Origin of the sequence: uncultured Ruminococcus sp. (assembly GCA_902785355.1) — a bacterium.
Classification (GTDB): domain Bacteria; phylum Bacillota; class Clostridia; order Oscillospirales; family Acutalibacteraceae; genus Ruminococcoides.
Genome location: CACZYF010000017.1, coordinates 1 through 57,671 on the forward strand (window position 1 = coordinate 1; position 57,671 = coordinate 57,671).

General features: G+C 51.2%; 46 protein-coding genes, 1 pseudogene and 2 riboswitches (1 of these 49 running past the window's edge). Of the genes and pseudogenes, 44 read left to right on the forward strand and 3 right to left on the reverse strand.

The features are described 5' to 3' along the window. Window positions 1-166: 166 nt before the first annotated feature. Window positions 167-418: a helix-turn-helix transcriptional regulator gene (locus R2I50_RS05495; protein ID WP_316608156.1), complete on the reverse strand. Its 252-nt coding sequence runs from the start codon at window positions 416-418 to the stop codon at window positions 167-169. A 194-nt stretch (window positions 419-612) separates the two neighbouring features. Continuing rightward, complete coding sequence (locus R2I50_RS05500) at window positions 613-1,023, reverse strand: hypothetical protein (RefSeq protein WP_316608157.1); 411 nt, start codon at window positions 1,021-1,023, stop codon at window positions 613-615. 337 nt (window positions 1,024-1,360) lie between these two features. Between R2I50_RS05500 and R2I50_RS05505 the strand changes: the two genes are divergently transcribed. The 15 genes and pseudogenes from R2I50_RS05505 to R2I50_RS05575 all read left to right on the forward strand — a co-directional run bounded on the left by R2I50_RS05505 (window position 1,361) and on the right by R2I50_RS05575 (window position 24,806). Next, window positions 1,361-2,416 (forward strand): toll/interleukin-1 receptor domain-containing protein, encoded by a 1,056-nt coding sequence (locus tag R2I50_RS05505; protein WP_316608158.1) that lies wholly within the window; start codon window positions 1,361-1,363, stop codon window positions 2,414-2,416. Between the two features lie 51 nt (window positions 2,417-2,467). Next, window positions 2,468-2,579 (forward strand): annotated as a pseudogene (locus R2I50_RS05510) (8-oxo-dGTP diphosphatase MutT); the annotation flags it as partial. Further along, window positions 2,577-2,969 carry a (deoxy)nucleoside triphosphate pyrophosphohydrolase gene (locus R2I50_RS05515; RefSeq protein WP_399552839.1) on the forward strand — a complete coding sequence of 131 codons (393 nt, stop codon included), beginning with the start codon at window positions 2,577-2,579 and terminating at the stop codon, window positions 2,967-2,969. The pseudogene R2I50_RS05510 and the gene R2I50_RS05515, both read left to right, overlap by 3 nt. 20 nt (window positions 2,970-2,989) lie before the next feature. Continuing rightward, entirely contained in the window at window positions 2,990-3,526 is a 537-nt protein-coding gene (locus R2I50_RS05520; RefSeq protein WP_316608160.1) for a 3'-5' exonuclease, read from the forward strand. 339 nt (window positions 3,527-3,865) lie between these two features. Next, on the forward strand, window positions 3,866-6,958 hold the full coding sequence (locus R2I50_RS05525) for a response regulator (RefSeq protein ID WP_316608161.1): 3,093 nt from the start codon (window positions 3,866-3,868) through the stop codon (window positions 6,956-6,958). 485 nt (window positions 6,959-7,443) lie between these two features. Beyond that, window positions 7,444-7,530, forward strand: a riboswitch (cyclic di-GMP riboswitch). 64 nt (window positions 7,531-7,594) lie between these two features. Then, window positions 7,595-8,701: a hypothetical protein gene (locus R2I50_RS05530; protein ID WP_316608162.1), complete on the forward strand. Its 1,107-nt coding sequence runs from the start codon at window positions 7,595-7,597 to the stop codon at window positions 8,699-8,701. Window positions 8,702-8,917: 216 nt separating this feature from the next. Next, window positions 8,918-9,005: riboswitch (cyclic di-GMP riboswitch) on the forward strand. Window positions 9,006-9,141: 136 nt separating this feature from the next. After that, window positions 9,142-11,187 carry a hypothetical protein gene (locus tag R2I50_RS05535; protein WP_316608163.1) on the forward strand — a complete coding sequence of 682 codons (2,046 nt, stop codon included), beginning with the start codon at window positions 9,142-9,144 and terminating at the stop codon, window positions 11,185-11,187. A gap of 161 nt (window positions 11,188-11,348) precedes the next feature. Then, window positions 11,349-12,038: a hypothetical protein gene (locus R2I50_RS05540; RefSeq protein WP_316608164.1), complete on the forward strand. Its 690-nt coding sequence runs from the start codon at window positions 11,349-11,351 to the stop codon at window positions 12,036-12,038. A 5-nt stretch (window positions 12,039-12,043) separates the two neighbouring features. Beyond that, the gene (locus tag R2I50_RS05545; RefSeq protein WP_316608165.1) at window positions 12,044-12,244 is read left to right on the forward strand and encodes a hypothetical protein; all 201 of its coding nucleotides are present in this window, start codon (window positions 12,044-12,046) and stop codon (window positions 12,242-12,244) included. Window positions 12,245-12,283: 39 nt separating this feature from the next. Further along, a complete protein-coding gene (locus tag R2I50_RS05550) occupies window positions 12,284-14,479 on the forward strand; it encodes an HD domain-containing phosphohydrolase (RefSeq protein WP_316608166.1) in 2,196 nt (731 codons plus the stop codon). Window positions 14,480-14,532: 53 nt separating this feature from the next. Next, window positions 14,533-17,628: a hypothetical protein gene (locus tag R2I50_RS05555; protein WP_316608167.1), complete on the forward strand. Its 3,096-nt coding sequence runs from the start codon at window positions 14,533-14,535 to the stop codon at window positions 17,626-17,628. 90 nt (window positions 17,629-17,718) lie between these two features. Beyond that, window positions 17,719-18,792: a HEAT repeat domain-containing protein gene (locus R2I50_RS05560; protein WP_316608168.1), complete on the forward strand. Its 1,074-nt coding sequence runs from the start codon at window positions 17,719-17,721 to the stop codon at window positions 18,790-18,792. Between the two features lie 192 nt (window positions 18,793-18,984). Then, entirely contained in the window at window positions 18,985-20,397 is a 1,413-nt protein-coding gene (locus R2I50_RS05565; protein ID WP_316608169.1) for a glycosyltransferase family 2 protein, read from the forward strand. Continuing rightward, window positions 20,394-22,613, forward strand: a complete 2,220-nt coding sequence (locus R2I50_RS05570; protein WP_316608170.1) for a family 2 glycosyl transferase — start codon at window positions 20,394-20,396, stop codon at window positions 22,611-22,613. Before R2I50_RS05565 ends, R2I50_RS05570 begins: the two co-directional genes overlap by 4 nt. Before the next feature lie 54 nt (window positions 22,614-22,667). Further along, the gene (locus R2I50_RS05575) at window positions 22,668-24,806 is read left to right on the forward strand and encodes a hypothetical protein (RefSeq protein ID WP_316608171.1); all 2,139 of its coding nucleotides are present in this window, start codon (window positions 22,668-22,670) and stop codon (window positions 24,804-24,806) included. Between the two features lie 309 nt (window positions 24,807-25,115). Here R2I50_RS05575 and R2I50_RS05580 read toward each other — a convergent pair whose 3' ends face one another. Then, a complete protein-coding gene (locus R2I50_RS05580) occupies window positions 25,116-25,895 on the reverse strand; it encodes a hypothetical protein (RefSeq protein ID WP_316608172.1) in 780 nt (259 codons plus the stop codon). Between the two features lie 462 nt (window positions 25,896-26,357). Between R2I50_RS05580 and R2I50_RS05585 the strand changes: the two genes are divergently transcribed. From R2I50_RS05585 to R2I50_RS05725, 29 genes are all read left to right on the forward strand, one after another. Then, window positions 26,358-28,505, forward strand: a complete 2,148-nt coding sequence (locus R2I50_RS05585; RefSeq protein ID WP_316608173.1) for a Tex family protein — start codon at window positions 26,358-26,360, stop codon at window positions 28,503-28,505. A gap of 100 nt (window positions 28,506-28,605) precedes the next feature. After that, window positions 28,606-29,457, forward strand: coding sequence for an N-acetyltransferase (locus R2I50_RS05590; RefSeq protein ID WP_316608174.1), 852 nt, complete (start codon window positions 28,606-28,608; stop codon window positions 29,455-29,457). Window positions 29,458-29,730: 273 nt separating this feature from the next. After that, window positions 29,731-30,354, forward strand: a complete 624-nt coding sequence (locus R2I50_RS05595) for a TetR family transcriptional regulator (protein ID WP_316608175.1) — start codon at window positions 29,731-29,733, stop codon at window positions 30,352-30,354. Between the two features lies 1 nt (window position 30,355). Further along, window positions 30,356-30,688, forward strand: a complete 333-nt coding sequence (locus R2I50_RS05600; RefSeq protein ID WP_316608176.1) for an antibiotic biosynthesis monooxygenase — start codon at window positions 30,356-30,358, stop codon at window positions 30,686-30,688. A gap of 6 nt (window positions 30,689-30,694) precedes the next feature. Next, window positions 30,695-31,450, forward strand: a complete 756-nt coding sequence (locus R2I50_RS05605) for a carboxymuconolactone decarboxylase family protein (protein ID WP_316608177.1) — start codon at window positions 30,695-30,697, stop codon at window positions 31,448-31,450. A gap of 57 nt (window positions 31,451-31,507) precedes the next feature. Further along, window positions 31,508-32,146, forward strand: a complete 639-nt coding sequence (locus R2I50_RS05610) for a flavodoxin (protein WP_316608178.1) — start codon at window positions 31,508-31,510, stop codon at window positions 32,144-32,146. 65 nt (window positions 32,147-32,211) lie between these two features. Beyond that, window positions 32,212-32,685 carry a flavodoxin gene (locus R2I50_RS05615; protein WP_316608179.1) on the forward strand — a complete coding sequence of 158 codons (474 nt, stop codon included), beginning with the start codon at window positions 32,212-32,214 and terminating at the stop codon, window positions 32,683-32,685. Between the two features lie 162 nt (window positions 32,686-32,847). After that, window positions 32,848-34,107, forward strand: coding sequence for a serine/threonine transporter SstT (sstT, locus tag R2I50_RS05620; RefSeq protein ID WP_316608202.1), 1,260 nt, complete (start codon window positions 32,848-32,850; stop codon window positions 34,105-34,107). Between the two features lie 20 nt (window positions 34,108-34,127). Continuing rightward, the gene (locus tag R2I50_RS05625) at window positions 34,128-34,727 is read left to right on the forward strand and encodes a DUF1349 domain-containing protein (protein WP_316608180.1); all 600 of its coding nucleotides are present in this window, start codon (window positions 34,128-34,130) and stop codon (window positions 34,725-34,727) included. An 11-nt stretch (window positions 34,728-34,738) separates the two neighbouring features. Next, window positions 34,739-35,029, forward strand: a complete 291-nt coding sequence (locus R2I50_RS05630; RefSeq protein ID WP_316608181.1) for an acylphosphatase — start codon at window positions 34,739-34,741, stop codon at window positions 35,027-35,029. Window positions 35,030-35,064: 35 nt separating this feature from the next. Beyond that, complete coding sequence (locus R2I50_RS05635) at window positions 35,065-35,622, forward strand: NAD(P)H-dependent oxidoreductase (protein ID WP_316608182.1); 558 nt, start codon at window positions 35,065-35,067, stop codon at window positions 35,620-35,622. A 264-nt stretch (window positions 35,623-35,886) separates the two neighbouring features. After that, window positions 35,887-36,948 carry a chromosome partitioning protein ParA gene (locus tag R2I50_RS05640; protein ID WP_316608183.1) on the forward strand — a complete coding sequence of 354 codons (1,062 nt, stop codon included), beginning with the start codon at window positions 35,887-35,889 and terminating at the stop codon, window positions 36,946-36,948. 18 nt (window positions 36,949-36,966) lie between these two features. Then, window positions 36,967-38,205, forward strand: coding sequence for a CpaF family protein (locus R2I50_RS05645; RefSeq protein ID WP_316608184.1), 1,239 nt, complete (start codon window positions 36,967-36,969; stop codon window positions 38,203-38,205). Between the two features lie 13 nt (window positions 38,206-38,218). Then, window positions 38,219-38,878, forward strand: coding sequence for a hypothetical protein (locus R2I50_RS05650; RefSeq protein ID WP_316608185.1), 660 nt, complete (start codon window positions 38,219-38,221; stop codon window positions 38,876-38,878). Between the two features lies 1 nt (window position 38,879). Then, window positions 38,880-39,740: a hypothetical protein gene (locus R2I50_RS05655; protein WP_316608186.1), complete on the forward strand. Its 861-nt coding sequence runs from the start codon at window positions 38,880-38,882 to the stop codon at window positions 39,738-39,740. A 1-nt stretch (window position 39,741) separates the two neighbouring features. Beyond that, the gene (locus R2I50_RS05660; RefSeq protein WP_316608187.1) at window positions 39,742-40,617 is read left to right on the forward strand and encodes a type II secretion system F family protein; all 876 of its coding nucleotides are present in this window, start codon (window positions 39,742-39,744) and stop codon (window positions 40,615-40,617) included. A 71-nt stretch (window positions 40,618-40,688) separates the two neighbouring features. After that, entirely contained in the window at window positions 40,689-40,919 is a 231-nt protein-coding gene (locus R2I50_RS05665) for a Flp1 family type IVb pilin (RefSeq protein WP_316608188.1), read from the forward strand. A gap of 115 nt (window positions 40,920-41,034) precedes the next feature. Further along, on the forward strand, window positions 41,035-41,931 hold the full coding sequence (locus R2I50_RS05670; protein ID WP_316608189.1) for an A24 family peptidase: 897 nt from the start codon (window positions 41,035-41,037) through the stop codon (window positions 41,929-41,931). Between the two features lie 11 nt (window positions 41,932-41,942). Next, window positions 41,943-43,268 carry a WG repeat-containing protein gene (locus R2I50_RS05675; protein ID WP_316608190.1) on the forward strand — a complete coding sequence of 442 codons (1,326 nt, stop codon included), beginning with the start codon at window positions 41,943-41,945 and terminating at the stop codon, window positions 43,266-43,268. Then, window positions 43,265-43,918 (forward strand): hypothetical protein, encoded by a 654-nt coding sequence (locus R2I50_RS05680; RefSeq protein WP_316608191.1) that lies wholly within the window; start codon window positions 43,265-43,267, stop codon window positions 43,916-43,918. The genes R2I50_RS05675 and R2I50_RS05680 overlap by 4 nt, the downstream gene beginning before the upstream one ends. A 2-nt stretch (window positions 43,919-43,920) precedes the next feature. Further along, the gene (locus tag R2I50_RS05685) at window positions 43,921-47,100 is read left to right on the forward strand and encodes a DUF5702 domain-containing protein (RefSeq protein WP_316608192.1); all 3,180 of its coding nucleotides are present in this window, start codon (window positions 43,921-43,923) and stop codon (window positions 47,098-47,100) included. A gap of 11 nt (window positions 47,101-47,111) precedes the next feature. Continuing rightward, window positions 47,112-47,783, forward strand: a complete 672-nt coding sequence (locus R2I50_RS05690; protein ID WP_316608193.1) for a hypothetical protein — start codon at window positions 47,112-47,114, stop codon at window positions 47,781-47,783. Window positions 47,784-48,060: 277 nt separating this feature from the next. Next, complete coding sequence (locus R2I50_RS05695; RefSeq protein ID WP_316608194.1) at window positions 48,061-48,387, forward strand: hypothetical protein; 327 nt, start codon at window positions 48,061-48,063, stop codon at window positions 48,385-48,387. Between the two features lie 111 nt (window positions 48,388-48,498). Continuing rightward, the gene (locus R2I50_RS05700; RefSeq protein WP_316608195.1) at window positions 48,499-50,238 is read left to right on the forward strand and encodes a DUF6382 domain-containing protein; all 1,740 of its coding nucleotides are present in this window, start codon (window positions 48,499-48,501) and stop codon (window positions 50,236-50,238) included. A gap of 16 nt (window positions 50,239-50,254) precedes the next feature. Next, window positions 50,255-51,022, forward strand: a complete 768-nt coding sequence (locus tag R2I50_RS05705) for a PP2C family serine/threonine-protein phosphatase (protein WP_316608196.1) — start codon at window positions 50,255-50,257, stop codon at window positions 51,020-51,022. A 12-nt stretch (window positions 51,023-51,034) separates the two neighbouring features. After that, the gene (locus tag R2I50_RS05710) at window positions 51,035-52,798 is read left to right on the forward strand and encodes a serine/threonine-protein kinase (RefSeq protein WP_316608197.1); all 1,764 of its coding nucleotides are present in this window, start codon (window positions 51,035-51,037) and stop codon (window positions 52,796-52,798) included. After that, window positions 52,798-53,406 (forward strand): hypothetical protein, encoded by a 609-nt coding sequence (locus R2I50_RS05715; protein WP_316608198.1) that lies wholly within the window; start codon window positions 52,798-52,800, stop codon window positions 53,404-53,406. The genes R2I50_RS05710 and R2I50_RS05715 overlap by 1 nt, the downstream gene beginning before the upstream one ends. Before the next feature lie 11 nt (window positions 53,407-53,417). Then, complete coding sequence (locus R2I50_RS05720) at window positions 53,418-53,867, forward strand: hypothetical protein (RefSeq protein ID WP_316608199.1); 450 nt, start codon at window positions 53,418-53,420, stop codon at window positions 53,865-53,867. Then, window positions 53,860-57,671 carry the 5' end (the start) of a hypothetical protein gene (locus R2I50_RS05725; RefSeq protein ID WP_316608200.1) on the forward strand. Its footprint extends 5,035 nt past the window's final position, so 3,812 of the gene's 8,847 nt are visible here — the first part of the coding sequence; its start codon is at window positions 53,860-53,862; its stop codon lies off the right edge, out of view. The genes R2I50_RS05720 and R2I50_RS05725 overlap by 8 nt, the downstream gene beginning before the upstream one ends.

Consider the following 57,671-nt stretch of genomic DNA (forward strand, 5'->3'; position numbering starts at 1 on the left):
TTATTTCGATTATACACATCGTCGTTTGGCGCTTTCTTCTGAACCGTTTTTGGCGATTTTTGCTGAGCCCGATTTGGTCGTTTCTACCGGGCGCTAACATTACTATTAATGTGTGGAACGAGTCCCTTACCGCTATAAAGCGAAAAGACCTAAACAGTACTATTGATTATTCATCCTCGTTATCATCTAACGAGAATGCGTTCAGCTCCTTGAAGTCGAGAAACTCAGCGAGGGTCATATTCAGCGCGCTTGCGATCTTGTGGAGGTTCACGACGCCGGGGTTGCCGGTTCTGCCGTTGACGATGTTGTCGATAGACGACTGGCGCACGTTGCTCATCTTGGCGAGCTGATTGATCGAGATCCCGCGCTTCTTGCACAGGCTGCGGATGCGGTTTGCGTAGATTTCGCCGTAGTTCATAAAAACACCCCATACTATCATTGTTACCCAAATTCGGTTAATTCAATGATAATATGGGATTTTTGATTATTACCTAAATATAGGTTGACAGGTAAAATATCCTCCGCTACACTTTACCTTAATATAGGTAATATAGGCGTAACGAAAGACAGCGTGTACATTCTTCGGGCATCGGGACAGTCCGAGCAGCGGTATCAAAGGGAAGTTGCATAAGGAGATAGAGCGCCTGATTTGTAATCAGCAAGTCGATACGTTTTACGTCGGTATGCCGTTTGCTCCGCAGGGGTAGCGTTCGCGCTGAACCAAGCGAAGTCGAATCCCTTGTCGGTCAACTCGACTGGTAACTCGTCAACACCTAACGCTTTCTTGATGAGTGTCTGCTTTGAACTGATCAGTGCGGTGAGTTTATCATAGGTCTTGTGACGGTCAAACTCCACAGGTACGCTGATGGTCATATCACCCGGTTCAGCCTCAAAACCCTCTTTGCGAAGCAAGTCGAGCAGCTCCCCGACCATCTCGGTGTCGATGCTGTCGTCGAAGCTGAGAGCGCCCTCCCGATCGATGGTGAAGCAGTCCACCCGATAAGCGCAGCTCGGTACTCCCAAATACTTTGCGTCGCAGCCCGTGTAGGACGCGATGGTTTTGACGAGGCGCTTGCGTTCCGCCCGGTGACATGATAGTTGATTAACATAATAAAACCTCCTTTGTTTCGGTGTGTGTATATTAGCGTCACGAGGGAGGTTTATCAATATGTATCGTACACAAAGATGAGCGGGGATATTTGGGTAAGTTGGGGACAAATATAGCCCTTGCAATCAGGGCGGGACGTGTTATAATTTTGGTGTAATTATTTGTAGAAATGCATCAAAAAAATGAGACTTAAAACTACCTCAGACCGAAGGGGATAAGGGAAAAATAAACATAAATAAGGTAACTGATACTATGAAAGATAAGGAAAAGCAAATACTCTCTAAAGCATGGAATGATTTGTCTTATGAAGATCTGAGATATTTATATTTCGAACTGAATTATATGAGAGCGAATATAGCTGTAGCTTTTGGTGTGACCATCAAACAGGTGGATTATAAGCTCAGAAAATACGGTCTGAATAAAATGTTAAAATGGACGAATGATTCGGTGCGTGAGGCATTGAAGAAGGTCGGTGATGAGGAAATCGAAAAAATCATTTTTCACCGGTATGATATGCCCGAGGATCCTGATAATACAGTTATGGTTGGCCCTGTGATCGTTAAGGAAGGGGAACATAAAGGGAGAATAGGTTTTCTTGATGATGAAGAGGGTGAGATAGGGATTGTATTATGGGGTAACGGCTCCATGACTCTTGATTCAGAAACAGATATTCCACTGGCTTACCTTTCAAATCGAATCACTACTTATGACCTGATTCTCAGAGAAAGAGAATTAGCTAATACTATTTGGAAGTATCGTATGCTTAAACTTGAGGGAAAGGGCTCTCCGGATTTGGACGCGCAATTAGTTGAGCTGTATGGCGAATATACTTTTGTAACAAAGCACTTGAGTGATGCGTATGCAGCGGCAAATCTTCTTCAGGGAGAGGGAGATAAAACCGTATTTATTTCTCACGCTTCACAGGATACAAATATAGCATTGATGATCGCCACAGACTTAAAGAGATCAAAGTATAACGTGTGGTTTGACAAATGGGACATCAAGCTTGGTCATAGTATTCCACAAGCAATTACCGATGGACTGGATTCGGCTGATGCTCTGGTGGTAGTATTGTCAAAGGACTATCTGAAATCTGCGTTCTGCACAGATGAATGGCAGAGCTACTATATGAGATTCAACTCACAAAGAAAACCGATTCTGCTCATCATAGTGGATAAGAGTAATCCACCGACAATATTAGCTTCAAGAAAGTATTACAGGATTCACAAAAACGAAAATGAGAATCATATGTGTGATGAGTATGACAATATGCTTGTTGAACTAAAGATGGCATTATCGAAGATATGACTGCTTAAGCATAAGAGTTGATACAATAATTGTAGTATGTTGGAGTTTAACATGACCGAAGTAGTAGCGGCGCTGATATGGGACGGGGATCGATTCTTGATCTGTCAGCGACCGAAGCATAAGGCGCGGGGATTATTATGGGAATATGTCGGCGGTAAAGATACAACGGGGTCCCCGACACGCCCCGCGTGGTGGGGAGAGGACGAACGGCGAACACGCGTGTTCCGCGAGGTCAAGGCATACCAACCGGAGTAGCCTTCAGAGTACAGCCGATGAGGACGAGGGTGAAACGAAGCAAGAGGCGCTCATTCGGGAATGTCATGAAGAACTGGGAGTGACTATCACCGTGGGAGATGTCTTTATGGATGTGGTACACGAGTACCCCGACATCACGGTTCACCTCACGCTATTCTACGCTGAGATCACCGAGGGTACAATACAGCTGTTAGAGCACAACGCCGTTGCGTGGATCACACCCGATGAGATCCCGGACTACTCTTTCTGCCCGGCAGACAAGGAGATCAACGAGAGAATCATTTACGGCGAGAACTGATAGAAGTAGGAGGTTCGGATATGTCGCGGTTCATTGTGTTTGACGTGGAGACGCCGAACCGTTATAACAATCGAATGAGCGCCATCGGTATCGCTGTGGTCGAGGACGGAATGATCGTCAACGAGTATTATTCCCTTGTCGATCCGGAACAGCCATTTGACTATTTCAATACACGCCTCACGGGTATCAGCGAAGAAACGGTCATTGGCGCGCCGACCTTCCCGGAGCTTTGGGAGAAGATCGAGCCTTTATTCTCAAGCGGTCTGCTCGTAGCGCACAATGCCGTGTTCGATATGGGCGTGCTGAAGAAGTGCCTGCGCGATTACGGGATCGACTGGCGACCGTATGTGCGCTATATCTGCACGGTGCAGATGGGCAGGCGACTGCTCCCCGGCGTCAGCCACAAGCTGAACGATATGTGTGACCATTACGGCATCTGCCTGAACCACCATCAGGCGGACAGTGACAGCCGCGCCTGTGCCGAGATTCTGCTGCACTATTTAGATGAGGGAGCCGATGTCAGGCAATACATAAGGACTTGCTCACTGAACAAGTGATAGATAACACGCAATTTTTGCGTATCATCCTTTGTAACCGGAACAAAATCCTTAACAGAATAATTGAACCTGTTGTATTAAACCCTCCGTCTGAAAACGGAGGGTTTAGTGTTTAGGGGTGGTTATTAAGCGGTTACGTTAAGGACATCGCCCTTTTCCGCAATCCTGTGTTATTTTTTCTCGGAATACGCCGAGTATGCCTACAAAATGCCTTGACCGGCGAAATTAGTATAACAGCTTTCGGCTGTTCGCACTTGTACACAGACAGTTTATTATGTATAATAAAAAAGAAAGAATCGGCGATTCTCATCATCAGTATGAAAGAAAGGGTGTGAAGCTATGGGAAAGCAAGTAAAAAGAAATCGTACGGTGACAATAGCCGTTATCGGAAGTGTCATCCTTGCCGTTATTCTTGTGCTGGGTACCGTATGGATGGGCTATAACGCAAAAAAAGACACGGAAGAAGCCGTCCGCTCTGTCAGTCTGCTTTATTTGGACGAGCTTGCCGGACGACGGGAACAAGTCGTTGAAAAGAATCTTCAGGAAAAAATACAGACCATACGCGTTGCGATTGAGCTGATGACGGAAGAGGACCTCAGCGACAAGGCGCATCTGGAGACTTATCAGTCGCGCATGAAGAAGCTTTATCATCTGGACAAGTTTGCGTTTGTGGATACCGAAGGACTGATCTTTACCTCCACGGGAATCGATAACAATATTGATGAATATGACTTTGATTATAAGACGCTAAGCAAGCCGGATATCTCTATTCTCAACCCCGAAAGCAAGCAGAAGAGCGTGATCATCGCCGTGCCGATCAACATCACATTTCAGGGCAAGAGACTGTCAGTATGCTTTATGTCCATCAATATGACCGAGATGCTCTCCGGAATTTCTATGACAACCAATACCGGCGACGCCACCTTCTGCAACCTCTATACAATCAATGGCGCGGCACTCACAGACTCTGTCCTCGGCGGTCTCGCTATGGAAGACAATCTGCTGGAAGCAATGCGGACGGCGGTTTTTGAAAAGCCTTATTCATACGACGCTTTTGTACAGGGCTTTCAGTCGGGCAATCAAGGGGTCGTTTCGTTTACCTACAATGACATTAGCGAGACCCTGACGTATATTCCGGTAAAGGGAACGGACTGGCAGCTGACTTATCTGATCCGTGAAAGCGTCATCAGCGAGCGTATCAGCTCTATCTCGGAGGGAACCGTAAGACGAAGCGTGATTCAATCCGTTCTGACGGTTGCCGCCATGCTGTTGATGTTCGGCTTTATCATTTACCAGATCAAGCGGAACAGCCGCCTTATGCTGCAGCACGAAACGAAGGAGGCGGAGAGCCGCGTAAAACAAAAGGAGCTTGAACAGCGCCTTGAACTGCAGGAGCAAATCTTGGAGAAGGACCGCCGCCAGGAACAGCAAAGCAAAATGATCGCCGCGCTCGCTTCCGATTACTGGAGCGTGTACTATCTGGAACTGGACAAGGACGAAGGCGTCTGTTATCAGTCTCACGCCGATCTGGGCGAGTCCGGCTTAAGGGTCGGCGAACGCTTTAAGTATCTTTCGGCTGTGACCGCTTATGCCAACCGATATATAACAGAACAGTATCTCGATGAGTTCCTGCGCTTTGTTCAACCGGAGTCAATTATAAACGGCTTAAAAAAACGCAACGTGATTTCCTACACCTATATGGTGAAGCGACAGGGAAAAGAGAGCTACGAAACGGCGCGCTTTGCAGGCGTGCGAAACAAATCGGACAAAGAAGGACAAGTCTCCTACAGCGTGGGAGCTTGCTTCGTAGACTCTGACGCAGAGACGCGAAGAGCCATGGAACAGCAGCAAGCGCTCAACGACGCGTTGTCTGCCGCTGAAGAAGCCAGCAAAGCAAAAACCGCGTTCCTGTCAAATATGAGTCATGAGATCCGCACCCCGATGAACGCCATCATCGGCTTAGACAGCATCGCGCTGAATGACCCGGATATCTCCGAGCGAACAAGAGAGTATTTGGAGAAAATCGGCTCTTCCGCCGAGCATTTGCTGGGTCTGATAAATGATATCCTGGATATGTCGCGTATCGAGTCGGGCCGACTCACGCTGAAAAATGAAGAATTCTCATTTCGAAAGCTACTGGATGCTGTCAACACCATGTTCCACAGTCAATGTCAGGATAAGGGACTGACATACAGGTTCAATATAACCCCTGATATCAATGAATATTATATCGGCGATAACATGAAGCTCAGACAGATCCTGATCAATATTCTCGGCAACGCTGTGAAGTTCACCGATGAAGGGGGAGAGGTACAGCTTCAAATCGAACGCAAGGCTCAATTTGAAGGCAAATCCACCTTATGCTTCAAGATCTCCGACACCGGTATAGGCATCAGCGAGGATTATCTCCCCTATATCTATGACGCTTTCTCACAGGAGGAGGATTCCTCTACAAACAAGTACGGCAGCTCGGGTCTCGGAATGGCGATCACCAAACGCCTTGTTGAAATGATGAACGGCAACATTTTGGTAGAAAGCGAAAAGGGCGTCGGTACGACCTTCACCGTCACGATAACGCTCTCTGATTCCGACAGGACGGAAGAAGGAGCTTTGGCAGACAGTATTCATCCCGAGGATATGACGGTTCTTATCGTGGATGACGATCCAATTGCCCGCGATCACGCTCAGCTGATATTAGAGAAGGCGGGAGTCATCACGGAAACAGCCGAAAACGGGCTTCAGGCGCTGGAGATGGTCAAACTGCGCCATGCTCGCAGAGAGCCGTACAACCTGATACTGGTGGACTGGAAAATGCCTGAAATCGACGGCCTTGAGACCACCCGCATGATTCGCGATGCCATAGGTCACGAGTCCGCTATCATCATTCTTACCGCCTATCGCTGGGATGACATTCTGGATGAGGCTGTACAGGCAGGTGTAGACGGCTTTCTGCTAAAGCCGCTCTTTGCCGCGGCAATCATGGACGAATTCAAAACCGCCGCGAAGAAAAAGAAGCTGTCGGAGCAGAACGGTCAGACTAAGACCGATCTCAGAGGAAGGCGCGTTCTGCTCGCGGAGGATATGGCGATCAACGCCGAGATCATGAAGATGGTGCTTGAAATGCGCGAGATAAAGGCGGATCATGCCGTGAACGGAAGGATCGCTGTGGAGTTGTTTACATCACATCCCGAGGGCTACTACGACGCGATCCTAATGGATATACGTATGCCCGAGATGGACGGACTGGAGGCTACGCGCGCGATCCGCGCCTCAGACCGCGCTGACGCAAAAACCGTTCCGATCATCGCCCTGACCGCTAACGCCTTTGACGAAGATGTACAGCGCAGTATGCAAGCGGGGCTGAACGCTCATCTGTCAAAGCCGGTACAGCCGGAAGTATTGTTCGAGACGCTTGAAAGCCTGATTAAGTAATTGGTACAAGCCCATCAATCCTCTCGCAAATAGTATCATAAAGAGCCGTTGTTAACTGCGCTCATATATTGCCTACAGTTTGATACTTACAATCACAAGAAGTTACGAGAAGATAATCCTCAAAAAACCGCATGGATAAGCCATTTTTGAGCCTACCCATGCGGTTTGGTTTTTCTCAGAATCGGATTTGTTGTTTATACTAAGTTTCATTAAAACACATTAACATTTATTGCGTTGCGTCGTCGCTCGCCGTACACAAAAAAAGTCGTGAGAAAACGGAATCAAATCCGGATCTCGGGCATATGATAATGCAGATACGCCTTTTGCCGCTTCGCTCTGTCTATACATTATATATAAAAAGGCGACGGAATTTTGTGCATATATCATTATATACAAGCAACGGTTGAAATGTTAAATAATTATTGGCAAAAAATTTGAAAAAACTATTGACAAACGTGGTTTTAGCTGATATACTAACGACACTAATAAGCCATTGCCAAACCTGTGGAAACGCAGGGACGGAAAGTTCAGGAGTCTAACGCACTTGATGTAACGACAGTCCGGCTGCAAATCAACCGATTTTGCACGGACTGTTTTTTATTTGTCCGTGCCAACCGTGAAATGGAGGAATCTATCATGAAAAAGACATTAGTATTCGTTCTTGCTCTCATCATGGTTCTCGCGGCTCTGCCTGTCGTCGGCGCTTCTGCTGATGAAGCCCCCGCGATCAACTATTCCGAGCACTTCACCTTAAACAGCGACACCGGCTATGATTATGACATCACCGGCTCGTCCATCGCTTGGGTGAAGCAGGCCAACGGCACCCTCATCTGGGTCGCTGAGGATGACGCTCGCAGCGACGCTGAGATTATCGATCAGGCAAAGAAAGCTGACGCTTCTCTCAAGGATGAGAACGCAGTTTTAAGAGGTTTCGGCACCGCTAAGACCCCCAACGGCAACGGCTCCCAGGCTACCGTCACCGTTTATGCTGCTGATGGCAAGACCATCCTGAGCATCGACGGCAAGTACAGCCACTGTGTCATGGCGCTCGCTCAGGACGCAGAACCCGCAGAGCCCGAACAGCCCGAAGTCCCCGCCGAGGAGGGCGAGAAGGCTAACCTCAGAATCGACGTTCCGCTGAAGATGGCTGTCGCCTTTGAGGACGGCACCGTTTACTACGGCGGCGAAATGAAAGAGGTCGAGGTCGGTAAGGAATATCACTTCCAGATGTGCTCCGTCAACTGGGAGAACGGTATCTATGACGAGAACGGCAACGGCATCGCCGGTACCGTCGTCTACACCATGGTCGTTGTTCATCGCGACGAGTTCAACGAGCTGGTTGCAGCTGCGAAGGAGGACCCCGAGCGCTACACCGTAAAGGGTATCGACATCATCGACAACAAAGAGAAGAAGATCATCATCAATATCGACGCTAAGGACACTCACCTTGAGACTGACGTCAACAACTTCTTCATGGCGTACAGATTCCACTTTGTCGGTGGGGATTATAACAAAAAGACCGGCATCGCTCAGGTCATCAACACTCCCGTCGAGAGCCTGTCCGTCAACCTGCCGCTCGGCTCCACCATCACCTGCAAGGCTTACAAGGGCGATGAGGAGATCGACACGGCTGACGTTCTGGTTGTCAACAACTCCGGCGAGGGCGTCTATGACAACGTCGAGCTGACCAGCGTGAACGACTTCACCTGGGGCGAGAAGCCGGTTGCTGAGGAAACGGAATAAGCTGAAGCAGCAGAAGAGCATATTGATTACGCAAAATAATCTTTGAATGATTCGGGGCGCTCAACTTGTGGGCGCCCTGTTTTTTTCTGCCAATCATGTTCAATGCACATGAAATGACCGTGACTAAACTGAAACTTTGTTCATTTTGCCATATAAATGAAGCTCTTTTTTCAAAAAAACCCTTGAAATCCCGATGCGGTTGTGCTATAATATAACCAGATTAGAGGGCAAAACCGCTGAAAGGCGGCGACGCAAAGCTCTGGTGTCTAACATAGTGATTCTATATGACCGACCGGCTGCATAGTTTTTTACGAATGTAATGAACTGGGCAGGCGGTTATTTTTATTGCTCCGAAAGGGGGAATGATTGTTCTGCGCTCTATGGTTAAAGCTTTTTACTCGTCGTTACATCACCCATATACCCGAGAAAGGATGATTAGAATGAAGAAGGTTTTATCAGTATTACTGGCAGTTTTCCTGCTGGTCTCCGTGTTCCCGCTGGCTGTCAGCGCGGAGGAGGGAGATCTCAAGAATGTCGTGTTCAATGAGAACGGCGACTACGTTCTCGATCGGAACGACTACGACGCGGTCGATATCGACGGCGTCACCGGAACGGTCACACTTTCCAACGCAGGCGTGTACTCTCAGGGCCGCTCCGCGATCAAGGTCATGAACAATTCCGACGTGACCTTTGTCCTTGACGGTTACAGCACCGTTATGGGCGACAGCAGCAATTTCTCCTGCGGCATCGAGGTCGAGCTTGGCTCCAAGGTCACCTTCGAGGGCGAGGGAACTCTCGACGTTACCGGCGGTAAGTACGGCGCGGCGATCGGCTCCTACGGAACCGGTATCAACATCCCCGAGGAACAGAGAGTCCAGGTCGGCGAGATCACCATCAACAGCGGCGTCATCAACGCTTACGGCGGCTACAGAGGCGCGGGCATCGGCGCGGGCTACCACGTCAGCGGCAACCTCATTACCATCAACGGCGGTACAGTCCGTGCGTATGCGGGTGAACAGGGCGCAGGTATCGGCTCCGGCTACGGCACCAGCGGCGGCGCGATCGGCGTTGCGGCTGTCGGCGAATACACCGCCGGAACCATCATCATCAACGGCGGCGATATCTATGCCGCTTCGAGCAACAAGGATTTCACCGATTTCAGCAGCTTTGACGCGATCAACGCGAATGAAGTCCCCGGCGCTTGGGGCGTAGGCATCGGCGGCGGCTACGGCGCGTCTGTCGACCTCATCGAGATCAACGGCGGTAAGGTCGTTGCGGTCGGCGGCGCCAGCGGCGCGGCGATCGGCACCGGTCGCGGCACCAGCAAGGGGAACCAGTACAACCCCGACGCATATCATTGCAATATCAGGATCGGCGGCGACGCTGACGTTACAGCTGTCACCTCCGACGTTACAAAGGACGGCGACCGCCTCGGCGGCGCGGCGATCGGCACCGGTCGCGGCTGTCATACCGGCGGCAACATCGAGATCACCGGTAACGCCAAGGTGACCGCGATCAGCGCTTCCCTCGCTCCTGCGATCGGCGCAACCAAGAAGGTGTCTCCCGTAGACGGCGCGATCCCGGTTGCCGAGAGCATCGTGATCGGCGACAACGTCCAGCTTTACGCGGTTTCCGCTGCGGACTATGCGGTCGATAAGGACGCTTCCAGCCTCTCCATCAATGACAAATACTTCGGTTCCTCCGACAGATGGTTCTTCGGCGAGAACGCTGCCGCGATCGCTGACGTCGCGAACGTCAAGGTTGAGAGCACCAAGGGCGAGCAGATGTACACCGCACCCACCGGCGCAGTCTCCGTCTGGTCCCGCATCAAGGCTGCCGAGGAGCAGCATGACGAGCCCGTCGTTCCCGAGAAGGATGACAAGGGCAACCTCAGGATCGACGTTCCGCTGAAGATGGCGGTCGTCTTTGAGGACGGTACCGTCTACTATGGCGGCGAGATGAAGGAAGTCGAAGTCGGTAAGGAATATCACTTCCAGATGTGCGCTGTCAACTGGGACAACGGCACCTTTGACGACAACGGCAACGGCATCCGCGGCACCGTCGTTTACACCATGGAAGTCGTTCACAAAAATGAGTTCAAGGAGCTCGCTGCGGCTGCGAAGGAAGATCCCGAGCGCTACACCGTGAAGGGCATCGACATCATCGACAATGTTGCGAAGAAGATCATCATTGACATCGACGCGGAGGATACTCACCTCGAGACCGACGTCAACAACTTCTTCATGGCGTACAGATTCCATTTCAAGGGCGAGGACTACGACAAGCAGACCGGCATCGATCAGGTCATCAACACCCCGCTCGAGAGCCTGTCCGTCAACCTCCCGCTCGGCTCCACCATCACCTGCAACGCTTACCACAGCTATGAGAAGGTCGCGTCCGCAGATGTGTTCATCGAGAACAACTCCGGCGAGGGCGTTTACGACGACGTTTTCCTCACCAGCGTGAACGATTACACCTGGGAATAACAGGAATCAAAACGGACGACGATCTACCCCGTTCGTTTACACAGTAAAATAGACAGTCGCAATGAGTTCTGACGGCTGATTCTTAGTTATCTAACCAAAAGAGTATTCCTTGACTTGATTTTTTGCGGGTCAGGGAATATTCTTATAAAGGGGCGATTAAAATGAAGCATTCCATGATCAAAATGATATCACTTTTACTGGCAGTTTTCCTTTCTCTCGCGGTGTTCTCCGCCTGCGGCGTCGACCCGAACGTCAAGCAGCAGAAGGAGACGGCCTCGGAGTATGAGGTCAAGATCGACGGCGAGGAGGAAGAGGTCGAGCGCGAGGGCTTTTACGCTTATGCTAAGGGCAAGACCGACCCCGTAGAGGTTGGCGGCGTAGAGGTCAGCGTAACGGACTTTGCCGTCCGTTCCTATGAGCTGGCTTTCCTGATGGCGCAGAAGAACTTCAAAACCCCGAAGGACATCCCGCTCGACGCGGCTGTGCAGTATGCCTTCACCCATATCTTCTACAACGATTTTTACCACATCACCAACAAGGCGGCACAGTACCGCAGCGCCAGCGAACAGCAGATCAGGGATTCGCTCAAGGAGCAGTTCGGTACCGACGACTTCAAGGTGACTTCCTCCATGCTGTACAATGCCGGTAAAGAGATCTTCGAGATGTGGATCCCGTCCTACGGCACGAACATCTATTACATCATCGACGCGGTCAACGTTGACGGCGATCAGGCGGAGATCATCTCCACCTTCTACAACGAGCTTGCGCGCAAGACCCTGCTCGGCAAGGCGACGATCACGGTCAAGATCCAGGACGGCAGACCGGTGATCGCCTCTCTGAAAGCGGAGTAGCGGATATGGACGATAACAAAGCCTTAGCGAGCGAGAACGCCCGCCTGCGTGAAGCGCTGAAAAAGATCGCGGAGCATCAGGCTCAGATACAGAAGATACTCGACGGCGTGAGCGACCTGCTCAGAACGAATGAGCAGACGGAATCCGCGCCCGTCACGGACGAGGACGTAAAGGAGCTTTTGAAGAAGTATTCGCGTCTCCACTGACGCCATCGTCAAAAATCATGAACCAACGGAGCTGAAAAGATGAAAAAGGTCGGCAACATCAAACTGAATGACAAGGTCAAAAAGGGAGGCGCGCTCCCTCTTTTCGGCGTAGCTGTGATCGTTCTCCTGCTGACCGTCGCCGTCTACTTTGTCGCGAACTACGTCTCCGACAGCTATACGGTGGAGAACCGCCTTTCCAACTGGAACTACCTCTATACCGTGAAGGCGGGCGCCGTGCCCGACGGCGAGCTCCGTATCTATAACGCACAGAATCCCATTGTCTCCGACGGCAAGAAGAACAGCATCTATTTCTCCAAAACGCTGGAGCCTTCGGAAACGGCAAAGACTTTTGTGCTCATCACCGATTTCTCCCCTGTCAAGATCAAGCTCAACGGCAGGGAGATCTACAACAACCAATTCGATACGGCGGAGTACGTCGGAAGCTGTTACAACGCTGTGGCGCTGGAGCCTTCCGCTCAGGAGCGGCATCTTGAGGTCATGCTCAAGATCCCCTTCTCCGTTCGCTTTGAATCCTATCTCAACCCCGCGGGCGATCCATCCTTCACCTCGATGCCCGGCTTCATCTTCGGCTTGATCCTGATGGGCGCGGGGCTGGTCGCCGTGCTTGTTTTCGGTGTGATCTCTGCGGTGAAGAAGCGCTTCTTCCGCTCGATCCTGTTCTGCGGGCTTCTTGCCTACGTCGGGCTGAGCGTCGCGCTGCACCTTCTGCCCGAGGTCACCTACCGCTTCAATATGCCGATCTGGCTGAGCATCACCGCCGTTCCCGTGCACCTGACCTTTATGCTGGTGCTCCTGTGTCTGAACGGCCTGTTCAAGGATTCCCGCAAGACGGCGATCGCGATCCTCTTCGCGTCCGTGATCTCAGCGGTCGCGATGTTCGTGTCCTTCAACCCGCTGATGGTGAAGCTCTGCTCCGCTTTGATGTGCCTGGTGACCATTGCCGCGACGGTCTACGTCTCGCACACTGCCATGAAACAGCTCGACAGACGTATCCAGTACGCGGCGCCGATGTTCGTGATGTGCGTATTCTGCACGATGATCATGATCCTCGCGGCGATCTTTATGCTCGCCCGCCAGAGGACGCTGTATATCTATAACGTAGCCGTGGCGTCCGCGGTCATCCTCGGCGTGATCGAATATATCTATATCAGCGACTACCGCTTTGAGCTGAAAAACAGCGAGCTTCGCGAGCAGAGCGGGAAATACGGCGATACCGTGGACGGCATCTCCCTCTTTATCCGCAACATGCTGCAGTGCCGCGACAAATCCACGTTCTATGAGACGGCGGAGCGCGAGGTCATCGACCTGATCCGGAAGTATAATCCCGAGAACACCGACATCCGCTACTGCGCGGCGGTCAAGGGCGCGGAGGGCTACACGGAGGTCATCAACAGCGGTATCTCCGCCTGCAATTATCAGATCATTGAGGAAAACAGCCTGAAAAGCGACAAGAGGTGTCTTTTCGCAGAAACCTATTTTGACTGTATTTTGAAGGACGGCAGCGAGATCGGCGCGATCCTTCATTTTGAAAATATCAAGGGCGGCTTGGACGTTTTCTTTGAGAGTATGATCGAAGCGACGTACTGCGGACTGGAAACGACTTATGAGAACACCTTCTCCGATCTTGGCAGCCGCGATATCAACATCATCTTCGCCGAGCTGGCGGAGAACACCGAGCTGGACAATGGCTGCAGCGTCGATCATCTGGTGAACATCCGCAACAACAGCCTTGCGCTGTGCAAGCGGATCGGGATGGACGCGGACAAGGCGAAGCATATCGCCATCGCCTCCGAGCTGCACGACCTCGGTAAGATCGCTATCCCCAAGAATATCATCCACAAGGAAGGCAGGCTCAGCGAGGAGGAGCGCGTCATCGTCAACAGCCACACGGAGTTCGGCTATATCATCCTCTCCGCCTATGACGACGACCCCATGCTCGCGACCGCCGCGACGATCGCGCGCTATCACCACGAGCGCTACGACGGCACCGGCAGCCACGGCTTGAAGGGCGAGGATATTCCTGTTGAGGCGCGTGTGGTCACGGTCTGCGACGTTTACGATGCGCTGATCTCCGAGCGAACCTACAAGAAGGCGTGGAACAAAGAGGACGCCCTGCGCTATCTCAAGGATAACGAGGGCAAGATCTTCGACCCCGCGATCTGCGAGTCGTTCATCGCGTTCATCCGCGAGGGCGACGCCGTCAGCGCGGAATGATCCCGTTTTTCGATCAATCAGAATCCATATAAGCTCAGAAAGGCGGTGTGGATATGTCCAAGGAAAAAGAGAATAAGAAGCAGCAGACCGCTGAGCTGACCCCCGAGGAACAGGCGTTCCAAGAGCACCAGAACGCGCGTGCGGCGAAGGTCGGGAAGTTCTTCAAACGGCTGAAATGGTACCATATCGCGGCGTTCATTCTGGTTCTGGGCATCGTTCTGCTGTTCGTGATCTGGCACCTTCTGCCCAAGAAGGTGATGAATGTCGCCGTGCTGGATAAAACGGTGCTCTCTTACGCGGATGATGAGAACATCATCAAGGAGAACGTCTACCGAAAGCACCAGGGCTTATACTGGATCCTCCATCAGCAGAGATACATCAAGCCCGACGGCGAGTATTACGATTATCAGCGCGACTACTTCGGCCCCAAGCTGGACGAGGAGGGCAACTTTGACGGGGACACCGAGTTCAAGGACGCTCAGTCCACCCCCGACTTGCTGTACCTCTCCGACGCCTACGGCATGGGCAACGATACCTACGGCTACTATAACGGCGGTTCTCCGCTCAACGGCGGCATCTCCGACGACGATATGTCCTATATTTCCTTCGCGCACGAGAGCGGCGCGCCGATCGTTGCCGAGATGGCGTTTTTCAGCACGCCGCTGTCCGATTCCGTCCGCGCACAGCTGACCGCGCTCACCGGCGTCAACCCGACCAAGTGGATCGGCAGATACCTCGTCGATCTGGAGGACTTCACCGACGTCCCCGACTGGGCGCCCCCGATGTATGAACAGCAGGAGGGCGTGGAATGGCGCTTCACCGGCCCCGGTATCCTTCTGGTGTCCAACGACGGAAAGATCATCATTCTGGAACAGAACACGGATTTTATCACCAAAAATCTGCTGAAAATATACATCAACGAGGAATACCGCAAGGAATTCTCCGGCTGTGATAGCGTCAACTTCTACAACTGGTTCGAGCTGGTCGAGCCGAACTACGGCGTCGAGAACATCGCGACCTTTGAGTTCGACCTCAACGCGACCGGCATGGAGAAGATCAAGGAGGTCAGCAAGACCCCGCGCTTCTGTGCGATCTCGCGCAAGCAGGAGGAGGGCTACGCGCCCGTCTACTACTTCGCGGGCGACTCCAACGACTATGTCAACGGCAACCGCTACGGCGAGTTCCTCTTCTCTAACCTGTTCTTCAAGTTCCTGTCCTATGACCGACAGGGCGATATCTCCAACTTTTTCTGGCGTTTCTACAACCCGCTGATGCGCCACATCCTCTCCGATACGAACAGCAGGCAGTATATGACGGAGCAGTCCGAGCACGCGGAGGTCTCGCACATCAACAGCGGCAGCTTCCAGGTGCTTCAGAATGAAAAATGGCGCTCCTTAACGCTCAAGGCAGCCTCTCTGAACGCACAGGAGCCGGGCAAGGCGACCTACTCGCGCGACTTCACCTACTATGAGGATCTGATCGAGGCTGCGGGCGAGCTGGGCGTGAACTGCCTTGTCGCAAAGGATCTGTACCCGCCGGAATTCTACGCGGCGATCAGCCGATACAACAAGAATTCGGAGCATGATACCATCTACATTTTACAGCGCGTCGGCGTGCCGGACGGACTGGACGTCCGGGATTACCTCAAGGACGACGGGCTGAAAAAGTGGAGCGAAGCCGTCGTCTCGGCGGTCAAGGCGCTCCACGGCGACGGCCGCGCGCGGGGCGAGAAGCTCGGCGACGCGACCTACTTCATCGACGTTTCCGAGTATGTGCTCGGTCTTTGCGTCGACCCGAAGCTGGATAACGAGAACACCGGCAAGATCACCGGGCTGTCCGCCTACTCCTACAAGGGCGATTATGTGAAGCAGAATACCGGCGCACAGGGCTTTGCGGCGTATCTCTATGATACCGCCCAGAAGACCTCCTTCGACAGCTACGGCTACTACACGCCTGTCGCGGTCACCGCTTCTCCCGACATGATCAAGGGCATGAAGGATGTCAAGAACCAGCATGCCTATCTGTTCAGCGATATTGCCGCCGAGGACTGTGCGGAATACGCCTTCTGTGACGTGCTCATGGATAATGAAGCGATCATCGACAGCGGCAAGATGAGCGAGAGCGCCTATACCAAATATCTTAGCGTGTTCAACGAGCTGAACCGCCTCACCTCTCCTCTGCTCGCGTCGGGCGTATCCTTCTCCGATGTGAACGCTGTCTACGGTCAGGACGCCGTCAGCGAATCGGAGCAGGGCGAGGGCATCACGGACGCGCTCCGGGCCGCGAAGGACAGCGGCATTCTCGGCGCGACTGTATATGATCTCAACGATAGCTGGAGCGACGTGGGCGAGGACATGCGCTTCTTCACGGCTTCGGCATCCAACAGCTACCTCTGGCACAACACCTGCGACAGCGCCGAGATGACGGGCGTGATCGCGATGGACAGCGTGGCGCCCGGTACTCCGGGTCTCGTCCTCACCGACGACGACCTCGCTCAGGCGCTCTCCCTCTCTAACGACGCGGGCTACCTCTACATCACCCTCCAGCTCCTCGAGGAGACCGACTACAAGGAGAACGCGATGTTCATCGGTCTGGATACCTTCCAGCGCAACGACGGCGAGTATTACTACGCCAAGGACTTCACGGCGAACTCCCTCTCCGGTATGGAATTCTCCCTGCGCTTTGAAGGCAAGCAGAAGGCGGCGCTCTATGTCATGGCGAAGTATGACCGTAACCGCGGCTCAGCCTTCACCCAGGAGAGCTACAACGGCGATTACCACAAGGTCGCCGACCTGACCTACGGCGGCTTCACCTCCGGCGACACCCAGTTCTACCAGACAGGCTCCACCATCTACATCCGCCTGCCGTGGACGTGGCTCAACGTCGCCGACCCGTCAAAGAAGCTCGTCATCAACGACAACGCCTTCGCGGGCGACGTCGCGAAGACCGTCACCACCAACGGCGTGCTCGCGTCTGTCATGATCGGCGAGCGCAAGGGGGGCGACGTGATGTACGCCTTCCCCGCGGATAAGCACGACCCCGGCTACAAGGTATTCCAGTGGGATAAGTGGGAGACTGCGAAGTATGCGACGCGCAATAAGGAGAGCTTCGACATCCTGAAGAAGTATTTCCTCGGACACTCTGAATAAACTTACCCGTCACAAGTCGGGTATCATATCCATAAAACCGGTCACCGGTCACTGACCGCTGATCACTGAATGAATACAGGAGATAAACGCTTGAAGATAGAACTGATAAGCGTTATCGGATTACTGCTGTGTCTGTTGATCATAGGCATAGAGTACATTCTTCTCTATCGGCTGGCCGAATTGCAGGATGAGCATACGGCTAAGACCGAGAACATCAGGCGCAGGCTTGATATTCATGTGGAAGGGGTGCTCTACGCCCCTACCGACAGCAGCCGAGACGCTGAGATCACCGCCCTGACAAATGAAATAAACGGAGAGTACGCGGTCTATGAGATGGCTGTACAGGCGATCAGAGAGCACAACGGCTCCTCCTTCAGCGGCGACGACGCGGCGAAGGAAGCGCTGATCGAGCGCATCAACGCGCAGGTCGACCCTGTCGCGATGTATGTGAAGATGCTCGATGAGGGCGACGTCTACCACAAGGGCTACGCCTGCCGCAGGCTCGCCGACCTGGACGCGCAGGAATACCGCGACAAGATCAAGGAGTACGTCAGCTCCAAGGAGCGCGACCTCGCCTACAACGCGGCGATGGCTCTGTGCGAGATGGGCGACGTGTACGAGGTCGCTCAGTATCTGCTGAGCATCGAAAACGACACCCTCTACTCCGGCAGAATCGTCAATGAATTCTTTGCGAAATTCACCGGCGACCGCGGAGAGCTCGCCGCGCTGATCTTTGAAAAATGCAACAAATACATGAAATGTACCGTGATCAAGACGATCGCGATCTACAAGCTCGACCGTTTCAGACCCATGTACCTCGAAGGCGCCGCGGGTGACGATAACCAGATGAAGATCGCCTGTATCAAGGCGCTCGCCGCCTTCGGCTATCCCGAAGACGAACAGCTCCTGCAGATCGCCGCGGGCGACAAGGACTGGGTGAACCGCTCCTCCGCGATCAGAGGGCTTTCGCTCCTGAAAACGCAGACCGCACTGAACACCGTCAAGCACGCTCTCGGCGACAAGGAATGGTGGGTGCGCCAGACCGCCGCGCAGGCGATCACCCGCATGGATATCTCCCCGAAGGATCTGGAGGAGATCCTCGGCGGCTACGACCGCTTCGCCGCCGACGCGATGAAGAATGTACTGTACAAAACGGTCGAATGATCGGCATATATACGAACATTGAATAAACAGCTTTCTATTTGCAGTCATTCCGAGGAGGGATTTATCCCGACGTGGGAATCCCACAAAGAGAGACTGAAACGTGGGTTCGTTGCTTTGTGGGATTGCCGCGGGCTCGACGCACGTGTCGAGCCCTCGCAATGACTTAAAATAACAACGAAGGAGGGACAAACCGTGGGATTTTTGAATGCGGTACGCAGCTTTATCGTCGTGTTCAACTACTTCTGCATGGCGTTCACGCTGGTGCTCAGCTTTATCTATATCATCCAGCTCTTTGTCTCCCTGTTCAGGGTACACCGTAATTTTGACAAGACCTTCTCCGACGACTTCCTCAGCTACGTGGACAGCGACAACCTTCTCCCGATCTCTCTGATCATCCCCGCGTACAACGAGCAGGAGAATATCGTCCAGAATATCCGCTCGCTGATGAAGCTCAACTACCCGCAGTTCGAGATCATCGTCGTCAACGACGGCTCCACTGACAAGACAGGCGAGCTGGTGGTCAACGCCTTCAATATGCACAAGATCGAGACCTCGATCCGCTACCAGATACCCACCCAGAAGATCGAGGCTGTCTATTACAGCAAGAAATACCCCAACCTTCTCTATGTCCAGAAGGCGAACGGCGGTAAGTCCGACGCGCTGAACGCGGGCATCAATATCTCCAAGTACCCGCTCTTCACCTGTCTGGACGCCGACTCCCGTATCGAGAAGGACGCGTTGCTGCGCCTTTCCATGGAGTTCATCAAGGATTCCCGCACCGTCGTCGCAGGCGGTATCGTGCGTATCGCGAACGGCTCGAAGATCGTCGACGGCGAGCTCAAGGGCTTCTCCATGCCCAAGAAACTGATCGAGCGCTTCCAGATCGTCGAGTATTACCGTTCCTTTTTGATGGGACGTGTGTTCTGGAGCGCGTCGAACTCCCTTCTGATCGTCTCCGGCGCGTTCGGTCTGTTCCGCAAGCAGACCGTCATCGAGGTCGGCGGCTACAAGAAGAACACCATCGGCGAGGATATGGAGATCGTCGTCCGCATCCACCGCTATATGCGGAAGAATCGCAGGAAATATAAGGTCAAGTTCAACGAGTTTTCCGTCTGCTGGACGCAGGGTCCGATGTCGCTCAACGATATCCGCTCCCAGCGCCGCCGCTGGCAGATCGGTCTGATGGATACGCTGATCTCCCACGCGGGTATGACCTTCAACCCCAGATACGGCTTCGTCGGTCTGGTGTCGATGCCCTACAACTGGATCTTTGAGCTGTTCGGCGCGCTGGTCGAGACGATCGGCTATGTGCTCCTACCGTTCACGCTGATCATGGGAGAGCTGAACATGTTCTTCTTCGTGATCTACTTCCTCTTGTCGGTCTCGCTGGGCGTTATCCTCTCCGAGGGCAGCCTCGTGCTCGAGCAGTACACCCACCGCGCCGCGATGACCGCCAAGCAGAGCATCAGCATCTCTGTCTACGCGATCTTAGAGAACTTCGGCTACCGCCAGTTGATCACCCTCTTCCGTATGGAGGGCATCATCAAGTACCGCAAGCTCCGCAAAACGTGGGGCAAGATCAAGCGTAAGGAGTTCGAGCAATGAAGAAGATCGTTATTTCCGTCGTTGCCACCATCCTTGTGCTCTTTCTGCTGGCACAGACCGGCTTGCTCGCTCCCTTCGGGATCAAGCAGCTCTCCATCTTCGGGAAAGACCACATCAAGCACAATTACTCGGAGAATTCCAGCGAAGAGTATATGGACACCGTCAAGAACCTCAGCTACCGCATGAAGGCGGAGGGCAACTACTTCAGCGTCTACAAAAACGGCGGCTGGAGCGAGCAGTTCATGACCGGCGTCAACATCGGCGCGTCTGAGCCTTCGCTCTTCCCCGGCGACCTCACCATCAGCTATGAGACCTACCTGAGATGGTTCAAATACATCAGCGAGATGAACTGCAACTGCATCCGCGTCTACACCACCATGCGCCCGCAGTTCTACCTTGCGCTCAACGACTTCAACAAGACCGCCGACAACCCGATCTTCCTCTTTCAGGGCGTGTGGGTCAACGAGGACGACATCGAGCGTCTGGACGACGTTTACGCGGAGAATGAGAAGATCCTCAACGACTTCAAGCAGGACGTCCTGACCACCGTGGACGTCATCCACGGCAGCGCGGTCATCCCCGACAGCCCCGGTAAGGCGTCCGGCACCTACCGCACGGACGTCTCCCGCTGGATGGCGGGCTGGATCGTCGGCATCGAGTGGGATCCGAACCTCGTCATCAACACCGACGAACAGCATCCCGATATGCGCGACTACGACGGCAAGTACCTCTTTACTCAGGGCGCAACGCCGTTTGAAGCCTTCCTGTGTAGGGTGGGCGACGCGCTGATCGAGCACGAGACCGAAAAGTACCAGTTTCAAGTGCCTCTCGCCTTCACCAACTGGATCACCACCGACCCGCTGAGCCACCCGAACGAGCCGCACTTCGACGAGGACAAGGCGACCGTCAACACGGAGAACATCAAGTTCCGCAACTTTGACGCGGGCATGTTCGTCTCCTACCATATCTACCCCTACTACCCCGACAGCCTGAACTATCAGGAGGACTACCTCCTCAACACCGACAGCGAGGGCAAGGTCGACACCTACACCGCCTACCTCAAGGACCTCAAGCTGGTGCACACCCTGCCGATGCTGGTCGCCGAGTTCGGCATCCCGACCTCGCGCGGCATGGGTCACGAGAGCGTCATGGGATATAATCAGGGTCACGTCGACGAGAACGCTCAGGGCGCGATGCTGATGGGCATGATCGACTCCATCCACGCCACGGGCTACGCCGGCGGACTGATGTTCACCTGGCAGGACGAGTGGTTCAAGCGTACCTGGAACAACGTCATGTACGATATCGCCGACCGCCGTCCGTTCTGGTCGAATATCCAGACTACGGAGCAGTGCTTCGGCATCCTCGCCTTCGACCCCGGCGCGAAATACACCTGCTGCTACCCCGACGGAGACCTCTCCGACTGGGACGGCGTGGAATCCGCCGTCACGACTGACCAGGGCGAGCTGTTCATCCGCAGCGACGAGCGCTACCTCTACCTCATGGTCAAGGCGGACGGCTACGACTTCAACAACGACACCCTGTATATCCCCGTCAACACGATCGCGGGTCAGGGCAACACGACCGCGAAGGACTATAACCTCACCTTTGACGACGGCGCGGACTTCCTGATCAAGATCCACGGCGCGAACGACTCACACATTTTCGTCGACCGCTACTACGACGCGTTCAACTTCCACTTTGTCCAGTCCCGCATCCTCTCGGACTTCCCTGTTCCGAAGGACACCGGCGTCATGGACACCGGCATCTTTGACGAGATGATGCTCTGCTACGGCTACCACCTCAAGGTGGGAGGTACCGGCGCGGAGGTGCCCGATAAGGCGTATGAGACCGGCAAGCTCCAGTACGGCAACGCCAACCCCGACGCAAAGGACTACGCCTCCCTCTCCGATTTCTGCTACGGAGACGGCGGGGTCGAGCTGCGTATCCCGTGGCAGCTTCTCAACGTCATGGATCCCTCCTCCAAGCAGCAGATGAGCGACTTCAACGAGGAGCAGGTCTTTATCCCGCAGGATTTCGATTCCTTCGACTTCGGCTTCGGCTGCGCCAAGGGCAAGGAGAAGCTCAACATCTCCTTCTCCGGCAGCTACAGCTATGAGGAATGGAATATCCCGACCTGGCACGAGAGGCTCAAGCCCTCTTACTACCAGCTTCAGAAGTATCTGGAGAAATACCGCAACAACACGAAAGAATAACCGAAAGAATAACCGAAAGAATAACCGAAAGAATAACCGAAAGAAGGTGGCAGGATGAAAAGGACGCTCGCGCTGATCTTGGCGCTGATGATGCTTCTTCTTGCCGCCTGCGATCGGAAGAATACCGATAATGATAAGAACGCCGCTGTACCCGGGCACATCACGTTGCCCGATACACACGGCGTTTTTATGCCTTTTTATGCGGCGGATAACGGCTATCTCTACCGCAATATCGGCGAGAAGCAGGGCGAGCTGTTCTATGTCAAGGGCGTGAACATGGGACTGACCGAGCCGCACACCGATCTCAGCTCCCCCGATATCACCTACGATACCTTCATGGACTGGTTCGGGAAGATCGCCGCCATGAACGCCAACACCGTGCGCGTGTTCTCACTGATGAACCCCGATTTTTACCGTGCCTTCTCCGATTATAATGAGCAGAACGCGGATCACCCGCTCTATCTGATCCAGGGGATCTGGTTTTCCGAGGATCTGATGTATCAGCTCACGGACGCGCTCGAGAGCGATCAGATATTGATCTCAGCCTTCAAGCGCTCCGTCACGGAGACGGTCGACGCGATCCACGGCTCCAGCGACGATACCGCCTACGGAAAGTATGATCCCGCGATCTATGACCGCGATATCTCCGACTATGTCGTCGGTTACATCTTAGGGCTGGAATACCCCGCCGCCTTTGTGGAGGAGACCAACGCCTCCCACCCCGATATGGCGGACTACAGGGGCGAGTATCTCTCCACCGCGGAGGGCTCGAGTCCCTTTGAAGCCTTTCTCTGTGAGGTCGGCGACACGCTGATCACTCATGAGAGCGGAACCTATTCCTGCCAGATACCCGTTGCCTTCCTGAACTGGCAGACGCTCGACACCCTGAGCCATACCGCTGAGCCGTTCCCCGAGGAGGAGGACGCCCGGAGCGTTGATACGGAGAAGATCAAGCCCCTGTCCGACTACTACGCCGGGCTGTTCGCGGCGGTGGACGTCTACCCCTACTATCCCGAGTTCATGAATCATCAGAAGGCATATACCGAGGCAGAGGATAACTACCTCGCCTACCTCAACGAGCTGAAAACGCAGTACACAGTCCCGCTTCTGATCGCGGAGTACGGGTTGAGCACCTCGCGCGGGATCGCGCATACCGGCATCAACGGCTATCAGCAGGGCGGTCTGACCGAGCAGGAGCAGGGCGAGCTGGATGCGCGGATGGCGCGGGATATCTGTGAAGCGGGCTGCTGCGGAGGACTGCTCTTCTCCTGGCAGGACGAGTGGTTCAAGCGCACCTGGAACATGGAGATGTACTACCCGCCCAAGGCGATCGACCGCACCCATGACCTCTCCTCCGCGGAGCAGAGCTACGGCGTGCTCGCCTTTGACGCCGCCGCCGCTTATCCCGACGGAGACGCCGCCGAGTGGAACGAGACAACCGGCGTCGGTGAGAGCCGCGTCTGCGCGCGCTATGACGCGGAGTACCTGCACCTTCTGGTCTCTCTGCCGGACGGCTTCGACTTTGATGCCGACAGCTACTATATCCCCATACAAGTGACAGGCGAGGGCAGCACCTTCAAGAAGGACAGCGCTCTGAGTTTCTCCGAGCCGGTTGATTACCTCATCGAGATCAAGGGCAGGGACGCGACCCGCGTGCTCTGCGACCCTGTGCGCGACGTCTTCTATTACCGCCAGAACGTGCTCCGCAAGATCTTCGGCAAGGACAAAGCCGCTCCCGCTGAGAAGAACAGCGGCGACTACCATCCGATCTATATGCTCACCTCTAACGAAATGTACCTGCCCGACGAGAAGCGAACGATCGAGCCGCAGTACTATGAGACCGGAAAGCTGACCTACGGCAACGCGAACCCGGAGAGCGACGAGTATAACTCGCAGGCGGACTTCTGTCTTGCGGGCAACAAGCTCGAGCTACGGATCGCGTGGTATCTCCTCGGCATCAAGAACCCCCGCACGATGGCGTGTATCGGTGAGCTGAGCGGAGAGAATATCACCTTCTCGACCTTCGAGCACCTCAAGCTCGGCGCGGGAGAGGACGGCGAGATCACGCTCTATGACACAGGCTTTACGGGGCTGAAAAACATCGCCTATCAACAGCGGCTCAAGCGCTCCTACGGCATCCTGACCGAGGCCTTCGCCGCTTTACCGACATTTGAAACAGATAAGAAAAGCTAGGGTGACGGATTACTCCTGTCACCCTAAACTATTTCCATAAAACATACAAACTTTTCCGATCATGTTTCTTCCACCCTGATCATGTAATACTGTTATGTAGTGACCGTTTGTCAATAGGCAAAAGTCACAAATGTAAAAAAGAATAAAAAATGAGATAGGGAAAGGGGAGAGGACTGCCAATTGACCTTGGAATAATCGGCGATACAGTCCAATGCCTCGAGATACTTTCCTTCAAATAATGGCAGGGGCTGTCGCAAGTGTTGCGGCAGCCCCTTGTCGGTGAGAGGGTTCTTTTACCAAGAGCGGCGATCAAGCGGCGGTAACGTTGAGGGCGCTGTCGACGGTGACGGTCAGGTTGACGGGGACCTGTACGTTATCATCGGTGTTATAGTACAGGGTGACGTGGCTGGTGCCGGGCGTTACGCCGTAAAACTGGAAATCGTACTGCTGCTGATTAAAGTTATAGTCGCAGCGGAGCAGGAAGTTGAGGTTGTCCGCCTTGTACGTCCAGTCGAAGCCGTAAGAGGTCTTGCCGTTAGCGTAGAAGTGGTAGGGTGTTCCGCTGTTCGCGGGAGCGACGCGCTTGGTGTCGATGTAGATACGCTCGCCGTTTACGTTGTCGATACGGTCTTTAACAGGAGCCTGAGTCGGGGCGGGAGCAGGAGCGACAGTACTCGGCTGAGCGGGCTGTGCTGCGGGCGCGGACTGAAAGGTCTGCTGAGCCGCGGTTTTCTGAGCTGCGACCTGCTGAGTTGCGACCTGCTGAGTTGCGGCCTGCTGAGTTGCGGTTTTCTGAGCTGCGGTCTGCTGAACGGCTGTTTTCTTCACGCTTGCCGCCTTGACGGGGGCAGCCGCCTTGACGGAGATCGCGGTGGTGGGGGCGGCGGTCTTGGTGAGCTTCGGAGCGCTCATCACGCCGAATACCATCGCGCCCGAGGCGATGACCGCGACCAGCGCGGCGGCGACGGTACCGATGATGAATTTGCGGCTTCTTGCCTTTGATCTCTTCATCGCCGTGAGGATTCTTTCTCTCTCGTCGTGTCTGTTGTTCTGAAAGTGTCTGCCGGTGTAGTTGTTCATGTTAGTCATTTTGATTCCCTCCTGATTTTTGTTTATTATTGTTTTGGTAAATGACTGTTGTTGTGCCGTCGGTGTTGTTTATTCAGTCTTTTCGATCGGCGGCTTGGGTCGAGCTTTAAGCTCGTTCCCTTGACTGTGGCTATAGCATAACATACCCACTATGACAACAGTATGACAAAAATCGGGGAAAATGGGAAAAAATGAAAAAATATTATTTCCTCCTTTATCGGGTGAATGTACTTCGGCCGACACGAGCAAACGGGGATAAACGGATTAAAAAGATACTCCTAACCGATCTTTATTATGCCGGCGGCCATATCGTAGGAGGGACGCTCCCTGCGGCTTGCATTTTGACTGTTACATTTCAACAAAACCGAACCACATATTCTATACAATCTTCGGGTTGTTTTTCGGGAGTGCGTTGTGGTATAATCTAATACCAAACTATGAAAACAGAACCAGAGGAGAACTATGGATTATTCGGTAACACTATCGCAGTTATACGGTATCAAGGAAGAATACGCGCAGAACATCATCGCCCTGCTCGACGACGGCAACACCATCCCCTTCATCGCCCGTTACCGTAAGGAGATGCACGGCTCGATGGACGACCAGCTGATCCGCGAATTCAGCGAAAAGCTGGATTACCTGCGCGGACTCGATAAGCGCAGGGATGAGATCCGCGAGCTGATACGCGGTCAGGAGAAGCTGACCGGCGAGATCGGCGCCGCCCTCGACAAGGCGCAGACGCTCAGCGAGCTGGAGGATATTTACCGTCCCTTCAGACCTAAGCGCAAGACCCGTGCCTCAGTCGCAAAGCAGCGCGGACTCGAGCCCCTCGCCGCAGAGATCATCAAACAGGAGAAGGGCTTCGATCCGATGAAGGCAGCCGAAGGCTACGTCAGCGAGGAGAAGGAGGTACCTACCGCTCAGGACGCGATCGCCGGGGCGATGGACATCATCGCCGAGATGCTCTCCGACAGCGCGACGATTCGTAAGCATCTGCGCCCGATCTTCAAGAACAGCGGCCTGTTGAAGTCGACCGCCGCCGACGCGGAGCGGGACAGCGTGTACGCCAACTATTACGATTATTCCGAGGCGGTCAAAAAGATCGCCGGTCACCGGATCCTCGCCGTGAACCGCGGCGAGAAGGAGGGCTTTTTGAAGGTCGGGATCGTCCTCGAGCCTGCGCTCGCGCTGAACGTCATCTACAGGGCACTCGATAAGGGAACGAACCCCCTGTGCTCCGATATCCTCAGAGCCGCCGGCGAGGACGCTTATACCCGCCTGATCTTCCCCTCTATCGAGCGCGAGATACGCGCCGAGCTGACCGAGAACGCCTCCGAGAGCGCGATGAAGGTCTTTGCGACGAACCTCAAGCAGCTTTTGATGCAGCCGCCCGTAAAGGGCAAGACCGTGCTCGGGCTCGACCCCGGCTACCGCACGGGCTGTAAGGTCGCTGTCGTCGACGAAACCGGTAAGGTGCTCGATACCGCGGTCATCTACCCGACTCACTCCGAGCAAAAGATCGCACAGTCGAAGAAGAAGCTGCTGGAGCTGATCAAAAAGTACAACGTCGATATCATCTCCATCGGCAACGGTACCGCGAGCAAGGAGACCGAGATGTTCGCCGCCGAGGCGATCAAGGAAGCCGATCACGCGGTCTGTTACATGGTCGTCAGCGAGGCGGGAGCTTCCGTTTACTCTGCCTCAAAGCTCGCCGCAACCGAGCTGCCCGAGCTCGATCTGACGCTGCGCAGTGCCGTTTCGATCGCAAGAAGATTACAGGATCCCCTCGCCGAGCTCGTCAAGATCGAGCCCAAGGCGATCGGCGTAGGTCAGTACCAGCACGATATGCCGCAGAAGCGTCTCGGCGAGACCCTCGACGGCGTAGTCGAGGACTGCGTCAACTCCGTCGGCGCCGACCTGAATACCGCGTCCCCCGCGCTGCTGCTGCGCGTGTCGGGGCTGAACGCGACCGTGTGTAGGAACATCGTCGCCTACCGAGAGGAGCACGGTGCCTTTAGTACCCGCGCGGAGCTGAAGAAGGTGCCGAAGCTCGGCCCTAAGGCGTTCGAGCAGTGCGCGGGCTTTCTCCGCGTGCCCGAGAGCCGTAATCCGCTGGATCATACCGGCGTTCATCCCGAGAGCTACGCGACTGCCAAGGAGCTGTTGAAGCTCGTCGGCTATACGGATAAGGAGATCGGGGAGGCGAAGTTTTCCGACCTGTCCGCGAGGGTGAAGGAGCACGGCACCAAGGAGCTTGCCGCAAAGCTTAATATCGGCTTGCCTACGCTCGACGATATCGTCAAAGAGCTGTCGAAGCCCGGCCGCGACCCGCGCGACGAGATGCCTAAGCCCCTGCTGCGCTCGGATGTCCTCGACATCAACGACCTCAGGGAGGGCATGGAGCTGACCGGTACGGTGCGCAATGTCATCGACTTCGGCGCGTTCGTGGATATTGGCGTCCACCAGGACGGACTCGTGCATATCTCGCAGATCTGCGACCGCTTCATCAAGCACCCGTCCGAGGTGTTGAAGGTCGGCGATATCGTGAAGGTGAAGATCCTCTCGGTCGATACGAAGAAGGGACGTATCTCGCTGACGATGCGCGGATAAACAGGTTGATATACAATATATAAACGGAGGGATCCCGGAGCGGAGGGGTCGTTTGCGGCGATCATAAAAATCGCCCTAAAAAGCGGAAAGGTATTTATCTATGAAAACATACGGGTTCTACGGTTGGCAGACAGCTGATTGTAAAGACAAAAACGGGCTGACTCCCCGCGATTATTACGACCTGCTCTCGGGTATCTGGAGCGCCGAGACCTGCGCCCCCAGGATGCGGGGCGAGTGGTCAAGGGATAATAAGACCCGCGGTCAGTGCTCTGTTACGGCGTTCCTGATACAGGAGCTTTTCGGCGGAAAAGTGTACGGCGTGCCGCTGAAGGACGGCAACTACCACTGCTTCAACGATGTAGACGGCTGCGTCTTTGACTTGACGAGCGAGCAGTTCGGCAACGTCAGACTGAACTATGATGACTGTTCCGAGCAGTTTCGAGCGGCGCACTTCTCCAAGGATGAGAAGCGGCAGAGATATGAGCTTTTGAAAGCGCGGCTGAGCGAGATAACGCCGGTCATCCGTCCCATGCGTATGGAGAATCTCCCGCGTTACGGCGAGATCTACGCCGAGGCTTTCGCGGGCGAGCCGTGGAATGATCCGTGGGAGAGAAAGGACGCTGAGATCCATATCGGCGAGCTGCTTGAGTCAAAACAGGCGTACGGGCTCGAATATCTCACAGACGGTGAGGTCGCGGGCTTCATCCTGGGCACATCCATGCTGTTCCATTACGGCAGAACGTTCGAGATCAACGACCTTGCCGTAGCTCCTGTGTATCAGCGTCAGGGTATCGCGCGGCGGCTGCTCACCCACTGTATCGCGGATGTGAAGGCGCAGGGGATGGTCGCGATCCATCTGATCACCGCGGGGAAGGGAGCCCTACCTAAATTCTATGAGGATTTCGGCTTCGGCAGAGAGACCGAAGTGATCCTGATGGGACTGGAATGTTAATACTAATCCTTGATAAAAAGATTTAATCAGATATTAGTGATATATTTCGGATAGCGCGACGGGAGACGCAGACAGGCTGGCGCCTGTCAAGGAGCTTTATTAAGGATTAGTATAAGATATGAAACGGGTCAGGCAAGACGACGTCAAGCCTGACCCGCTTTTAATCAGCGCGGGATTTTTGAAAAAAACAGAAAAATATATTGACAATGTGTCAGAATGGTTGTATCATATAGTTGCTGACAATGTGTCAGAATATGAATAACAGGTGATAATATGCCCAAGGGCTCACCCGAGCTGACAAACGCTCGTAAGGAAGAGATCATCGCCGCGTGTAAAGCGCTCTACAGAGAACTCAGCTTTAAGGAGATCACGATCATGAGGATCGCCGACGCTACCACCTTCTCACGTGCGTCGATCTACAATTATTTTGAAACGAAAGAAGAGATCTTTCTGGCGATCTTACAGAAGGAATATGAGCTGTGGGTCGCCGACCTCGACGAGATCATCAACAGCAATGACAGCATGACGCGGGATAGGATCGCAAAGCTGCTTGCCGGGTCGCTGGAAAAGCGAGAGCTGCTCTTAAAGCTCATGAGCATGAACCACTACGATATGGAGGAGAACAGCCGACAGGAGCGCCTGCGCGAGTTCAAGGTTGCCTACGGCGCCTCGCTCAGAGCGGTCGACAGGCTGTTACAGAAATTCTGCACCGATATGGGCGAAAGTGCGCGAGAGGCGTTTATTTACTCCTTCTTCCCGTTTATTTACGGCATCTATCCCTATGCCGTCGTGACCGAAAAGCAGAAGCAGGCGATGGAGAGCGCCGGGGTAGGCTATTCTTACCACAGCATTTTTGAGCTTGCCTACACCTGCGCGAAGAAATTACTGGAGAACTGATATGAGCATCACGGTCAATATCTATTATACGGGAGAGAATGATAACGCGCGAAGGTTCGCGGAAGAAATGGAGCGCTCCGGTACGGCTGATCTGATCCGTGCCGAGGACGGCAACCTGCGGTATGAGTATTTCATCCCGTTCAGGGATCAAACGACCGTTCTTTTGATCGACAGCTGGCGGGATCGGCGCTCTCTTGACATCCACCACGCATCGCCGATGATGGGGACGATCGCCGCTCTTCGTGAGAAATACGATCTGCATATGCGCGTCGAGCGGTACATTACCGATGACGACGGATTTACCGAGAATGATAAAAAATATATAAAGGAGTAATGTGACATGAAAGAAAAGATCGTACAGACCGCCGGCAGAGATCAGCTCGGCGAATTTGCGCCGACCTTCGCTCACCTCAACGACGACGTGCTCTTCGGCGAGGTATGGAACGAAGAGGCGATCGACGTCAAGACCAAGTGTATCATCACCGTCGTATCCCTGATGGCGTCGGGGATCACGGATTCTTCGCTGGCCTATCATCTGCAAAACGCTAAGGCTCACGGCGTAACAAAGGAGGAGATCGCCGCGATCATCACCCACGCGACGATGTACGTCGGCTGGCCGAAGGGCTGGGCGGTGTTCCGTCTGGCGAAGGAAGTCTGGAGTGAGGAGAAGCCCGCCCTGACCGAGAAAGAGAAGTTTGAAAACACGATCTTCTTCCCCGTCGGCGAGCCTAATCCCTACGGCGAATTTTTCGTAGGCCAAAGCTACCTTGCGCCGATCTCGACCGAGCAGGTACCGATCTACAACGTGACCTTCGAGCCGGGCTGCCGCAACAACTGGCATATCCATCATGCGTCATCCGGCGGCGGACAGCTGCTGATCTGCGTCGGCGGTCGCGGGTACTATCAGGAGTGGGGCAAGGAAGCTGTCGAGATGACGCCCGGCACGGTCGTCAACATCCCGCCCGAGGTCAAGCACTGGCACGGCGCGGCGGATGACTCATGGTTCTCACACCTGGCGATCGAGGTCGAAGGTGAGAACGCCTCCACCGAATGGCTGGAGCCTGTTTTCGCCGATGATTATAACAAGCTCGGATAAGGAATATGTCACATGAATAAAAGAGCTTCATTGTTAAAAGTATTTGCAGTATTATTGATGGTTGTATTCGTTTTCACGTTCGCTGCGTGCGGCGGCTCCAAGACAGAAACACAGCCGCAGACCGAGCCACAGTCAACGAGCTCCGAGACGAAATCGCCTGAAGCAAAGCAGGCTGAAACTGCCGCTGAGAATGAGCAAGCCGCCTCAGAGCCGGCGGCGAACGGGAGTAAAACGCTGGTCGTCTACTTCTCCGCCACAGGTACCACCAAGGGCGTTGCGGAGCAGATCGCCTCGGCGGCGAACGCCGACACCTATCAGATCCTTGCTGCTCAGGAATATACTGCGGATGACCTGAACTGGAACGATCAGAACAGCCGAACTACCATCGAGCAGAACGATAAATCCGTCCGCCCCGCGATCGGCAGCGAAACGATCTCTCTCGACGGTTATACGACCGTATTCATCGGCTATCCTATCTGGTGGGGCGAGGAACCGCGTATCATGGATACCTTCGTCGAAAGCTATGATTTCTCGGGCAAGACCGTTATTCCGTTCTGCACCTCCGGCGGCTCGGGAATCGGCGCGAGCGGTACGAATCTCGCGGCGAACGCGGGCAGCGGCAACTGGCTCGAGGGCGAGCGCCTGAGCGGCTCGTCGGATATCGCGGGCTGGATCGCAGGCTTGAACCTGCAATGATCAAAAGGCGTCAGCATGGCCGCTGTCGATGGGATATTGATATAATAATCTGAGGAGAGATAAATATGAGTAAAAAACTGGTAGCCTATTTCTCGGCGAGCGGTACGACCGCGAACGTTGCGAAGGGTCTGGCTCAAGCGGCAAACGCCGACCTGTATGAGATACGCCCCGCCGTACCCTACACGAGAGCCGATCTCAACTGGATGGACAAGCAATCCCGCAGCTCTGTTGAGATGCGTGACAGAAGCTCCCGTCCCGCTCTCGCCGATACCGACGCGGATATCGCGGCATATGATACGATCTTCGTCGGCTTCCCGATATGGTGGTACGTCGCGCCGACGATCATCAACAGCTTTTTGGAGGCGTATGACTTCAGCGGTAAGAAGATCGTGCTGTTCGCGACCTCCGGCGGCTCGGGCTTCGGCAAGGCTGTCGCGGGATTACAGCCGAGCGCTCCCGGCGCAGATATCGTTGAGGGTTCCCTCCTCAACGGCAGACCGAATGAATCAAAGCTCAAAGCCTTCGCTGATCGTTGGTGATCGATCGACCCTCATGATTGATTTCATGGGGGTCTTTTTTACGCCTAAAACACTTGAAAGAGGGCGGCGCGTGGTATATAATCAATCTGTTACTATCGGATCGGAGCAACGGGCGGCTTCGGTCAGCGGCAAGGCTATGCCCGGGAGGCTGTTTTGAAAGTACTGAAAAAGATATTGGATATATATAATCATTCGAGCCTGATCCTCAGGATCATCATCGGGATCGTCCTCGGTACGGGACTGGCGCTGCTGATCCCTTCGGCGGAGTGGATCTCGACGCTCGGCACGCTTTTCGTCGGCGCGCTGAAGGCGATCGCGCCGATACTGGTCGCGGTATTGGTGGCGGCGTCGCTGTGCCAGCGCAGCGCGAAGCTCGACCGCCGCTTCGCGCTGGTGATCTTCTTCTACATGTTCTCGACCTACCTTGCGGCGTTCGCGGCGGTAGCGGCGAGCTTTCTCTTTCCGCAGACGATCACCCTCACGGGCGGCGCTGCCGCCGAGACGACTGCCGCCCCCGGAGGGCTCGGCGAGATCGTTAGGGGACTTCTTGAGAGTCTGATCGCGAATCCTATCGAGGCGCTCGCTCAGGGCAACTACCTCGGAATCCTCTTCTGGGCGGCGATCATCGGATTGGCGCTCAAGCGGTTTGCGGGCGTACGCACGCAGGAGATGATGCAGAACTTCTCCGACGCGATCACCCAGGTGGTGCGATGGATCATCAATCTCGCTCCCTTCGGCATCTTCGGCCTGGTGTTCAGCGCGGTATCACAGAGCGGCTTCGATATCTTCGTCACCTATGGCAAGCTGATGCTGCTGTTGGTCTGTACGATGCTGACGGTCGCGTTGATCCTCAACCCGCTGATCGTCGGGATCGCCCTCAGGCGCAATCCCTATCCGCTGGTGCTGCGTTGTCTGAGAGAGAGCGGACTGACGGCGTTCTTCACACGCAGCTCGGCGGCGAATATACCCGTCAACCTCGGTTTGTGTGAGAAGCTCGGCCTCGACCGCGATATGTACGCGGTTTCCATCCCTCTCGGTGCGACCATCAACATGGACGGCGCAGCGGTCACCATCACGATCATGACTCTTGCCACCGCTCATACGCTGGGGATACAGGTATCCTTCCCCGCGGCGATCTTACTCTCGTTTCTGTCTGCGCTTGCCGCCTGCGGCAGCTCGGGCGTTACCGGAGGCTCGCTGCTGCTGATCCCGATGGCATGCTCGCTGTTCGGTATTTCCGACGCGATCTCGATGCAGGTCGTCGGTGTGGGCTTTATAATCGGCGTAATCCAGGACAGCATGGAAACCGCGATCAACTCCTCCGGCGACGTGCTCTTCACCGCCACAGCGGAGTATGTACATTGGAAAAAGCAGGGCAAACCGCTGCCCGGTTTTCTGGAAAGATCAAAGAAAAAGGCGTAACAGATAAAGGAGATGACGGTATGCTGACCGACAGCATGAAATGGACGCGAGAGCCTGCCGATTATACGATAACACCCGATAAAATCGAGATAACGACGGAGCCGCATACCGACCTGTGGCAACGCACCTACTACCGTTTCAGGAACGATAACGCCCCTGTCCTGCAAGCTCAGACGGATGAACAGTATTTTTCCTTTGTCGTTCGCACGGATTTCAGCGGCAGTCATCACCGCTTCGACCAGTGCGGGATCGTCATGTATCTCGACAGCGAAAATTGGCTCAAGGCCTCCGTCGAGTATGAGAACGGAGAGATACAGCACCTCGGCAGCGTCGTGACCGACGGCGGCTACTCCGACTGGGCGACCGCCGAGATCCCCGCTTCCGTCACATCGATGTGGTACCGGCTGAGCCGCCGTGAGGACGACTTTCGTATCGAGTGCTCCGACGACGGCGTGACCTTCCGCCAGATGCGTATCTGTCATATGTCGCAGGCGACCGGTACGATCCGCTTCGGCGTTTATGCCTGCAGCCCCGAGGATTCGAGCTTCACGGCGGTGTTCACCGATATGGCGCTGACAGAATGTATGTGGCAGGCGCATGACGGTCAGCAGCCGGACTGAGCAGGTGAAATATGTTTACTAAGAGAAAACTGATCCGAAAATACATCCGCTTCTACGGCTGGGTACAGGCAGTCGGCTTTCGCTACCGCGCGATGCAGGCGGCGGAGCATTACGGCGCGACCGGCTGGGTGCGGAACGAATACGACGACTCGGTATCGATGGAGATCCAGGGTACCGAGAAGCAGATCGACGACGTGATCGCAGCGATCGAACGCGGCACCTATATCCGCATCGAGCGTATGGAGGTCAAGGAACTCTCGGTCGACCCGGAAGAGCGCGGTTTCCGCGTCAGCTACCATTGACTCGTGTGCTGACCGGGAAGAAAAGGAGTGAGAATATGATACTGTATATCAATTGTTGTGTGCGAAAAGAATCCAGAACCAACCGTTTGGCGCGAGAGGTGCTGGATCGGCTCGGCGGAGAGGTGACCGAGCTCAGGTTGTATGAGGAGGAGTTGCGTCCCCTTGACCGCGAAACGCTCGACAGACGTACCGCGCTGATCGAGCGGGGTGACTACAGCGACAGGATGTTTGACTACGCTGTTCAGTTCGCCGCCGCAGATACGATCGTGATCGCGGCGCCGTACTGGGATCTGTCCTTTCCCGCTCCGCTCAAAACCTATCTCGAGAACATTTATGTCACCGGAATCGTCTCCGAATACACCGCGGACGGCGTGCCGCGCGGCTTGTGCAGCGCCCGGAGACTGATCTATGTAACAACCGCCGGAGGCCCCTATGATCCGACCTACAGCTACGGTTATCTCAAGGCGCTCGCTAAGGACTTCTTCGGTATCAAAGAGGTTTCTCTGGTCAAGGCGGAAATGCTGGATATTATCGGCAGCGATCCCGAGGAGATCCTCGCGCGCGCTGTCGCTCAGCTGTCCGTAGAAGAATAAACTATCGTAATAGAGAGCCGGTCATGACTGTAAATCATGACCGGCTCCTTCTATATCAGCGCCGAAAATTCGCCGATGGGGTAGACGAAAGTTGTATATTGGGCAGAATTTGGATAATTTTGTAAATAAAAGTCAGATTGTATGCCATTTTTTGTTGACATTAGTTACAATTTGTAATATTATAAAGATTGACAAAGTGCGCCATAGGCGCATATTCGCCGTAAAGCGAATAGGACTCGATTGATAATCGGAGGGATAAATAACATGAAAATCAAGTTAGCCATATTGGAAAAGGATATCGGATATTTGAACCGTATCGTGTCGGTATTTAACCAGAAATACGCTGATAAGATCCAGGTGTATTCTTTTACGACGCCTGAGGTTACCTATAAGACCCTGCACGACACCAAGATCGACGTTCTTCTGGCGAGCGATTTCTTCGATATCGATTTCAGCAAGATACCTTCTCGATGTGGTTTCGCGTATTTTGTTGACTATATGGATATCGAAACGTTGAATAACCAGAAGACTATCTGCAAATTCCAGAAAGCTGACCTGATCTATAAGCAGATTCTGAGCTTGTATTCGGAGAACGCCGAGAACATCACCGGTCTTAAAATCACCGACGAAGCATGTAAGCTGATCGCGTTTACTTCTCCCTGCGGCGGAGCGGGATCATCCACGGTAGCCGCCGCTGCGGCGATGCACTTTGCCGCTCAGGGCAGAAAGACCCTGTACCTCAACCTTGAGAAGTTCGGCTCCTCCGATACGCTGTTCAGCGGCGAGGGTCAGTTCGATTTCAGCGACGTGATTTTCTCGGTCAAGAGCAAAAAGTCGAACCTCAGCATGAAGATGGAGAGCTGTGTCAAGGAGGATAACAACGGTGTTCATTTCTTCTCGGCGCCCAAACAGGCGCTTGATATGCTTGAACTGCATACCGAAGAGATGATCCGACTGATCTCGGAGTTGGAGTTGACAGGTTCGTATGAATATATCGTTGTCGACGTTGATTTCAGCATGGACAAAGAGTTTCTAAAGTTCCTCAAGAAGTTCCATTCTATTATCGTTACCACCACAGGAACCGAACTCTCTAACAATAAGCTGTTCCGCATGTACACTGCGTTAGGCGTTATGGAGAAGAACGACGACGCACCTGTGCTCAGCCGTATGGCGGTACTGTACAATAAGTTCAGCAACAAGACCTGTAAGGTGCTTGGCGATATTGAACTCAAAAGTCTCGGTGGTATTCAGCGCTTTGACCATGCGACCGATCGGCAGGTTGTGGAGCAGATCTCGAAGATGCCCGTTCTTGACGCTTTGGTCTGATATTTTTGGGGGTAGCACATGGATTTTGAACAGGAACAGGAATTAGTAGCGCAAATAAAACGATACGTCACAGAGAACCTTCCGCTGAGTGAGATCAGTGACGAGGATCTCGAAGAGCAGATAGAAAATATCGTTGCTCGGTATCTGGAGGGTATGTATTGCTCGATCGACCAGCGTGTGTCGATCGTCAAGCAGGTCTACAGCTCGATCCGCGGCTTCGGTCTGTTGGACAGCATCATGTCGGATGATACGATTACCGAGGTTATGATCAACGGTCACGAGAACGTTTTCATTGAACAAAACGGACGTTTGTTCAAGCTCGATAAGCAGTTTGAGAGTCAGAGAAGGCTGGAGGATATCATCCAGCGTATCGTCGGTATGGCGGGTCGTGAGGTCAACCAGGCAAACCCGATCTGCGATACCCGACTTCCCGACGGCTCCCGTGTCAACGTCGTTTTGCCGCCGATCGCTCTGTGCGGTCCGACGGTCACTATCCGAAAATTCTCCAAAACGCCTATGACGATCGAAAAGCTCATCGAGTACGGCTCGATCACTCAGGACATCGCCGACAAGCTCGAGCTGCTCGTCAAGGCGAAATACAATATCTTTATCAGCGGCGGTACCGGCTCCGGTAAGACGACCTTCCTCAACGCGCTGTCCAACTACATCCCGCACGATGAGCGTGTTATCACCATCGAGGACTCCGCCGAGCTACAGATCAAGCGTATCGACAACCTTGTCAGCCTCGAGGCCCGTAACGCGAACGCCTCCGGCGCCGGCCAGATCACTATTCGCGATCTGATCAAGTCCTCTCTGCGAATGAGACCCGAGCGAATCATCGTCGGTGAGTGTCGCGGCGGCGAGGCGCTGGACATGCTGCAGGCGATGAACACCGGTCATGACGGTTCGCTCTCGACCGGCCACGCCAACTCCACCGAGGATATGCTCAGCCGTCTGGAAACGATGGTGCTTCAGGGTTCCGCGGGTCTGCCGCTTGAAGCGATCCGTCAGCAGATCGCCTCCGCCGTGGACATCATTATCCACCTCTCCCGACTGAGAGATAAGTCGAGAAAGACCATGGAGATCACCGAGGTGGTAGGATACGAGAACGGACATATCGTACTCAACCCGCTGTATCGGTTCGAAGAGGACGAGTATAGCACATTGGAGCATGTTTCCGGAACATTAAAGAGAACGAATAATGAAATGGTAAACACATATAAATTACAATTATCCGGCGTAAGAGCCGTTATTTAAGGAGAAGATAATCATGCAGAAAAGAATTCTTTGTTTTGTTTTGATCCTTGCATTTGTTGCAGCTCTGTTGACAGCTTGCGGAGAGCCAAAAGCTCCATCGCATGATGACATTGTCAAGGAGATCCAAGAAGAGGAGAACGAAAAAGCGAAAGGACAGGATAATACAGATCAGAATAATCAAGGTAAATCTGATCTGAAGATTAATGTGGCCGGAAAAGATGTTACATTGCCGTTTGATCTCAATGTGTTACTTCAGAGCGGATATACATTTGTGGATTCCGAACAAGAGCAGAAGATAAAAACCAGTGTAAACGAAGAGATTGATACGGTGTTGCTGACCAATGAAAACGAAAAGATGGAGACAATGTATGGTAGTCCGTATCTAAATGTGGATGTTTACTGTGGAAGCAACGCGAACGACATCAAGGTTATAAGCGTCAATATACAGTCTGTTGAAAAGAAGTTCGCGTCTATCAACGGTTTTGGATGGAATGATAGGATAGCTGATCTTATGGCGACAATTAATCACAATTACGATGAATTGGTTGGAACAAACAATGATAATATCAATTCAGGAGAATATGTTATCGAATATACTTTCTCGGACGTAGTAATGGATGTTTATGCTGTGGACGGATTGATTAGCTTAATTGATGTCAAGGCGGTTCAATGATATGGCAAAGAGAGCTAAAAATAAAAAAGAATCAGAGCCAGAGTTTGTTCGGTCTTTGACGAATACAACGGTTCTGAATTATAAGGTTTATAATCTGAAATCGAGCGAAAAGATCCTTTGGTCTGTTATCGCTTTTGCCGTAGGTGCAATAGCTGCCTATATCTTCTATGGCGGTATAGGAAAGAATTCATACGGAGAAGATACCATCGTTACATTTATCTGTAATACTGTCATCATGGTTACGGCGGGGTTGTTTGCGGTTAAGATGTTTCTGCCGATTCGTAGAGATCAGATACTCAGAAAACGAACAAAAATGCTCAAGCTCCAGTTTGTTGATCTTTTGGATTCATTATCTGCGTCGTTTTCTTCCGGAGCAAACGTTCCTACGGCATTTGCAACCGCAAAAAACGACTTGCTTGTTCAGTATCAGGATGATTCTTATATTGTTAAAGAAGTTTCAGTGATACTTGACGGTTATAATCAGAATATCCCGATTGAACAGATGCTTGCTGATTTTGGAAAAAGAAGTAGTATCAAGGATATCGAGAATTTCGGACGCGTATTCGAGACTGTATATCGCAAGGGCGGAGATATTAAGGACGTTGTCCGTGCGACTCACGAGATTTTGAGCTCAAAAACGCAGATAGAGATGGAGATCGCTACCGCTGTGGCTTCAAACAAGAATGAGCAGAACATCATGTTGGTTATGCCCTTTTTGATTGTCGGAATGATCAAATTGATGGGTGGAGATTTTGCGTCTAACTTTACAACCCCTATGGGCTTGATCTTCACAACGATAGGTGTTGCTTTATTCATCATTTCCTATTTCATTGGCAAAGCTGTTCTGAATATTGAGGTGTAAGATGATCGTAGCTCGTTTGATATTGATCGCGTTGACTCTTGTTATTTGTAGCTACTTTGTGTTTCTTTTGTTAACCGTAAAGAAATATGATGAAATGATAGAACCTTTAGCGGATGAAGAGTTCCAGTTGAAGAATATCTATGTGGTTGGTTTTACTATCATAGATAAGTTCCATTTGGATTTCAGATCCAGAAGTGTAAATGCACTTAGAGAGAAGGCGAAGATCCTCTACGGCGAGAAGTTTGTGGAGTATTATATCAGAGTTATCTATGCCCAGAAGATATCTTTTGCTTATTTCGCCATGGTTCTGGTGTGCATTCTTTCGTGCTTTGCATCCGGAAGCGATGGGCTCGTCCTGTTTGCGATTGGACTTGTACTTGCCGGTGTTGTATATTACTACTTCGGTACAAGGGTTGAGAGTCAATTGAAGAAAAAAAGTATTCAATACCTCAGTGAGTTTCCCGATGCAATTTCGACGATTGCGCTGCTGGTTAACTCTGGTATGGTTTTACGTGAGGCGTGGTCTGAGGTCGCTTATTCAGATGACAAGGCGTTACACATGCAAATGCGCCAAGTGACTGAGGATATGAATAATGGTATGTCAGAGGGTGATGCGCTGTATGCGTTCGGTTTGAGGTGTGCAACCCCGGAGATAAAGAAGTTTACTTCATTGATTATTCAAGGTTTGGAAAAAGGTAGCCGGGATCTTGCGGTTTCTCTGCGGAATCAGTCCGCCGAACTTTGGGAGATGAAAAGGCAGAATGTATTGCAGCAGGGTCAGCTCGCATCCAGTAAACTGTTGATACCGATTTTTGTTATGTTTATCGGCATCTTGATTATGGTTATGGGACCGATTATGACCAACCTGGGACTTTAAACGGATAAACTACTCATGCAGTTGATCCGCATGAGAGTATTATAATAATTATTCAGAGAGGAGGAGTATCAATGCTGAATAAATACATCATTAAAATGCAAACTGCGGCTTTAGACGCAATTCGCAAGATCGATGAGCTTGTACACGATGAGAAGGGCGAGGTTAATATTATAGCTATTATTATTATCTTGGCTATAGCTATTGCTTTGGCTATTATTTTCAGAAAGCAGATAAAGGATCTGTTTGATAAGATCTGGGGATCTATCCAGTCCAACTCAGATGATGCATTAACAAAGTATTAAGCTAGATCTATTAATCGAGGATGCAGTGAAACCGGTATGTTTTGACTGCTGTTCCATTTGCATCCTCGATTACAGCGTGATACGATTGTCCGGGGAGAGGAGAAAAGAAACCGATATGGTATATACGATCATCGCGATAGCAGTAGGATTGTTAGAGACTGCGATTACGATCCTGTTTTGTCGGAAAAAGAATCTGTTGTTTGGAAAGGCCGTGAATAGCGGTGTAGCCGAGGAGCCCGAATCAAAATCAGACTCTCAACCCGAGGACGATCCTAACGAAAATACTCATCAGGCGAAGTCGCTTGATGACAACACAGAAATTGCAGAAGAAAAGACTACAGATGAAGGTATAGACAATGTATCGGTCAATTCATCAGATTACAGCGGATTACGACAAAGCGTTATTATCGAGACTGAGGCTGAGTCAAAGATCGATAGTCAAGCGGAGTTGACTGTGGCTGTATATAATAAAACGCAGAGTATCGCGTTGAGTTTTGTGTCTTTAGCAATATTTCTTTCTTCATCGATTTTTTTAATATACAACACAGGAAATATTTTTGGTTATATAAAGCTTACAACTGTAATGCTGACAGTTGTTATTGCTGCTATTACGGATTTGAAACAGAGGATTATACCTAATATCGTAGTCTTATTCGGGCTAGCTGTTAGGGTTATAATATATGTATTTGAGATACTATTTGACAATGAAAATGTACTTGCAATTTTCAAGAATGATCTGATAGGATTTGCCGTAGGATTTGGCGTTTTGTTCCTCGCTTATATTATCAGCAGAAAGTCTATCGGTATGGGTGACGTCAAGCTGTTTGCTGTGATCGGAATTAGTACGGGAGGTATATGTACTTATACCACGCTGTTGTTTTCCTTGATTATTAATACAGTTGTTTCTGTTACGCTGATTATCATTAAGAAAAAGAAAAAGAAAGATTCCGTACCTTTCGCTCCGTCCATATTGATCGGTTATTTGGTTTCGATATTTATAGCCAGTTTTTAAGGTGGTACAAGATGAAGCTTAACAGAAAAACAATTGCTTTATTGGTCGCTGTATTGTGTATTCTCGCAGTAGTACAGGCAATTCCTGCTACATTCGCGGGCGACAGCGAGTACAAGGAAAACCTGAGTCAGGCAAGACAGTATTATGAAGAAGGTTTGTATTTGCTGTCAATTGAATCCTATCAAAAGGCTCTCGCAAGGGAGGAGAGCTTACCGGTAGAACTGGAATTGACAGACGCGTATTTTCGTGCAGTGGAAAACGGAGAGATTACGCATACATACAATATCACTACATATTTGAACGGTTTGGTTGAAAAGTATCACAATAACCATGAGATATACGATGCGATATTGAGGTTTGATATCGATCAGGAAGATTATCAAGCAGCTGCTGATATTTTGGAAGCTGCAGATAAATCAAGAGTTACCTCCGATATAATTACCGAAGCCAAGCAAACACTGAAGACAAAGTATAAATCATTGTATTCTGTTATTACAGATGTTAAAAGGAGCGCTCAGGGAACCTTTGTTGTAAAGGATGCCGATAAGTATTACATCTATGATGAAGAGTTCAAAATGTTGTTTGACAGCGGTTATGACTATGTATCCGTTTATATCAACGGATATGCACTGGCAAAGAAAAATGGAAAAACTTTTCTGATTGACAGCAAAGGTGTAAGACAAGCATATTTTGACGACGATATCACTTCTTCAACGGGCTTTGGCAGTGAATTATTCGCATGTAAAAAAAGCTCAAAGTTTTCATACTACGATATGAAAGGCAACGAAGTTTTCGGCTCGTATGATTTCGCCGGAAGGTTCAAGGAAGGTGTTGCTGCTGTTAAGACTGACAAAAGCTGGCAGGTTATCGATACCGAGGGTAAGCCGGTATCGGAAGAGTCATTTGAAGATATCAAACTCGGAGGTTCCGACGAGTGCTGCTCCGGAGGCGTTATCTTTGCAAAAAAGTCCGGAAAGTACTATATGTATGACAGTTCCATGAATAAGATTTGTGAAGATGCATTTGACGACTGTGATTTGTTTATGGATAAAAACTGGTTGGCAGCTGTAAAGATTGATAAAAAATGGGGATTCGTCGATGTAACGGGAAAAACAGTTATCGAGGCAAAATATGACACTGCAAAATCGTTCTCATATGGTTTAGCAGCGGTTACTTCCGGTAAGGAATGTTTCTTTATCGATAAAAACGATGAGAAAATAATAACCGGAGAGTTCAAAGAGGGTAGTTATTTCAACAAAAACGGACTTTGCTTGATAAAGAGTGAAACTTTCTGGCAACCTATCGTTCGATACTATGTGGAGAAAGATGCAAAATGAAATCCTTCTTAAACAAAAAGATCAATATGAAAGATGAAGGAGCTAATGTTGTAATCGAGGCATCCTTTGTTATGTCTATTGCTGTCGTGATGATTGCTGTTCTGATCAATCTGGGGTTTATTACCTATGAACATTCACTCCTTCAGGCTACAGCAAATAAAACAGCATCAAATATTGCGAATGTATATTCCTCGATTTGTCGTGATCCTGAGTTTGGATATGTAAACGATTCGAATTTTTACAAAACTAATTTATATCGGTACGTAACAAATTTTTTCACTTCTTCTTCCGATGATAGAGCGTCCAGAAAGGGAGCTTGGTATTCTCTGTATAATATTAAGCGTAATAAGATGATGAAGGATGAACCGAAGAATATCAATATTGATGTTGAGGGAAGAAAGGGCACCATCCTGTTAAATCAGGTCATTGTGACGATAAAAAGCGAGTATTCTGTTCCTCTTTCCCAAATATGGGGGGGAAATAATAAAATGACCTTTACTGTGACCGGCAGATCAAACTGTATAGATTTGCTTGATTATTTCGATACGGTTATGATGGTTGAAGATGACTTTATTAAAAAGCTGGATAAATTTACGGAGAGATTTACAAAGTTTATTAATACGTTTGATTTTAGCTCGTTGGTGAATTAATTATGAAGAAAAGAATCAAAAAAAGAATTACAAAAGTATGTCGTGGTTCTATATCCATTCTTTTGTCACTGCTCTTGACCGGTATTTGTTCGCTGACCGCGTTGGTTATGGAAGCAGGCAGATACAGAACTGCCGATCAGATCATGGATGATGCTGCAATCAATTCCGCTATGTCGCTGATTGCTGATTTTGACTCTACTCTCCAAAAGAGGTTTGGGTTATATGCTGTTAAGTCCAGAAACGGAGAAGGCGGAGATATTTCTAAGTATATGAGCGCTAATTCCGATTCCGATGCATCGGGCATGTCTTTCCTTTATAATCTTATTGACAGCAAAGCAAGTTGGAAATATGATTTAGCTAATTACAGTGTTTTAGAACGTCAGATGCTTGAATACGAGAAGTATCGCGCTCCCGCAGAGCTGGCAGAAGAGTTATTTAATATAGATAAGATTATCAAGGAATTGAAAGAGAAAATCGAAAAAATGATTCCCATGCTTGAGAATCTTTTGGAAGTTGTAGACGCAGCGTGTGATTTGCTTGATGCACTAAAGGAATTGTATACGTTATACAAAACGATCCAGCAGATAGAGGCATCGATCTTTGACGGTAAAGGAGGATTTGAAAATACAGTCAATCAGTTATTCGGGAAAGGTTGGGAGGCAATTGAGACAGGTTTCTTTAACGGGAAAAAATGGGAAACTGCCGACCCATCGTATTACATATCTTATCGTGCGCTGAACAAGGCAATCGGCAATAAGATCGACTATATGAACTCTCATAGCCCTGCTCCTCAGCCTCCTGCAGGTGACCGTCCGTCGGTTGATGACATCAACAGGATTAACGCAGAAACTCTTGAAGCATATTATGCGGTGTTAAGCTACGCTGTTAATAACGGCTATTTTGACGCAAACGGTCTTGTTGACGCAGATGCAAAAATAGATGATCTTGTCAAGGACACTGATATCAGTTCTAAGATGAGTTACCTGAGCTTTTTGAACAAGGACATGACCCGCAGCGCTATGGTCAGTGAGATGGCAAATGCTATTTCGGGATGGAACGTCGGTTCGTTTAGTGCAACTTCAAACAGAACGGATGTTTCTTCGATATGTTCTGCTGTTAACAACAACGCGAGTAATTACCGGTCGACCTATTCCGGACAGGTCAATGCTCAGAATTCATGGGATCAGAAAAACAAAGCATATAACGAATATCAGGAGAAGCTGAAAGAGTATAACGAAGCAATAGATACAGAAAAAAAGAATTTAACTAACGCTCTTACAACCATCGCCGGTGAATTGGGGACCTACAAAGGCTCGGTTGAAAAGTGTAAAGAAGCGGTTCAGAAGGCAGTAAATGCTGTTCAAAAGATGAAAGATAATGTTACTGAGTTGAAGGGAGACGGAGATTGGTCGGCTGAAGATATCTCAAAAATCGACGATGTTTTTCAGACGTTGATTAATATGCTTACAACATCTATTCTGGATAATGCAAATGAAGGAATGGATTTCATCGCGAATCAAAAAGCAGCACTTGAGGATGTAAGCGGTGAAAAGATCGATACAAGTTACGGAAAGCTGGCTGATCATAAGAATCTGGATACCGGAAAGATGGAATATGAATCCGGAGGATATTATTTAAGTAAAACGGAGATGTCGGAAAAGCTTATCATAATCGGCGGACTGTCCATTTGCCGTAATATGGAGAGTCAATTGATCTCTGTCATGAACTGCTTCAAGCAACTGCAGCAAGCGTTTTCGGTAATTCCTGCTTTGTTTGATCCGGAGTGTGTCGCCAACCTTGATCCTGCGACAACAAACCTGTTCCCCTCAAAGACAGGTACAAACAGTGAGGAGAACAACGAAGAAGACCTAGCTAGTATAGAAGCGTATCTGAATGATGCACGAAGTAAGCTCGGTGCAATCTATGAGGAGGATATCGGCTTGGTCGATCCTAATAATGTCTCCGAATCTGACTTGATGAACGAGGAGCTGACGGAAAGGATCTCGCGAATTGCCGATACTATGCAGGAGCTTTCCGGAGATCAGGATTCAATCCTCGCGAAGGTGTTGATCATTCCGGTATTGGTCAAAATTGTCACAATGGCGCCAAAGCTTGTCCAGTTAATCGAAGATGTCATTTTTGTTTCTCAACATATCGGAGAGGTCTTGCTGATGTTGCCTCAGCATCTTGGTGAAAGTGTTCTATTGAATCAATATGCGGTTTCCAATTTCTCCAACAGGTTGGATAAGGTAAAGGGAGAACAGGGAGTCGGAAGAAGATTATTGGGAATCGGAGGAGAAGTACGGAAAGATACGCAAACCTTCTCTCAGGCGAATTTGGAATATATTTTAGCCGGTGGCACCAATGAAGCGATCAACCAAGAGGCGTGCTTTAATCGAATATTTGCACTGAGATTGATAAATAATGCGATTCTGATAGCCTTGGATTCTGATTGGATGGAAATTATCAGTGCATGTAATTTTTTAGCCCCCGTTGTGTTTTTAGTGCTTCTCTATATTGAGAGCAATATGGACATGAACCTGCTGATCAAACTGAAGATGGAGATTCCTCTTATCAAAACAAAGCTGATATTATCTTTTGATCATTTAGCAGAGATCACTGAGAGTTTGACAGAGGTTGTAGAGATTGAGGAATTCGATTACGAAGATGAAGATTGTGTTTATTCTTATTATTCGGAAAAATATGAACAAACATATACTTTCACCTATGAAGAATGGCGAGAATTGGGCTTGGAAACCACTCTTGAAGAAACCGGCGAGGTTATCAACAAGGATACGGATATTGTATTAGATAAGAATGCCAGCGCGCTAAGTAAATACTATGCAACCAAGGAAGTAAACGAGGAAACACAGAAAGTACTGAATAATCTTGAGGAAGGCTTGTTTAAGCTGGATTATAAATCATACTTGTTCTTGTTTATGTTCTTCCAGTCCAATCGTTTGAAAGTAAAACGAATGGCGGATTTGATCCAGATGGAACTCAGATACACACAAATGTATCAAAAAGCAAATCCGGATGTGCTTTTGTCGGATTATCACACTTTTGTCAGAGTTCAAGCGGACGGTACGCTTCATTCCGTGCTCCCTGTTATATCACTTGGTAAGAACGGTATCAATAAGGCGGGCTGGAAACTGACATCCGTTAAGTACGTAGGATATTAAGGCGGTGTATCATGAAGGATAAAAGAGGATCATTGATGGTCGAAGCTTCGCTTTCGTTGACAGCCTTTATGTTTTTGGTATTGTTTTTCATGAGCTTTGCCGGGGTTTACCGCGCTCAGAGTGTAGTATCCCATGCCGGATTCCAGACGAGCCAGACGATGGCGGTTCAATCTTTTATGCGGCAAAAGGTCGGAGAAGCGGGTACACTCCAGGCAGTTCGTAAGCTGATTGACTTTTACCAAATGATCAGTGGTTCTACCTGGGGTACCGGATTTACAGATTCGTTCAGAAGTCTCGGAGAGGTACAAAATCTGGAAGGGCTGATCAGAGAGGATTTCGCCTACAGCCTCGGCGATTCGATGGAGGAAGCCGACGCAAGGTTAAAAAAGGTTGGTGTTAAGAATGGCATCAACGGTATTGACTTTTCCGGTTCTTCCGTAACAAAAAGTGACATCACTATCAAAATGAAGTATACAGTAGAGATGCAGTTTGCTTTCTTTGGTAAAAAAGAACTGGTGCTGGAGAAAACGGCTGTATGTAAGGCGTTCGGCGGAGTTACTCTGCCGGGCTCGAAAGAAAAGAATGAGATTCCCGTTCCGACTGCAACGCCAACTGATGGTGAGGGAGGTTCAGGCAGCAGTGGAGGCAGTGGATCATCAGGAGGCGGCAAACACGGCGGCTGAGTTCTCATTGTCCTTTCATAAAACCAAGAGGGAATGATAACTGAGCAATAAGATGATATTTCGTTGATTATCTGAGATTTAAAAAAACTTGTGTAACTTACTGCGGATTGTTTACATATCGAGAGATTGTGTCCACATACAAGTTTTTGAGGTGATGCTTGTCGTATCATAAACATGAAAAACGACGGAAGGATTCGGCCGGTTGGACGTTTTATCATGGTATATACATGCCCCAGAATAGAAAAGTTTAGATTGTCATTGTAAGGAGTATAGGAAAATGATACCATCGCTATTGCTTTCGATAGCTCTTGTTGCGTTATCGCTTGCAGCAAATATATATGTATGGATTCAGTGCGCGGCACATGGCTCTATACCTGCGTATGCTATTGCCGGTGTTATGGCTTTTATCTACGTTTTATTGTTCCTTTTTGGATTTAGCAGAACGAAACGAACAGGGAAACCGTATTTAACCATTATTGCAATCGTTTTATTTGTCATCGGAATGTTGGTATATATTTTCAGATATCAAATTATTGATATCTACAACAATGTATTTCCGTATATTCCACATGACGATGAATTGTCATTAAATAATTACATTTAAGATGATTCTTGGCAAAGGCTGTTAAAGATTGATTGTATCGGAGCATTGATGCAATATGATTATAAGCTCTTTTATTGAAATATTTGATGAAGTATAGAGGAGAATTACATTATGAGCTTTTATTTTGAAAATCAGGGAATCAATACATTTTTAGTTTATGAAATAAAGCCGACAGATGAAATCGATACCATGAGCTTGGGCATGATATCCAACAATAAGATCGACGGCTTTGCCACCACTCTGTTTACGCAGATGGATAATACACGGTACATCAAGTATGATGTTTCCGCTAAGCTGTCTGTCAAGCAGTTCTTTGAGGGCGTTGTCAACAGAAAAAGATTGATCGGTGTGTTCAGAGGCATTGTCAATGCATTGATTGCAGCTGAGGATTATATGATCGATAACAAAAGTATCGTGCTGGACACTAACTTCATATTTGCCGATGTTTCGACATGCAAGACGTCGATGATCTGCTTGCCGATCGTAGGTATGGGCAATCAGTACAGTGATTTCGGTGCTTTCTTCAAGAATATCATGTTCAGCACACAGCTCGATTCATCCGAAAACTGTGATTATGTTGCCAAGATTATCAATTATCTTAACAGCGCTTCCGTTTTTTCGCTTTATGAGTTTAAGAAGATCCTCGATGGGATAGAATACAGCACCAATACCCCGGCGACTAACGTCGTTCAGCCTGTACAACAGGCTATTCCGCAGCCTGTTGCGGCGCGTCCCGTGCAGCAGACGATCGTAAAGCCCGAACCGATTCCCGTACAGCCGAAGCCGGCGGTATCTGCCCCGGTACAGCCGCAGCAAGCACCGCCTAAGCCGGTTCAAACCAACGTACAGCCGCCGACGTTTCATCAGCCGGTTCCTCAGCAGCCTGCAGGCGGAAACAGCGGTGTGAATCGAATGAATAATCCCGGACAAAATCCTGTTTCGGCACCGGTATCTCCCGATGAGAAACCGATGTCCTTCTTCAGTTTGATGATGCATTACAATAAAGAGAATGCTGCGAAGTACAAGGCGCAGCAGGCGGCGAAGAAAAACGGTCAGGCGGTGCCTCAGGCGCCTGTGCAGAGCTTCCCTCAGCCCGGGCGTCAGCCGATGCAGCAGCCTGTTCCCGGAAAGAATAAGAAGAACCCGCCCGCAGCGTTTAACGGCGGTTTCGCTGTTCCCGGTCAGCAGCAGAAGGCTCCGGTACAGCAGGGTGGCTTTGCGATACCCGGTCAGGGACCCGCACCGATCGGCACTCAGGCGCCGGCTCAACGCGGCGGCTTCGCGATTCCGGGACAGGGTCCCGCGCCGATCGGCAAACCCGCTCCCTCACCGATTCCCGCGCCGATTCAGAATAAGACCGCAAAGCCGGCACCGGCTCCCGTGCAGCAGACGCCGTTCAATGCGCCTGTCAGCCAAGGCTACCAGCCGAACCAGCCGATGAATGAGGTCGCGATGAACTTCGGTGAGACCACGGTTCTCGGCGGCGGCGAAGGCGGTGAAGGCGAGACCACCGTACTGGGTGATCTGCCCGGCACCTCCGCACAGCAGGCGGTCAAGCGTCCCTTCATCGTTCGTGTGAAGAACAACGAGCGTATCGCGGTGGATAAGCCTGTCTTCCGCATCGGTAAGGAAAGAAGCTTTGTTGATTATTTTGTCGGCGATAACGCCTATGTCAGCCGTGTCCACGCAAATGTAGTTCAAAAGGACGGCAGGTATTATATTATTGATAACAATTCCCGTAACCGTACCTTCGTTAACGGTGAGGCGATCACCAGCAGCACTGAGGTCGAGTTGCACAGCGGTGATACCTTCAAGCTCGCAAACGAAGAATTTGAGTTCAAACTGTTTTGATAATTAGGAGTCAAAAATGGATTTTTTAATTGCTGCCGATACCGATATTGGTAATACCAGAAAAACGAATCAGGACAGCGTAGCTGTTATGGTCGCTGACATGGGCAGCGTTCCCGTGGCGTTCGGTGTGATCTGTGACGGCATGGGCGGTCTTGCGAAAGGCGAGCTTGCGAGCGCTACCATGATCCACTCGATGACGGCGTGGTTCAGGAACGACTTCCCCTCGATGTATCGGAGCGGCATGGAGGACGGCGCGATCCGCGACGTATGGACCTCGATCATTCGCAGAAACAACGAGGCGATCCAGAGCTACGGCGCCGCGAATCAGCTGAGTCTCGGCACGACGATCTCAGCCATCCTGATTACGCCCGAACGGTATTATATCGTTAATGTCGGCGATACGCGAATCTACGAGATCGGCAGCACCGTCAAGCAGCTCACCGACGATCAGACGGTCGTCGCTCAGGAGCTCAGGTACGGTAGGATCACGCCCGAACAGGCGGAGAACGACCCCAGAGGCAGCGTGCTGCTGCAGTGCGTCGGCGCGTCAAGGGTGGTGAATCCGGAGTTCTTCTTCGGCGCTCCGCTGCAGAACGCGACCTACCTGCTGTGCAGCGACGGCTTCCGTCATAAGATCGGCAACGCGGAGATCATGGACTTCTTCAACGCGGCGATCAACACCGACGCCGATATCATGAAGACGCATATTCGCCAGCTCATCGAGCTGAACAAGCAAAAGCAGGAGAAGGACAACATCACCGCTGCATTAATCAGAACGTTTTAAGGGGTATTCTCAATGTTAGAAATCGGACAACTTGTCGACAACAAATATCGTGTACTTGATATCGTCGGCAAGGGCGGAATGAGCGTCGTTTATCTGGCGCGTAATGAAAGAGCCAACAAGTCGTGGGCAATCAAAGAGGTACGCAAGGTCGGCGAGGAAAACCTGGAGGTCAAGAAGAACAGCCTGATCGCCGAGACCGAGATGCTGAAGAACCTCTCGCATCCCAACCTCCCGACCATCGTAGACGTTATCGAGACCGAGGATACCTTCCTCGTTGTCATGGACTATATCGAAGGTAACGACCTGAGCGAGATCCTCAGGGAATACGGCGCGCAGCCTCAGGAAAAGGTCATCGAATGGGGGCTGCAGCTGTGTGACGTGCTCGGTTATCTGCACACCCGTGAAAAACCGATTATCTACCGTGATCTGAAGCCCGCGAACATTATGCTCAAGCCTGACGGCAACATCACGCTGATCGACTTCGGTACCGCGCGAGAGATCAAGGTCGCCGACGCGAACGACACGATCAGCCTGGGCACCCGCGGCTATGCCGCTCCCGAGCAGTTCGGCGCTAACGCCAAGACTGACGCCAGAACCGACATCTACTGCCTGGGTGCTACGATGTATCATCTGGTCACGAACCATAATCCCGCGACAGAGCCTTATGTGATGTCGCCGATCCGCGAGCGTAATCCTGCCCTGTCCGCCGGTTTGGAGAACATCATCTTAAAATGTACCCGCAACAATCCCGACGAACGCTATCAGTCCTGTGCCGAGTTGATGTATGCGCTGGAGCACTATGATACCATCGACGAGGCGTACCGTAAGAAGCAGAAGCGTAAGCTCGGTTCCTTTATTACGATGCTGGTGCTGATGGTCGTATGCTTAGGCATAGCGGTATTCGCTCATTTCGGCGCTCAGAGCAGAAAGGCTGAGGATATCAACACCTATCTGATCGAGGCGGATAACGAAGCGAACACAAAGGATGAGCGTGTAGCTGCGTTTAAAAAGGGTATCCATCTGGATCCCGCCAACGAGCAGTTTTATAACGGCTTATTGGATCTGTATCTGACTACCGACGATAAGGGCGAGCCCGAATCAGATAACAAGCTGTCGGTACGCGAGATCTCGGATCTGGATATGATCGCCTTTGAAAATGATAACAAGATTCAGCCTCTGACTGAATTTAGAGATAATAATAAGGAAGAATATGAGAAGTTCTGTTCCAAGACGGGCGTTTCGTGCTGGTACTACTATGACAGCAGCTCCAAGAAGGAGGATAAGGCTTCAGAGTGGTTCAAGCGGTATTTGGATTCGGTAGGAGATAATGAGACCGAGGAGTCAAAATTCGTTCAGATCTATAACTCCATCGGTCAGCTCCATCATATGCAGATCGCCCGACAGCAGGATCAGAAGGTTCAGAACGAACAGCTTTGGGGTGTATTGGCAGAACTGTACAGCTTCTGTCAAAACGCCTCGGATGATGAAGCAGTCGTACTTGCAGGTAAAGAGATTGTTGAGAATATTGTCAACTACTGCACCGGCTTTGCTTCTCTGGATGATGTGAATAAAGAAGATTTGGTCAACAGAGTAAACGATGTCCACAATATCATCGCCGAGAAATATGAGAATGCCGACAGCAACATCAAGAAGCTGATCGAGAGGCAGTTTTCTGCGATCAATGTCAACGGTACCAATACAGATATCGCCGACTATTTTAAGATGGTAGAAGCTAAGATCCTCGATAACTTCAAAAGTCAGAATAGGGTGAAATAATGACATACGATCAGTACAATATATTGTTTATCGCCGCGCTTGTGATGGCGGGTGTGTTCCTTGTCATCGCGGTCATCCTGTTCTTTGCGCTGAGGATCCCCGCTGTGATCGGCGACCTCAGCGGCGCTACCGCGAGAAAAGCGATCATGGATATCCGCAACGGTAAGACGACATTCAACAAGAAGAAAAAGAGCACCGTTAAAGCTGATACCGAGCAGATGGCGAAGATTACTGCCGAAATGGAGGGCTCTCCGACTGTTTCCAAGCCTGATTCCGGCAGAGTTAACCGCAGCATGACTACGGCGAAGCTCGAAACGAAAGCACATTCGGAGATCGATTATTCCGCTCCGACCGAAGTGATGGTCGAAGAGACCGCGCTGCTGGTTGAGGAGACTCCCGCCCCGACGGCTGAGTTTATGCGTCAGGCTGTTGTTGAAACGACGGGTACAACAGTATCCGACGCGGGTTATTCGGAGCAGACGACCGTGCTCAGCGATATCGACGATGAGACGAGCGTGCTCAGCTCAGCTCCCGTGAATCATCCCGGTGCGTTCCGGATCCGCACGGAGATCATGCTGTTTGTCAGCGATGAGATCATAACGGTATAAATGGTGACGATATGAGAAAGAGAAAATTAAAGTTGCCCGTTACAGCGATCCTATTCCTGACGCTGGCGGCGTGTTGTGTTGCGTTGAGCGGTCTGACCGATATCGGCGGGCAGGGATTCATCAGGGTGTTTTCCATTGCAGTTTCCGTTGCAATGTGGATCTGTTTGATTGCAGGCTATGTATTGTTGATCCTGTATTATAAAAAACAAGACCCGCCCGAGCACAAGAGGGGCATCGGTCTGATATCCTTCTTCACCAACCGTTACGGTACGGTTTGTGATTTTGCTTTGATAATTACAGTTATCGCACTGATCGTCTGTGTGATCGTGGGCGTAAAAACTGTTTTGATATATTCGATACTATTTGGATTGATATTCTTATTTATCAACCTTCATGCGGTATTTGACGGTCGATATGTAAATGCACAATTGTCCAAAAGAAGGAGAGAGGGAAATGAATAACCAAAGAAGTCCGTTCGGGATGAAGCTCGTTTCCGCGTTGTTGGCAGTATTGATGCTGTTTTCGGCAAACGCGGCTGCGATGCTGCCTGTATTTGCGGCTGAGATCAACGTTGCTCCGTCGGCTGCGATCCAGAAGAATGTTTACGTTGTCGATGACAGCGCCGATCCGATGTTCTGCTATTGGTGGAACGGTTCGGACAACGGCTTTGCCGATGTAAATACCGCCGCTGCGCAGAACGGCTATGTAATCAACAAATTTGTACTGCCCGAAGCGGCAGAAGGAATGATCCTGACGACCGCTGACCAGTGGGCTGATGGTGACAACGCGGACATCAAGCTGACCGGCGATCTGCTCTTCGGTTCGCTGTCCGAGAACGTTTTCATCAATCTTGCCGCCGGCGAGACTGCGCTGTCCGACTATCGTGACACCGCTGTTACCGTCACGGCTCAGGAAACGAAGCCGACCGTCAAGGAAGGCGAGGGCGTTGACGTCGTCAGCTACAGCGACTTTACCTTCACCGGTTCTCTGGCTGAAATCATCGCGCCCGAGATCGAGGTTCTGGAGAAGGATGAAAAGATCGCTTCGTTACACACCGGTGAAGCGTTCACCTACAACTTCGGCGAGCTGGGCAAGCATACCTTCAGCTTCCGCGCGAAGGATATCATGAACGCTGAGGCAGACGCAGATAAGGAATATGTCGTGTTCTGTAAGGCAGAGCGCTCTCCCGTTACTTTCGAGGATGATTCGCCCATGACCATCTCCTACAACAGTACTGCTGTTCCGCGTAAGGTGGCAGGTCTTCAGAAGACCGATAAGGTGACCTATCTATCCGCAGACGATCAGATCGTTACCGTAGAGGACAACAAGCTCAAGCCGACAGGTCTGGGTTCTACGTTGGTTTACGCGACCGTGGAAGAGAACGACTCTTACCTGCCTGCGACCGGCAGCTTCGCTGTCGAGGTCGTAGAGGGTAACGGTAATGACGCCGTGGTTTTCTCGAAGCCCGTCAGCGGTACCGTAGACATTACATACGGCAAGACCTATACCAACGCTGTGGTTTATGATACTAAGGCGAATCCCGACGCAGAGGTTACCTATACCTCCGACGCTCCGAGTATAGCTTCTGTTGACGGCAACGGTAAAGTCACTCCCCTCAGCGCTTCCGATACCATCGTGACGATTACCGCTGACGTGACCGGGCTGAAAAACATGTCCGACGCACAGCTCAGCTATAATCTTCGCGTTAATAAGGCGGATATGGAGGTCAAGGGTAAGGATACGACCGTTACCTATGAACCTGGTTTGAAGGTGGATATTTCCAAGAATCTGACCGTTCCGATCGATGAGTTATACACGATTTCCTACAAGGTTAAAAGTCGCGTAGGCTTGGATGGTAAACCATTCGAAAACGGCGGTTCCCTCTCTCAGAGCGGCGTACTCTCTCCGACTCGTTCCGGCGTGTTCACCATCGAGGCGACGGTTAACACAGCCAACTACAACAGCGCCAAGGCGACTTATAAGATTACTGTCAACAAGGCGGATATAAAGAACTTCAAGTACGACGAGCCTGTCAAGCAGCTCCTGGTCGGCAGCTCTTACGATATCCCTGCTCCTCATGGTGAGACAGGCGTTGTGTACAGCGTCGGCGAGGCTGACAGCGCTTCCGTTAAGCTCAGCGGAAACAAGCTCACTCTGCTCAAGCCGAGCGAGGAGGGCATCAAGGTTTCTGTCAAGCTGCCCGCGAACGATCGCTACAACGAGGCACAGACAGAGCTGACCGTTAAGGGCTCTTATCTCAATGCCGGTGAAGGCACCTATACCATCAGCGGCAAGAAGGCGAGCACCGATCCTGCCGATACGCGCTATGTCGGTGATATTACTGTTACTCCCGCTGAGGATTACAGTGTAGCACTGTACGATGAAGATGCGGCGGATCACACCAAGCTCAACTTCAAAGATGCACTGACGATCACAAATAATGTGAAGAATCCCCGTATCGTTTTGAAATATAACAAGGCGGGGGATACGGCTGAGGGCGCTGTCTCCGACGCGATCGAGCTTGCTCTCACGCTGGATAAGACCGCTCCGAACGGTGCGATCTCAGCTTCTGCTTTTGAGACGGCATTCGACAAGCTTGTCCAAATCCTTACTTTCAATCTCTATGCGCCCGCGGTTGATTGCGAGATCACCTGCGAGGATGACGCCGCGACCAGCTTCGAGTCCGGCAGAGACAGTGAGGATAAGGTGGATGTCGCTTACTATATCGACCGCGATCCCTCCTCCGTCAAGACCAAGCAGGATCTTGACGCGCTTGATGAGGCGAGTTGGACTGCTTACAGCGGCAAGTTCAACGTCGATCAAGCGAATACTGCGGTTGTATATGCAAGATTGACCGATCCCTACGGTAACTATCAGTATATCTCTACCGGCGGTATCGTGTTCGATGCGGTGAAGCCCAAGGTTTCGATCACCATCGATAACAACAAAGTCAAAAACGAAAAGTACTTCAATAAATCCAGAAAAATGACCGTAAGGGTCGAAGAAGTGAATTTCAAGCCCGCCACAGACATGATAGAGATCACGGCTGTTGATGGTGCGGGCAATGAGATCGACGTTCCCGAGGTCAAATGGTACGGGAATACCGCACTCATCGAGTTCAAGAACGACGGTCACTATACCTTCCGTCTGACCGATAAGTTTACCGATCTGGCAGGCAACGTTCCCGAGGTTGAGGTTTCTGCCAACACGGTTGCTTACGACGACTTTATCATTGATACGAAGAAGCCCGTTTACGAGATTTCCTTCGATAATAACAACGTAAAGAATGAAAAGTATTTCAGCGAAGCCCGTACCGCTACCATCAAGCTCACTGATGACAACCTCAAGGGCACCGCGGAGATGTTCCGGGTAACTGCAAAGAATACCGATGCAGAAACGCCCAACGTCGTATGGAACGCTTCCGGGAACGAGGCGACCGTGATCTTTGGCAAAAACGGTGAGTACACCCTCACCCCCATGACGGAGTACCTTGCCGATCAGGCGGGCAACGAGCCCGATATCCGAGTAGATGACGCGACCAAGGCTTACAACGACTTCATCGTCCATCTGGAAAGCCCCGTTGTTGAGCTTTCTTATGATAATAACGAAGCGCAGAACGACAAGTATTTCAACAGCGACCGTACTGCAACCGTAACGGTTCGCTCCGACTATTTTGTTCCCGCAGACGGTATGATCTCCGTGACCGCTAAAGACGCCGAGGGTAATGATATCACGGCTCCCGAGGTCACCTGGAACGGTAACAATGCTACGATCATTTTCGATCAGGACGGCGTTTATACGCTGACAGTCACCGATCAGCTGATGGATCAGGCGGGCAACGGCTTCGACAAGGTTCAGCTTGCCGAAGATACCAAGGCGGCCGAGAGCTTTGTGATCGATAAGACACAGGGCAGCGCTGAGATCGCTTATGACAACAACAGCGTCAAAAATGAGCTTTTCTTCAATAATAAGCGTACCGCGACCATCACCGTTACCGATGATAACTTTGTCGGCGCTGACGGAATGATTACCGTGATCGCCAAGGATGCCGAGGGTAAGGATATTACGGCTCCCGCAGTCGTTTGGGACGGCAAGACCGCGACGATCAACTTTACCGAGAACGGTACCTATCAGCTGGAGACCACCGACAAGTTTGTCGATCAGGCTGGTAACGCCTGTACTTTGACGCCCGCTTCCGGTACCGAGTGTGCTCAGCAGTTTATTATCGACATGGCAAAACCGATCGTCAATGTCAATTTCAGTCA

Excerpts from the sequence above, each read along its gene's own strand:
- R2I50_RS05550 (WP_316608166.1), top strand. The coding sequence starts at position 12,284 with ATGAAAAAGGTCGGCAACATCAAACTGAATGACAAGGTCAAAAAGGGA.
- R2I50_RS05520 (WP_316608160.1), top strand. The coding sequence starts at position 2,990 with ATGTCGCGGTTCATTGTGTTTGACGTGGAGACGCCGAACCGTTATAAC.
- R2I50_RS05590 (WP_316608174.1), top strand. The coding sequence starts at position 28,606 with ATGAAAACATACGGGTTCTACGGTTGGCAGACAGCTGATTGTAAAGAC.
- R2I50_RS05585 (WP_316608173.1), top strand. The coding sequence starts at position 26,358 with ATGGATTATTCGGTAACACTATCGCAGTTATACGGTATCAAGGAAGAA.
- R2I50_RS05680 (WP_316608191.1), top strand. The coding sequence starts at position 43,265 with ATGAAATCCTTCTTAAACAAAAAGATCAATATGAAAGATGAAGGAGCT.
- R2I50_RS05705 (WP_316608196.1), top strand. The coding sequence starts at position 50,255 with ATGGATTTTTTAATTGCTGCCGATACCGATATTGGTAATACCAGAAAA.
- R2I50_RS05670 (WP_316608189.1), top strand. The coding sequence starts at position 41,035 with ATGGTATATACGATCATCGCGATAGCAGTAGGATTGTTAGAGACTGCG.
- R2I50_RS05535 (WP_316608163.1), top strand. The coding sequence starts at position 9,142 with ATGAAGAAGGTTTTATCAGTATTACTGGCAGTTTTCCTGCTGGTCTCC.
- R2I50_RS05595 (WP_316608175.1), top strand. The coding sequence starts at position 29,731 with ATGCCCAAGGGCTCACCCGAGCTGACAAACGCTCGTAAGGAAGAGATC.
- R2I50_RS05695 (WP_316608194.1), top strand. The coding sequence starts at position 48,061 with ATGATACCATCGCTATTGCTTTCGATAGCTCTTGTTGCGTTATCGCTT.
- R2I50_RS05505 (WP_316608158.1), top strand. The coding sequence starts at position 1,361 with ATGAAAGATAAGGAAAAGCAAATACTCTCTAAAGCATGGAATGATTTG.
- R2I50_RS05690 (WP_316608193.1), top strand. The coding sequence starts at position 47,112 with ATGAAGGATAAAAGAGGATCATTGATGGTCGAAGCTTCGCTTTCGTTG.
- R2I50_RS05710 (WP_316608197.1), top strand. The coding sequence starts at position 51,035 with ATGTTAGAAATCGGACAACTTGTCGACAACAAATATCGTGTACTTGAT.
- R2I50_RS05660 (WP_316608187.1), top strand. The coding sequence starts at position 39,742 with ATGATCGTAGCTCGTTTGATATTGATCGCGTTGACTCTTGTTATTTGT.
- R2I50_RS05685 (WP_316608192.1), top strand. The coding sequence starts at position 43,921 with ATGAAGAAAAGAATCAAAAAAAGAATTACAAAAGTATGTCGTGGTTCT.
- R2I50_RS05625 (WP_316608180.1), top strand. The coding sequence starts at position 34,128 with ATGCTGACCGACAGCATGAAATGGACGCGAGAGCCTGCCGATTATACG.
- R2I50_RS05545 (WP_316608165.1), top strand. The coding sequence starts at position 12,044 with ATGGACGATAACAAAGCCTTAGCGAGCGAGAACGCCCGCCTGCGTGAA.
- R2I50_RS05580 (WP_316608172.1), bottom strand. The coding sequence starts at position 25,895 with ATGACTAACATGAACAACTACACCGGCAGACACTTTCAGAACAACAGA.
- R2I50_RS05635 (WP_316608182.1), top strand. The coding sequence starts at position 35,065 with ATGATACTGTATATCAATTGTTGTGTGCGAAAAGAATCCAGAACCAAC.
- R2I50_RS05640 (WP_316608183.1), top strand. The coding sequence starts at position 35,887 with ATGAAAATCAAGTTAGCCATATTGGAAAAGGATATCGGATATTTGAAC.
- R2I50_RS05655 (WP_316608186.1), top strand. The coding sequence starts at position 38,880 with ATGGCAAAGAGAGCTAAAAATAAAAAAGAATCAGAGCCAGAGTTTGTT.
- R2I50_RS05525 (WP_316608161.1), top strand. The coding sequence starts at position 3,866 with ATGGGAAAGCAAGTAAAAAGAAATCGTACGGTGACAATAGCCGTTATC.
- R2I50_RS05605 (WP_316608177.1), top strand. The coding sequence starts at position 30,695 with ATGAAAGAAAAGATCGTACAGACCGCCGGCAGAGATCAGCTCGGCGAA.
- R2I50_RS05615 (WP_316608179.1), top strand. The coding sequence starts at position 32,212 with ATGAGTAAAAAACTGGTAGCCTATTTCTCGGCGAGCGGTACGACCGCG.
- R2I50_RS05715 (WP_316608198.1), top strand. The coding sequence starts at position 52,798 with ATGACATACGATCAGTACAATATATTGTTTATCGCCGCGCTTGTGATG.
- R2I50_RS05575 (WP_316608171.1), top strand. The coding sequence starts at position 22,668 with ATGAAAAGGACGCTCGCGCTGATCTTGGCGCTGATGATGCTTCTTCTT.
- R2I50_RS05675 (WP_316608190.1), top strand. The coding sequence starts at position 41,943 with ATGAAGCTTAACAGAAAAACAATTGCTTTATTGGTCGCTGTATTGTGT.
- R2I50_RS05570 (WP_316608170.1), top strand. The coding sequence starts at position 20,394 with ATGAAGAAGATCGTTATTTCCGTCGTTGCCACCATCCTTGTGCTCTTT.
- R2I50_RS05555 (WP_316608167.1), top strand. The coding sequence starts at position 14,533 with ATGTCCAAGGAAAAAGAGAATAAGAAGCAGCAGACCGCTGAGCTGACC.
- R2I50_RS05650 (WP_316608185.1), top strand. The coding sequence starts at position 38,219 with ATGCAGAAAAGAATTCTTTGTTTTGTTTTGATCCTTGCATTTGTTGCA.
- R2I50_RS05610 (WP_316608178.1), top strand. The coding sequence starts at position 31,508 with ATGGTTGTATTCGTTTTCACGTTCGCTGCGTGCGGCGGCTCCAAGACA.
- R2I50_RS05600 (WP_316608176.1), top strand. The coding sequence starts at position 30,356 with ATGAGCATCACGGTCAATATCTATTATACGGGAGAGAATGATAACGCG.
- R2I50_RS05665 (WP_316608188.1), top strand. The coding sequence starts at position 40,689 with ATGCTGAATAAATACATCATTAAAATGCAAACTGCGGCTTTAGACGCA.
- R2I50_RS05700 (WP_316608195.1), top strand. The coding sequence starts at position 48,499 with ATGAGCTTTTATTTTGAAAATCAGGGAATCAATACATTTTTAGTTTAT.
- R2I50_RS05530 (WP_316608162.1), top strand. The coding sequence starts at position 7,595 with ATGAAAAAGACATTAGTATTCGTTCTTGCTCTCATCATGGTTCTCGCG.
- R2I50_RS05630 (WP_316608181.1), top strand. The coding sequence starts at position 34,739 with ATGTTTACTAAGAGAAAACTGATCCGAAAATACATCCGCTTCTACGGC.
- R2I50_RS05495 (WP_316608156.1), bottom strand. The coding sequence starts at position 418 with ATGAACTACGGCGAAATCTACGCAAACCGCATCCGCAGCCTGTGCAAG.
- R2I50_RS05645 (WP_316608184.1), top strand. The coding sequence starts at position 36,967 with ATGGATTTTGAACAGGAACAGGAATTAGTAGCGCAAATAAAACGATAC.
- R2I50_RS05720 (WP_316608199.1), top strand. The coding sequence starts at position 53,418 with ATGAGAAAGAGAAAATTAAAGTTGCCCGTTACAGCGATCCTATTCCTG.
- R2I50_RS05540 (WP_316608164.1), top strand. The coding sequence starts at position 11,349 with ATGAAGCATTCCATGATCAAAATGATATCACTTTTACTGGCAGTTTTC.